The 57,671-nt window shown below is 61.3% G+C and carries 48 protein-coding genes and 2 pseudogenes (2 of these 50 cut by a window edge); 29 read left to right on the forward strand and 21 right to left on the reverse strand.

Going from position 1 to position 57,671, the window contains the following annotated elements; genetic code table 11:
- The 4 genes from I2H36_RS14960 to I2H36_RS14975 all read left to right on the forward strand — a co-directional run.
- Positions 1-35 carry the 3' end of a hypothetical protein gene (locus I2H36_RS14960; RefSeq protein WP_196264703.1) on the forward strand. Its footprint begins 1,213 nt before the window's first position, so the window shows 35 of its 1,248 coding nt (coding positions 1,214-1,248); the start codon falls outside the window, past its left edge; its stop codon occupies positions 33-35.
- A gap of 60 nt (positions 36-95) precedes the next feature.
- Positions 96-1,028, forward strand: a complete 933-nt coding sequence (locus I2H36_RS14965) for a hypothetical protein (RefSeq protein WP_196264704.1) — start codon at positions 96-98, stop codon at positions 1,026-1,028.
- A gap of 391 nt (positions 1,029-1,419) precedes the next feature.
- Positions 1,420-3,279, forward strand: coding sequence for a glycosyltransferase (locus I2H36_RS14970; protein WP_196264705.1), 1,860 nt, complete (start codon positions 1,420-1,422; stop codon positions 3,277-3,279).
- 67 nt (positions 3,280-3,346) lie between these two features.
- Positions 3,347-4,642: a glycosyltransferase gene (locus I2H36_RS14975; protein ID WP_196264706.1), complete on the forward strand. Its 1,296-nt coding sequence runs from the start codon at positions 3,347-3,349 to the stop codon at positions 4,640-4,642.
- 513 nt (positions 4,643-5,155) lie between these two features.
- On the opposite strand, the gene I2H36_RS14980 is transcribed toward I2H36_RS14975, so the two are convergent.
- From I2H36_RS14980 to I2H36_RS15010, 7 genes are read right to left on the reverse strand one after another with little or no spacing between them, the layout of a single operon-like run.
- Positions 5,156-6,574: a M20 family metallopeptidase gene (locus I2H36_RS14980; protein ID WP_196264707.1), complete on the reverse strand. Its 1,419-nt coding sequence runs from the start codon at positions 6,572-6,574 to the stop codon at positions 5,156-5,158.
- Between the two features lie 47 nt (positions 6,575-6,621).
- Positions 6,622-7,494 carry an alpha/beta hydrolase gene (locus I2H36_RS14985; RefSeq protein WP_196264708.1) on the reverse strand — a complete coding sequence of 291 codons (873 nt, stop codon included), beginning with the start codon at positions 7,492-7,494 and terminating at the stop codon, positions 6,622-6,624.
- Positions 7,491-8,495 carry an ABC transporter ATP-binding protein gene (locus tag I2H36_RS14990; RefSeq protein WP_196264709.1) on the reverse strand — a complete coding sequence of 335 codons (1,005 nt, stop codon included), beginning with the start codon at positions 8,493-8,495 and terminating at the stop codon, positions 7,491-7,493. The genes I2H36_RS14985 and I2H36_RS14990 overlap by 4 nt, the downstream gene beginning before the upstream one ends.
- A complete protein-coding gene (locus tag I2H36_RS14995) occupies positions 8,492-9,475 on the reverse strand; it encodes an ABC transporter ATP-binding protein (RefSeq protein ID WP_196264710.1) in 984 nt (327 codons plus the stop codon). Before I2H36_RS14995 ends, I2H36_RS14990 begins: the two co-directional genes overlap by 4 nt.
- On the reverse strand, positions 9,472-10,374 hold the full coding sequence (locus tag I2H36_RS15000) for an ABC transporter permease (RefSeq protein ID WP_196264711.1): 903 nt from the start codon (positions 10,372-10,374) through the stop codon (positions 9,472-9,474). Before I2H36_RS15000 ends, I2H36_RS14995 begins: the two co-directional genes overlap by 4 nt.
- On the reverse strand, positions 10,371-11,348 hold the full coding sequence (locus tag I2H36_RS15005) for an ABC transporter permease (protein WP_196264712.1): 978 nt from the start codon (positions 11,346-11,348) through the stop codon (positions 10,371-10,373). Before I2H36_RS15005 ends, I2H36_RS15000 begins: the two co-directional genes overlap by 4 nt.
- 42 nt (positions 11,349-11,390) lie before the next feature.
- On the reverse strand, positions 11,391-13,001 hold the full coding sequence (locus I2H36_RS15010; RefSeq protein WP_196264713.1) for an ABC transporter substrate-binding protein: 1,611 nt from the start codon (positions 12,999-13,001) through the stop codon (positions 11,391-11,393).
- A 102-nt stretch (positions 13,002-13,103) separates the two neighbouring features.
- Between I2H36_RS15010 and I2H36_RS15015 the strand changes: the two genes are divergently transcribed.
- Entirely contained in the window at positions 13,104-13,976 is an 873-nt protein-coding gene (locus I2H36_RS15015) for an SIS domain-containing protein (RefSeq protein WP_196264714.1), read from the forward strand.
- A 337-nt stretch (positions 13,977-14,313) separates the two neighbouring features.
- Here I2H36_RS15015 and I2H36_RS20120 read toward each other — a convergent pair.
- A pseudogene (locus I2H36_RS20120) lies at positions 14,314-14,529 on the reverse strand (hypothetical protein); the annotation flags it as partial.
- 143 nt (positions 14,530-14,672) lie between these two features.
- Here I2H36_RS20120 and recA point away from each other — a divergent pair.
- Together recA and I2H36_RS15025 are read left to right on the forward strand one after the other, a co-directional pair.
- Entirely contained in the window at positions 14,673-15,713 is a 1,041-nt protein-coding gene (gene recA, locus I2H36_RS15020) for a recombinase RecA (protein ID WP_196264715.1), read from the forward strand.
- 362 nt (positions 15,714-16,075) lie between these two features.
- The gene (locus I2H36_RS15025; protein WP_196264716.1) at positions 16,076-16,447 is read left to right on the forward strand and encodes a hypothetical protein; all 372 of its coding nucleotides are present in this window, start codon (positions 16,076-16,078) and stop codon (positions 16,445-16,447) included.
- A gap of 67 nt (positions 16,448-16,514) precedes the next feature.
- Here I2H36_RS15025 and I2H36_RS15030 read toward each other — a convergent pair whose 3' ends face one another.
- Positions 16,515-17,309, reverse strand: coding sequence for a DUF72 domain-containing protein (locus I2H36_RS15030; protein ID WP_246718832.1), 795 nt, complete (start codon positions 17,307-17,309; stop codon positions 16,515-16,517).
- Positions 17,310-17,747: 438 nt separating this feature from the next.
- Here I2H36_RS15030 and I2H36_RS15035 point away from each other — a divergent pair, with 438 nt between their 5' ends.
- From I2H36_RS15035 to I2H36_RS15045, 3 genes are all read left to right on the forward strand, one after another.
- The gene (locus I2H36_RS15035; RefSeq protein ID WP_196264717.1) at positions 17,748-18,200 is read left to right on the forward strand and encodes a DUF1772 domain-containing protein; all 453 of its coding nucleotides are present in this window, start codon (positions 17,748-17,750) and stop codon (positions 18,198-18,200) included.
- Positions 18,201-18,382: 182 nt separating this feature from the next.
- Positions 18,383-18,961 (forward strand): Hsp20/alpha crystallin family protein, encoded by a 579-nt coding sequence (locus I2H36_RS15040; protein ID WP_196264718.1) that lies wholly within the window; start codon positions 18,383-18,385, stop codon positions 18,959-18,961.
- A gap of 181 nt (positions 18,962-19,142) precedes the next feature.
- A complete protein-coding gene (locus I2H36_RS15045) occupies positions 19,143-20,216 on the forward strand; it encodes an NAD(P)-dependent alcohol dehydrogenase (protein WP_196264719.1) in 1,074 nt (357 codons plus the stop codon).
- A gap of 25 nt (positions 20,217-20,241) precedes the next feature.
- Here I2H36_RS15045 and I2H36_RS15050 read toward each other — a convergent pair whose 3' ends face one another.
- Positions 20,242-22,113: a PHA/PHB synthase family protein gene (locus I2H36_RS15050; protein ID WP_196264720.1), complete on the reverse strand. Its 1,872-nt coding sequence runs from the start codon at positions 22,111-22,113 to the stop codon at positions 20,242-20,244.
- 175 nt (positions 22,114-22,288) lie between these two features.
- Between I2H36_RS15050 and I2H36_RS15055 the strand changes: the two genes are divergently transcribed.
- The 3 genes from I2H36_RS15055 to I2H36_RS15065 all read left to right on the forward strand — a co-directional run bounded on the left by I2H36_RS15055 (position 22,289) and on the right by I2H36_RS15065 (position 27,745).
- Complete coding sequence (locus I2H36_RS15055) at positions 22,289-23,122, forward strand: universal stress protein (RefSeq protein WP_196264721.1); 834 nt, start codon at positions 22,289-22,291, stop codon at positions 23,120-23,122.
- An 89-nt stretch (positions 23,123-23,211) separates the two neighbouring features.
- Positions 23,212-25,743, forward strand: coding sequence for a cation-translocating P-type ATPase (locus I2H36_RS15060; protein WP_196264722.1), 2,532 nt, complete (start codon positions 23,212-23,214; stop codon positions 25,741-25,743).
- 139 nt (positions 25,744-25,882) lie between these two features.
- Positions 25,883-27,745, forward strand: a complete 1,863-nt coding sequence (locus tag I2H36_RS15065; protein ID WP_196264752.1) for a heavy metal translocating P-type ATPase — start codon at positions 25,883-25,885, stop codon at positions 27,743-27,745.
- 6 nt (positions 27,746-27,751) lie between these two features.
- On the opposite strand, the gene I2H36_RS15070 is transcribed toward I2H36_RS15065, so the two are convergent.
- Positions 27,752-28,447: a DUF1003 domain-containing protein gene (locus tag I2H36_RS15070; protein WP_196264723.1), complete on the reverse strand. Its 696-nt coding sequence runs from the start codon at positions 28,445-28,447 to the stop codon at positions 27,752-27,754.
- 107 nt (positions 28,448-28,554) lie between these two features.
- On the opposite strand from I2H36_RS15070, the gene I2H36_RS15075 reads away from it, so the two are divergent.
- The 3 genes from I2H36_RS15075 (at position 28,555) to I2H36_RS15085 (ending at position 31,003) form a co-directional block, all read left to right on the forward strand.
- Positions 28,555-30,150, forward strand: coding sequence for an MBL fold metallo-hydrolase (locus I2H36_RS15075; RefSeq protein ID WP_196264724.1), 1,596 nt, complete (start codon positions 28,555-28,557; stop codon positions 30,148-30,150).
- Between the two features lie 131 nt (positions 30,151-30,281).
- Entirely contained in the window at positions 30,282-30,686 is a 405-nt protein-coding gene (locus I2H36_RS15080) for a sortase family protein (protein ID WP_196264725.1), read from the forward strand.
- A complete protein-coding gene (locus I2H36_RS15085; protein WP_425523311.1) occupies positions 30,683-31,003 on the forward strand; it encodes a c-type cytochrome in 321 nt (106 codons plus the stop codon). Before I2H36_RS15080 ends, I2H36_RS15085 begins: the two co-directional genes overlap by 4 nt.
- 81 nt (positions 31,004-31,084) lie before the next feature.
- Here the strand turns inward: I2H36_RS15085 and I2H36_RS15090 are convergent, their stop codons facing one another.
- The 3 genes from I2H36_RS15090 to I2H36_RS15100 all read right to left on the reverse strand — a co-directional run bounded on the left by I2H36_RS15090 (position 31,085) and on the right by I2H36_RS15100 (position 33,301).
- Positions 31,085-31,927 (reverse strand): universal stress protein, encoded by an 843-nt coding sequence (locus I2H36_RS15090; RefSeq protein WP_196264726.1) that lies wholly within the window; start codon positions 31,925-31,927, stop codon positions 31,085-31,087.
- Positions 31,928-31,992: 65 nt separating this feature from the next.
- A complete protein-coding gene (locus I2H36_RS15095) occupies positions 31,993-32,976 on the reverse strand; it encodes a zinc-dependent alcohol dehydrogenase family protein (RefSeq protein WP_196264727.1) in 984 nt (327 codons plus the stop codon).
- Between the two features lie 40 nt (positions 32,977-33,016).
- Positions 33,017-33,301 (reverse strand): hypothetical protein, encoded by a 285-nt coding sequence (locus I2H36_RS15100; protein ID WP_196264728.1) that lies wholly within the window; start codon positions 33,299-33,301, stop codon positions 33,017-33,019.
- 200 nt (positions 33,302-33,501) lie between these two features.
- Here I2H36_RS15100 and I2H36_RS15105 point away from each other — a divergent pair, with 200 nt between their 5' ends.
- From I2H36_RS15105 to I2H36_RS20350, 4 genes are all read left to right on the forward strand, one after another.
- Positions 33,502-33,798 (forward strand): hypothetical protein, encoded by a 297-nt coding sequence (locus tag I2H36_RS15105; RefSeq protein WP_196264729.1) that lies wholly within the window; start codon positions 33,502-33,504, stop codon positions 33,796-33,798.
- A 242-nt stretch (positions 33,799-34,040) separates the two neighbouring features.
- Complete coding sequence (locus tag I2H36_RS15110) at positions 34,041-37,841, forward strand: Ig-like domain-containing protein (RefSeq protein ID WP_196264730.1); 3,801 nt, start codon at positions 34,041-34,043, stop codon at positions 37,839-37,841.
- Between the two features lie 932 nt (positions 37,842-38,773).
- Positions 38,774-41,140, forward strand: coding sequence for a heavy metal translocating P-type ATPase (locus tag I2H36_RS15115; RefSeq protein WP_196264731.1), 2,367 nt, complete (start codon positions 38,774-38,776; stop codon positions 41,138-41,140).
- 84 nt (positions 41,141-41,224) lie between these two features.
- Positions 41,225-41,461 carry a DUF2933 domain-containing protein gene (locus I2H36_RS20350; RefSeq protein WP_196264732.1) on the forward strand — a complete coding sequence of 79 codons (237 nt, stop codon included), beginning with the start codon at positions 41,225-41,227 and terminating at the stop codon, positions 41,459-41,461.
- A 2-nt stretch (positions 41,462-41,463) separates the two neighbouring features.
- Here I2H36_RS20350 and I2H36_RS15125 read toward each other — a convergent pair whose 3' ends face one another.
- Positions 41,464-41,769, reverse strand: coding sequence for a DUF5676 family membrane protein (locus I2H36_RS15125; protein ID WP_196264733.1), 306 nt, complete (start codon positions 41,767-41,769; stop codon positions 41,464-41,466).
- Between the two features lie 188 nt (positions 41,770-41,957).
- Between I2H36_RS15125 and I2H36_RS15130 the strand changes: the two genes are divergently transcribed.
- From I2H36_RS15130 to copM, 5 genes are all read left to right on the forward strand, one after another.
- Complete coding sequence (locus I2H36_RS15130; protein WP_196264734.1) at positions 41,958-42,215, forward strand: heavy-metal-associated domain-containing protein; 258 nt, start codon at positions 41,958-41,960, stop codon at positions 42,213-42,215.
- A 706-nt stretch (positions 42,216-42,921) separates the two neighbouring features.
- Positions 42,922-44,643, forward strand: coding sequence for an efflux RND transporter periplasmic adaptor subunit (locus tag I2H36_RS15135; RefSeq protein WP_196264735.1), 1,722 nt, complete (start codon positions 42,922-42,924; stop codon positions 44,641-44,643).
- Between the two features lie 7 nt (positions 44,644-44,650).
- Positions 44,651-47,776: an efflux RND transporter permease subunit gene (locus I2H36_RS15140; protein ID WP_196264736.1), complete on the forward strand. Its 3,126-nt coding sequence runs from the start codon at positions 44,651-44,653 to the stop codon at positions 47,774-47,776.
- Positions 47,777-47,795: 19 nt separating this feature from the next.
- The gene (locus tag I2H36_RS15145) at positions 47,796-48,170 is read left to right on the forward strand and encodes a hypothetical protein (RefSeq protein ID WP_196264737.1); all 375 of its coding nucleotides are present in this window, start codon (positions 47,796-47,798) and stop codon (positions 48,168-48,170) included.
- Between the two features lie 20 nt (positions 48,171-48,190).
- Positions 48,191-48,751 (forward strand): CopM family metallochaperone, encoded by a 561-nt coding sequence (copM, locus tag I2H36_RS20130; RefSeq protein ID WP_246718833.1) that lies wholly within the window; start codon positions 48,191-48,193, stop codon positions 48,749-48,751.
- Between the two features lie 125 nt (positions 48,752-48,876).
- Here copM and I2H36_RS20355 read toward each other — a convergent pair whose 3' ends face one another.
- A complete protein-coding gene (locus I2H36_RS20355) occupies positions 48,877-49,005 on the reverse strand; it encodes a hypothetical protein (protein ID WP_281433002.1) in 129 nt (42 codons plus the stop codon).
- A 375-nt stretch (positions 49,006-49,380) separates the two neighbouring features.
- Between I2H36_RS20355 and I2H36_RS15155 the strand changes: the two genes are divergently transcribed.
- On the forward strand, positions 49,381-49,920 hold the full coding sequence (locus I2H36_RS15155) for a hemerythrin domain-containing protein (RefSeq protein WP_196264738.1): 540 nt from the start codon (positions 49,381-49,383) through the stop codon (positions 49,918-49,920).
- Between the two features lie 111 nt (positions 49,921-50,031).
- Here the strand turns inward: I2H36_RS15155 and I2H36_RS20135 are convergent, their stop codons facing one another.
- The 5 genes and pseudogenes from I2H36_RS20135 to I2H36_RS15175 form a co-directional block, all read right to left on the reverse strand.
- The gene (locus I2H36_RS20135; RefSeq protein ID WP_246718834.1) at positions 50,032-50,751 is read right to left on the reverse strand and encodes an efflux RND transporter periplasmic adaptor subunit; all 720 of its coding nucleotides are present in this window, start codon (positions 50,749-50,751) and stop codon (positions 50,032-50,034) included.
- A 212-nt stretch (positions 50,752-50,963) separates the two neighbouring features.
- Positions 50,964-51,218 carry a hypothetical protein gene (locus tag I2H36_RS20140; RefSeq protein ID WP_246718835.1) on the reverse strand — a complete coding sequence of 85 codons (255 nt, stop codon included), beginning with the start codon at positions 51,216-51,218 and terminating at the stop codon, positions 50,964-50,966.
- Position 51,219: 1 nt separating this feature from the next.
- Positions 51,220-52,806: an ABC transporter permease gene (locus I2H36_RS15165; RefSeq protein WP_196264739.1), complete on the reverse strand. Its 1,587-nt coding sequence runs from the start codon at positions 52,804-52,806 to the stop codon at positions 51,220-51,222.
- 57 nt (positions 52,807-52,863) lie between these two features.
- Positions 52,864-53,568 (reverse strand): ABC transporter permease family protein, encoded by a 705-nt coding sequence (locus tag I2H36_RS15170; RefSeq protein WP_196264740.1) that lies wholly within the window; start codon positions 53,566-53,568, stop codon positions 52,864-52,866.
- Positions 53,565-54,296: pseudogene (locus tag I2H36_RS15175) on the reverse strand (ABC transporter ATP-binding protein). Before I2H36_RS15175 ends, I2H36_RS15170 begins: the two are co-directional and overlap by 4 nt.
- A gap of 1,387 nt (positions 54,297-55,683) precedes the next feature.
- Between I2H36_RS15175 and I2H36_RS15180 the strand changes: the two are divergent.
- The 3 genes from I2H36_RS15180 to I2H36_RS20360 form a co-directional block, all read left to right on the forward strand.
- Positions 55,684-56,331 (forward strand): BON domain-containing protein, encoded by a 648-nt coding sequence (locus I2H36_RS15180; protein ID WP_196264741.1) that lies wholly within the window; start codon positions 55,684-55,686, stop codon positions 56,329-56,331.
- A 400-nt stretch (positions 56,332-56,731) separates the two neighbouring features.
- Complete coding sequence (locus tag I2H36_RS15185) at positions 56,732-57,229, forward strand: potassium channel family protein (protein ID WP_246718836.1); 498 nt, start codon at positions 56,732-56,734, stop codon at positions 57,227-57,229.
- 204 nt (positions 57,230-57,433) lie between these two features.
- On the forward strand, positions 57,434-57,671 hold the 5' portion of the coding sequence (locus I2H36_RS20360; protein ID WP_343234456.1) for a helix-turn-helix domain-containing protein. The gene runs 173 nt beyond the window's last position; only the first 238 of its 411 coding nucleotides appear in the window; the start codon lies at positions 57,434-57,436; its stop codon lies off the right edge, out of view.

Genomic DNA, 57,671 nt, shown 5'->3' on the forward strand with positions numbered 1-57,671 from the left:
TTGTTAGTTCAACTCTTTTTGAACTGCGGAAGTAGCCGAATGCACTACTGGTCCTGCCCAAATTCAACTTTGCATTACGATCAGAGAGACTTGTAGTGAAAAATCTAGTATTCGTAGGGGCAAGAGCCCACGCGTTGCATGGTAATGGTAAAGCTTCAACCTTTTTCCAGTATGCAGATTCTGTATTTCGTAGTTATGGGATTGACGTCTTTAAATATAAAAACTTCAACGAATTTGAACTGAATATAGATAAGCATCGCGACGGCATCGTAACGATGATCTATAATGAGGAAGATGGGATTGAGGAGGCAGAGCAGATTGAGAGAATTTGCATGCAGAATATGCGACGTGCACTCATCGTTCATCCTTCTAAGCTCGGGCGTGTGATAGGGGATAAAGCTGCTACGAACACCCTCCTCGCAGATAACGGCATCCGCGTACCTAAGCAAATCAAGAGCGAGGCTGCCATTGGGCAAGTGTTCTCGAATGATCCACTGGGCTCAGGAAGAACTGTGTCAGTACATGCTCCCGGAGAAAAGTTGAGATTCGATAGATACAATACCGAGTTTATTAATACTGTCTATCCCTTCAGAGGGCGTGATTACTACGTCTCACTCAGAGCGATGTGCGTCGGTGGCACTTGTATTGCTATTTATACAAGGTGTCGCCCAACTGAAGAGGGAAATCCTTCAGTCCATACTACGAATACGCCTGTCGATCCTGAACTTATAAACTACCTTCATGTACGAGTGGCAATCCGCCTACAGGGTAAAATTATTCAGGTGTGCGAGCAGATCGGACAGGTGATCGGTCTCGGCTTCTTCTCTCACGACCTCTTGCCGTGCGCTGATACTGGTGAAGTGTTCATTTGCGAAACAGGAGTCAAATTTGATGAAGCAACATTGATGAATCGCTTAACCCCAGTTAGGAATTCAGTTGTAATTCAGGATGTATTTAATGGTGTAGAAATCAAGAAGTCTGCGCATGAGTTCGTTCGCGCAGCGAATGAAATGGGATTTCTGCGATAAGATATTTTCGAGAATTTTCTATGGAGGCGTGAAAATTTAAAATGAAGATCTCAATAGATGATTCTTTTCTATTAATAGAAAAGTCAGCGTCGAATGTGGGCAGATTCTAGCTGTATGTCTTTCAAAGGGAGGGGACTTCAAAAGCTTGATGCTGGTCTGCGAGAAATTTCGGGAAGTTCTGAGGACAAAGCCGATGCTGCCTAATGGATCGTTCAAAGAAAGAGGATGTTCAAAATACCTAAGTGGCGGAGATCATATATCGAACCGCGACTTTTCATTCTACGTCGCGCCGCCTGCCAAGCTCCTTATGTTACTTGACGAACAGGCACCTCCTCCCGCAAGAAGATAACATACTCATTATACAAGCAAAGCTTAGTCTGGGGCAGTTCCAGTGACATCTGCATCCATTTCCGCCGCAGGCAGCGCGCGCCTTGAGATCGAACGGCTAATCGCCCTGCGAGGAACCTTGAGCGTGGTGCTTCGGGTGCCCGCCGGGGCGGCTGTCGATGGAGTGAGCGGGATCAGGCTCGCCCAGGGGCGGGCGGCCATTGCGGTTCCGCGTGGCCAATGGATCGAGTTGGGCGCCGCAGACGGCGGGATGGAACGGCCCAAGCCCGTTTTCCGGCCGAAGCGCGGGAAGAGAATGGCCGCTCCCGTGGAGGCCGAGGCCCCGAAGGCCCGGCGCTTCCTCGCCGGGCTGCCGCGGCCGCTCGCTAGCCGATTTGATCTGGGCCAAACAGTTGAGGTGTCTCTCGATGCGCCCCGCGCCGGCAAGGCCGTAGCGCTCCATATGGTGAGCATCAGCCCGGACGACCTCGCCGACGGCCTTGGGGCAGCGCTGGCGCAGGTGCTGCGGGCTTCCGGCGACGAGGGGGGTGCGGGTCTGATCGGTGCCAGGGTTGCTGTACGGCCGCTGGACATTCCCAGACTGTGCTGGATTGAGCACCTGGTGCTCTCCGGTACCGGAATTGTGGCCAACGGCTGGCTGGCCAATATTGGCGGCCAGACTGTCCATGCGGCGAGCGCCAACTTGGAAACATGGGTTTCTAACGACGCGATCCAGCGGACCGCAAGGCCGGACGTGCATGCGCATCTTCGGGGTGAGAATGCCCTGACGAGCGCTTCCGACGAGCACGGCTTCACTTTCGTGATCCCCGCCGCTGTGGAGGGGCAGGATCTCTATTTCGTCGAGGTGTCGCCGGACAGGGCGCAGGTGACGTTTCACGGGCCACTCGCGGTGAGCGCGAAGCGCGACGACGCCCTTGCCATGAGCATCATCCGGGGCGCTTTCGGCGACATACGCTCCCTGAAGGCGGAGGAGGTGGATCGCAGCTACCGGCATCTGCTTTCGACCGAAAAAGGCGAGATGAGCGCCCAGGTGTTCGATTTCGGGCCGAAGCTCCCCCAGGACCGGCCGGTTTCCTCGGTGATCATCCCATTCTACGGCGATGCCTTCTTCATGAACTGCGTGCATTACCTCCAGCGGGTGCTCGACGACGGCTTCGAGCTGGTGCTGGTGGTGGACGATCCGCGCATCTGGGCCGAGGTCTATAACGGACTGGCCCTGCGCTCCACGGGCCTGCGGGTTCCCACGCGCCTCCTGCGGAACCTGGCCAATTACGGCTATGGCGGCGCCAACAACATCGCGGCCAGCCTTTCGCGCGGGGACGTGCTGTTCCTCATGAACTCCGACATCCTGGTCAAGGACCCCGCCGGCCTCGTGAAGGCCGCGGAGGAAATCCGCGACCGCAAGCGCGCCGGGGGGCGGGAGCTCGTGGTCGGATTCTCCCTGCTCTACGAGGACAACACCATCCAGCATCTCGGGATGACCTTCCCGCGCTCGTCCGCCATGGGCAACCTGCTCGTGGCCGACCACCCCATGAAGGGCCTGCCCTTCGACCTCTACGAGGGCGATCCCATCCGCCCGGCCCAGGCCGTCACGGCGGCCCTCATGGCCCTGTCGAAGAACCTCTTCACGGAACTCGGCGGCTTCGACCTGCGCTACGAGCGCGGCGACTTCGAGGACGCGGATCTCTGCCTCAGGGCGCGCCAGCGCGGGGCCGAGATCCAGGTCCATGTCCATCCGGGGCTGTACCACCTGGAGCGGCAGTCGATCCCGTCCATGGGAGATGCCGATGTCCGGTCCATGGTCACCTACATGAACTGCGCCGAGTTCAACCGGCGCTGGGAGGCGGAGCTGACGAAGCCCAAGCGGGTGTTCAAGGTTTCCACACCCAGGCAGACGGCATAACCGGCATCAACCCGAACGGCGCGTGCGGGGCGCGCCGGCTACCAATCGATCAGATAGGTTCTCTCACATGCGTGTCATGGTCCTTTCACACGGACATCCGGATCTCGGGGCGGGCGGCGCCGAGCGCGCGGCCTACTCGCTGTTCCAAGCGCTCAAGGCGGATCCGAAGGTGGAAAAGGCCGTGTTCGTAGCCCGCGCGGAGCACGACGCTATCGGCCACAGCGCCTTCTTTGGCAGCTTCCGCAGTCGTCTCGACGAGATCCTCGCTGCTCCGCCGCCAGTGGATGGTCTTACCTTTCAGAGCCAGAATTACGATCTGCTAAAGCAGCTGATCCACGAACTCATCCGCCACGCGCGACCGGATGTAGTACACATCCACCACTTCATTTATTGGGGCCTCGACATCTTCGAGCTCTTCAAGGAGGCAGGCGTCCGGGTTGTCTTCACGTTCCATGAATATGCTGCCATCTGCGCGCATTTCGGCCAGATGATCAAGACCAACGGCCGCTTGTGCTATGCGGCGTCACCGGCGGAATGCAGCGGATGTTTTCCTTCAATCAGCGCCGGCAAGTTCTTCGTGCGGGAGTCGATTCTCAAGCTCTTCTTCGACAATGTCGACATGTTCGTCTCGCCCAGCGCCTTCCTCAAGGAGCGCTATGTGGCCTGGGGAGTACCGGCCGAGCGCATTGAGGTGATCGAGAACATCATGGATCAGGATGTTCTCGGACGTAGCCGCACGCTGGCCGACCGTAAGCCGTTGCGGGTGGAGAGCAATCGGCGGCTCACGATCTCCTATTTTGGCCAGATCAATCCCTACAAGGGCGTCGACGTGCTGCTGGAGGCCTGCGCCTCGTTGCCTAAACGCGTTCGCAAGCGGATCGAGGTGCGCATCCACGGCGAGAACAAGCATTTCCGCGACAGCGAATTCGGGCGCAAGGTCGATCGCTTGCTCGAGGAAACGCGCGATGTGGTTCGCATGATGGGAGCCTACCGCAATCAGGAGGTCCTTAGCCTCATGCGCGGCAGCGACTGGATAGTCATCCCCTCGATCTGGTGGGAGAATTCGCCCATTGTCATCCAAGAGGCACGCATGGCCGGTCGGCCGATGATCTATGCCGATATCGGGGGCATGAGTGAGAAAGCAGACACTCGAGTCGACTTGCCTTTTTCAGCAGGTAGTCCAGGCGCCCTTGCCGATGTCATTGGATACCTCGTGGAGGGCGATATGTATGTCGATAGCGAAATATTGCAGGCTCATGTGCAAGCGCGCTTAAACTTAGACTCCGAAAATTACAGCCACCATATTACGCTGTATTTGAGGGAGACATCGAAGTTTACAGAGCGCAGACAGCTTGCAGGATAGCCCCTTTGAGATTTGCCAGTTGCTGGTATGGGCCAGCAAGCCGGCGGCTCACCATCGGTCCGTTGACTCGTTGGCAAACGATTACGGTTTTTGACCAGAGATCTGCATGAAATTTACTTCACTCGTAGTCACCACATCACTCAAACTCGGCACGAGCAGCCTGCGAGGCCTTACAGTAAGATTGAACGGTGTTCCCGCTTTTGCCTGTACCCGCGCCCTTGCCGAAATGTTGAATGACAATGGCTCGGCCATCGCTGCCCAGAATATCGTGCTTGTCGGATGGGGTCTGCGGGAGAGCAGCTCAAGCATTTCTCAACTGTGCTGCGCTGCCTTGGAGAATCCGGCCTAATCCCGCTCGATTATGGCGCCTCTCCACCGCCCGCGCTGGCATATCACGCGTTTGACGTTGGTATATACCTGACACAAGCATCAGCGTGCATCGATATTGACACCATCGAAGCGGCACGGGGCGGGCGACGTTCCCTCGCGCCAGAGACTGCGGTCAATCAGAGCTTAACTGCGCGACATGTCCAACGGGGGCTCGACGCCCTCCCGCAGCGGGCTCACATATGGGGTTTCCCGCGTTCTCTCCGCAAGATCGGCCCTCGCGGCTGCAATCAAAGATGGATCGGTGATCGCTGCCATGCCGGTAGCGGCCATAGCTTTGGCGACATGCACCATCGCCTTGTGGGCCGCTGGCATCTTACCTTGAGCGACGATCTGCCAGGTGTGGAACGGGGTGCCGATCGCCACCGTCGGAGCGTGCGCTTGAACAGTGGGTACGACCCAGCTCACGTCACCGATATCGGTCGAGCCGATCATAGGCTTGCGCAGGGAGGCGAGGGGCGTCAAGAAGTCGGCGAGAGGTTCATCGGTCTTCGGCTGCCCTATGGCTTGGTAGACGGATGCGATCTCCTGTTCCGACAGGGTTTCTCGAATCTTGCGCGCGAAGTCACGATCGGCGTCGTCGAATGGGGGTGGTCCAAGCTCCTCCATGGCGTTGTGAAGGGCATGTTCGAGCGGGGTGTTGCCAAGCGTGTTGGAGACAGCGCTGACGATGCGCATCTCGACGCTGGTTTCCGTCATGAGGGCGGCTCCCTGCGCGATCTTGTGCACGCGCTCGATCAGGTCGAGCATGCCGGGCAGGTCCATGGCGCGGATCGAATAGCGCACGCGGGCATAGGCCTGCACCACGTTCGGTGCGATGCCGCCTGTATCGAGCAGGGCATAGTGCACACGGGAATCGGACGGCATGTGCTCGCGCATATAGTTCACGCCCACATTCATCAACTCGACGGCATCAAGCGCGCTGCGTCCCAGATGTGGAGCAGCGGCGGCATGGGCTGCACGACCTGTGAAGGCGAAGTCGGCACGCGTATTGGCCAGCGACAGCGCTGGTGCGACCTCCCAAAAACTGTAGGGATGCCAGGAGATCGCGATATCGGCGTCGTCGAAGGCGCCAGCGCGAACCATGAAAGCTTTGGCCGCGCCCCCTTCCTCGGCAGGGCAGCCGTAATACCTGACGCGACCCGGAATGCCCTTCTCGGCAAGCCAGTTCTTCAGGGCGACAGCAGCGAGCAGGGCGCCTGATCCGAGGAGATTGTGTCCGCATCCGTGTCCAGGCCCGCCGGGTTCGATGGGACGATGCTCCGCAACGCCGGCCTCCTGGCTCAAGCCCGGGAGAGCGTCGTACTCGCCCAGGAAAGCGATTACCGGGCCGCAATCACCTGCTTCGCCGATGACGGCGGTCGGGATGCCAGCAACACCTTCGGTGACGCGAAAGCCCTGGTGGCGCAATTCCGCAGCATGTTCGGCAGCTGAACGGACTTCGGTATAGCAGACCTCAGGCATTCCCCAGATGCGATCACTCAAGGCAACGAAGCGGCTCTTTGCAGCATCCACATGCTGCCAAATCTCGTTTCGGACGTTCATGTCGTGCTCCAAAGTCGGTCGTGAATGGTCGTCAAATTGATGCCGCTTTACAAAGCGCCCACTTCCGCGGTGATCAGCTCTTCAGCCGGCGGAATGTTCCCCTCAAACCAGTAGGCTGCGGCCGCGCGAGACATGGCGGCACCGTCATGGCCCACACCCTTGACGCGGATCAACTTCCAATGGAGGGGAAGTCCGAGGCGCTTGGCTTCGTGGCATGCAAAATCGTAGACAAATTGGGCACGAGCGTATCGATGCGGCCCCTGCCTCAAGGCTTCCGCCTGGGCCGGCAGATTCGGATCGTTGGTGCTGATATCCTGGTCGCCCGCGAAGATGTGCATCGGATAAGAGAACCAGCGCGCCATGCTGGTTTCATCGAGGCCGAGGCCGCCGAGACCTTCGGGGAACCAGCGTTCCAGCGTAGGCAAGGTGTACCAGCCGGGATTGCCTGCGATGACCGCCTCAAAAGGCCTATGATCCTGGGTTGCGAGCATTCGGTGCGCGAATTGTCCGCCAGCCGAATGACCAAAGAGTCTCGCTCTCGGGCGGCGCGTTACGCCTCCCTTCTGCAAGGCGGCGAAGACGCGGGCCGGGATGGCATAAAGCCATTTCTCGTGAGGGCGCACACTTCCGTCATCATTGATGACCAAGCCGTTATTGTACGATTCTGGCTTGGGGAATTGCGCATCGGAAAACGTCGGCGCTGCAATCAGGATCCGATGCTTTTCAGCAGCAGGAACCCAGAAGTCCCGATACTCGTCGCCATTGCGGAGCATGCCATGCTGGACAATGACGACCGGATCGTCGGGGCCGTGATCGGTCGGGCGATAAAAGTTTACCTCGATCGGCCTGTCAGGATGATACGGGTCAACGAACGGAAGCGTGCTGCGGCCGATCTCAGGGGTAAGCATGGTTGTCGTCATGTGTTGTCCGAATGGTGCAAATGGCAGGCTGCGCTGCGTCCTGGGGCGATCTCTTTCAGGATCGGGCGTACTTCACGGCATTTTGCCATGGCGCGCTCGCAGCGAGGGTGAAAAGGACAGCCGCTGGGCGGCGCCAGAGGGGAGGGCAACTCGCCTTTGAGCGGCTGGAACACGCGCTTGCGCCGCTCCGTCGAGGGGCTCGCCGCTATGAGCGCCGCGCTGTAGGGATGGGCCGGTTCAGCGAAGATGGCCGAGGCCGGCCCGATCTCGACGATACGCCCGAGATACATGATCGCGAGGCGGTCGCTGATATGCCGGATGACTCTGAGATCGTGGCTGACGAACAGATAGGTCAGGCCATGCTTCTCGCGAATGTCCATGAACAGGTTGATGACCTGGGCCTGGATCGAGACGTCCAGCGCGGAGACCGGCTCGTCGCAGACCAGCAACCCAGGCTTCACTGCAAGCGCGCGGGCAATGCCGATACGCTGGCGCTGTCCGCCGGAGAACTGATGCGGATAGCGGTTGCGATAGGCAGCATCGAGGCCGACTTCGGTCAAAGCCTTGTCGACGGCGGCGTCGATCTCGCTTTTCGGCAACAGGCCGTGAACCCGCAAGGCCTCTCCGACGATGGTGCGTACCTGCATTCGTGGATTGAGCGATGCATAAGGGTCCTGAAACACCATCTGGACCTTGAGCAGATAATCCAGCCGGTCCTTGCCGCGCAGTTCGGTGACGTGCCGTCCTTCGTAAATGATGTCTCCGGCGGTGGGTTTGGTGATCCCAGCCGCGGCCCGCGCCAGCGTGGACTTGCCGCAACCGGATTCGCCGACGAGCCCAAGCACCTCGCCCCGCTTTACGCTGAGATCGACCCCATCGACTGCTTTCAGCACAGGTGGCGGGGGAACGCTTCCGGTTGCAGCCAGAATGCGCTGGGCGAGGGTCGCCTTTCCGCGAAAGTACTTCCTGACGCCGCGCAGCTCGAAAAAGGGTTCGATCATTGGGCAACGCCTTCGGGCACGGGGTTGTGACAGCGATAGGTCTGCCCGTTGCTCATGACCTGCGATAGGGGATCGATCTGCGCGCAGACGGACATGGCGCGTTCGCATCGCGGCTGGAACGGGCATCCGCTCGGGCGCGTGTCGATGCTGGGCGCAGCGCCGTTGATCTGTCTCAGGCGCTCGCCGGGGGCGACCATCGCGGACGAAGAACCGAGCAGGCCAAGCGTGTAGGGGTGGCGGGGGCGATCGAGCACATCGTCGACGGTTCCCGTCTCGACGATCCGCCCGGCATACATGACGGCGACCCGGTCGGCGAGCTCGGCGACGACGGCAAGATCGTGCGTGATCCACAGGACTGCCGTGCCGGTCTCCCGGCTGAGCTTCTGGACCACGAACAGAATTTGGCTCTGAATCGTGACGTCGAGCGCCGTCGTCGGCTCATCGGCGATGATTAGATCAGGCTTGTTCAGAAGGGCGGTGGCAATCGCCACGCGCTGGCGCATCCCGCCCGAGAACTCGTGCGGATACTGCTTCAATCGCGTCTCGGGAGAGGAAATGCCCACCTGGGACAAGGCCCTGGACGCCTCTTCCAGGACCTCCTGCGCGCTGCAGGAACGGTGCTCCTGTATCGCCTCGCACATCTGCTCGCCGATGGGGAGGACCGGGTTGAGGGTCATCAGCGGATCCTGAAAGATCATCGCAATGCGGTCGCCGCGCAGACGGCGCAGGCGTTCTTCGGACGCTTGGCGCAAATCTTCACCCTTGAACAGGATGTCGCCGGAAATGATCTCGCCGGGAGCGTCGATCAGCTGGACCAGTGAGAACCCGGTCACCGACTTCCCGGAGCCGGACTCGCCCACGAGACCTACAATCTCGCCGGGCTGCACCACGAGATCAACGCCGTCAACGGCCGGCCATGCACCTGCGAGATCGTGGAAGACGGTTCTCAGTCCACGCACTTCGAGCAATGCGGAGGTCATTGGCCCCTCACATTGAAGCTTCTGCGCAGGCGCTCACCCACGAGGTTGAGCGACATTATCAGCAACACGAGGGCGATGCCTGGAAAGGCCGCGATCCAGTATTCTCCCGAGAGCAGGAACTCGAATCCGTTAGCGATCAGCAGTCCGAGGGAAGGCTGCGTCACCGGAACGCCGACGCCGAGGAACGAGAGGGTGGCTTCCAGCGTGATCGCGCCCGCGATGCTGATCGTAGAGACGACGAGGACGGAGCTGATGGAGTTCGGCAGGAGATGCGCCAGCATGATGTGGCGCGTCGGCAGGCCGAAATTGACCGCGGCCTCGATGTATTCCTTGCGCCGCTCGACGAGAGCCGCCGCGCGCATCAGGCGGGCATATTGCGCCCACTGCACCAGGATGATGGCGATGATTACTTTGTCGACACCGCGCCCGATGGAGGCGAGAAGCACGAGGGCAATCAGGATCGACGGGAAGCCGAGCATGAAGTCGACGACGCGCATGATCGCCGCATCGATGGTTCCCCCGAACTGGGCCGCAACGAGACCGGCGAAAACCCCAATGCCGAGCGCTCCCGCGGTGGAGGTCAGACCGACCAGCAGGCTGGTCCGCAAGCCGTACAGGATGGCGCTGAGCATGTCTCGGCCCTGAGCGTCGGTGCCGAGCCAGTAGGTGATCCCGGTCATGCCCTGCGAGCCGGGCTCCAAGCGGTTGTCCATCACGCTGAGCGATGCGAGGTCGTGCGGATTCTGCGGCGCGATGAAGGGAGCAAGGAGCGCGAGAAGCAGGAGGATCCCTAAAAGGATGACTGCGCCGCGGGTCGTGGGGCGGCTTTTGATCCGGCGCAGGACCTTGTAGCGCAGCGCCGTATCGGCGTCGGCGGCCACCACTCTTGAAGCGGTCATGCCATTTCTCCGGTCAGATTCACGCGGGGATCGAGCGCCGCGTAGAGGATGTCGACGAGGAAGTTCACGGCGACAAAAAGAAGCGTTGCGAGCATCACGTAGGCGACGACGACGGGACGGTCGAGCTGATAGATGCTGTCGATGAGGAGCTTGCCCATGCCCGGCCAGGCGAACACGGTCTCGGTGATGGTCGAGAAGGCCACGAGGCTGCCGAATTCCATGCCGGCCACCGTCACGACAGGGATCAGGATGTTGCGCAGCACATGCCGCCCGACGATGCGCCTGCTACGCACGCCTTTGGCGCGAGCGTATTTGACGTAGTCCTGCGTCATCGCCTCCGTCGTTCCCGCCGCGACAAGGCGGATCATCAGGGCCATGTTGGGAATGGCGAGATTCAAAGCGGGCAGGGCAAGATGCTTGAGGCCGTCGAGCGTCAGCAGGCTCGTCGGAATTCCGAGCACGGAAACCGTTTCTCCGCGTCCCGCCGTCGGCAGCCAGCCGAGGAAGACGCTGAAGAGCAGGATGAGCATCATGCCCTTCCAGAAGCTCGGAAGGGAGAAGCCGAGGATCGTTCCGGCCATGATGGCGCGGCTCGGACGACTCTCGGGGTTGAGACCGGCCAGAAGGCCGAGCGGGATGCCGATGATGGCGGCAAGGCTCATGGCCAGGAGGACGAGTTCGAACGTGGCCGGCAACCGCGCCAGGATCAGATCGACCGCCGGAACGCCATGGACGAAGGAATATCCGAGATCGCCTTTCAGGGCGTTGCCCAGGAAGCCGAGATACTGCTGCCAAGCGGGCAGATCGAGTCCGAGACGCTGGATCATGGCCATGCGTTCGGCAGCGCTGACCTGCGGCGGGACGAGAAGTTCGATCGGGTCTCCGATGCCGTAGACGGCGAGGAAGACCACGATCGAAACCGCGAGCAGAACCAGGACGCTCTGGATCAGACGTTGCAGGATGTAGGCCGTCATGTGAGGCGTTCCGATCTGCTCGCGGCTTCGTTCATGGCTTGCTTACTTCGCGGGCTTGACCTGCATGGCCATCGTGAACTGGTCCGCGCGGCCGGTATATTTCAGGTTCGCCTTGTAGGCCCAGATTGTGCTCTCGAAATGCAGCGGGATGAACGCGCCGCCTTCGATGACCTTCACACCTGCCTGCTTGAGAATCTCCGCGCGCTTGGCGTCGTCGAGGGTGGTGATCGCCGTGCGGATCAGCTTGTCGAATTCCGGATCGGCATAGCCGCCGTAGTTCGAGCCGCCGATGGTCTTCGCTTCGTCCGGCGTTGCGGCCCATTGCTTCAGGAAGGACGAGGCCTCGCCGCTCGTGGAGCCCCAGCCGCCGAGGGCCACGCTGAATTCCTTCTTCGCGCGACGCGGGAAGTAGATGGCGCGGGCCATCGCGTCAACTTCGGAGCGGATGCCGACCTGTGTGAGGTACTGTGCGACGGCCTGCGTGATCTGGCTGTCGTTGATGTAGCGGTCGTTAGTCGTCGAGAGCGTGATCTGGAAGCCATTAGGATAGCCGGCCTCAGCCAGGAGCTTCTTCGCGGCAGCCGGATCGTAGGCGAGCTTCGGCGGGTTCTCCAGCGCGCCGAACATGCCGTTGGGCAGGAACTGATAGGCCGGCTCGGCGGCGCCGTCCATGATGCGCTTGATAATGGCGTCACGGTCGATGGCGAGCGACATCGCCTTGCGCACCTTCGGGTCCTTCAACGGGTTCTTACCGTTCTCGGCCTTCACGAACGGGCTCGGCTCACGCTCGACGTCGAGCTGGAAGTAGATGACGCGGGTCGAGGGCGTGATCACGTAGCTGAAGCGCTTGTCGTCCTTGATACGGGCCACGTCGCGCGCAGCTGGGTTCTCGATCACGTCGTAATCGCCGGCGAGCAAGCCCGCGAGGCGCGGACCGGCATTGGGGACCGGCACGAAAGTCACGTTGGCCCAAGGCTCCGACTGGCCCCAGTATTTGTCGTTGCGTTCGAGCTCGACGCTCGTGCCCTTCGTGTAGCTCTTGAACTTGTAGGGGCCCGTGCCGATGGCGAGCTTGCCGTCGTTGAAGTCGCCGACGACGGGCCACGCTCCGGTGACGCCGCAGTTCTTGGCGACGTCGAAGGTCAGCTTGTCATGCGGAAGAATGGACGAGCTCAGGATGGCGATGCTGGAAAGGAAGTTCGGCAGCAGGGGATCCGGCGCCTTCGTGGTGATGACGATGGTCTGCGGATCGGGCGCTTCGACAGCCGTGAAGTTGCCCGTGATGTCGGCAAACGAGCCTGCGATTGCCGTCTCGTTCTTCAGGGTGCGGCAGAAGCTGAAGATCACGTCGTCGGCGGTGAAGGGCTGACCGTTGGAGAATGTCACGCCCTCGCGGAGCTTGAAGGTCCACCGACTCTGGCCGTCGTTCTCCCAGGACGTCGCAAGGTTCGGCAGAACCTTCTGCTGCTCGTCCTGCTTGGTCAATCCGTCGAAGATATGAGCCGCGAGGGCATTGTTCGGCGTCAGATCGTGATAGTGTGGGTCGATCGCGGTCGGCTCCGAGCTGAGCGCGATCTTAAGGGACTGTGCCCATGCGGGAGCACTGAGCAGGCAGGTGCTGGCGACGAAGGCAAATATGAGTAGACGGTGCATCGAATTTCTCTCCGGTTCCCTTGGCGACTGTCTTTTGACAGATTTATTTTCTCAGATTAAAGATCATGAAAATATCCTGACGTCAATCAGTCCGGAGTGCCCGTGTCTCAAGTTCTGAAGCCGACGACGGATCTGGCTCACCGCATTGCGCTCGTGTACGCCGCGCTCAGCGAAGCACACCGGCGTGCGGCGGACTTCGTGCTTCAGCATCCTCTTGAGACCGCGACGATGACGATCGAGGGTTTCGCAGAGCGCAGCGGCGCCTCCACGGCGACTGTGACCCGGTTCGTTCGCTCCCTGGGTTACGCCGGCTACGGCGAGTTCCGGGCCGCACTCTCCGAGGCGCTGCGTTTGGCCATGGCTCCCGTCGACAGTTTCGCCGATGCCCACAGCACGAAAAGCTCCGCCTTCGCGACCTTCGTGACGGCCCTCAAGGATCAGGCGGCCAATCTGGATGAGACCCTTGCGGCTGTCGACGAGGATACCTGCTCACGAGCCATGGACGTCCTGTTGCGCGCCGGCCGCATCTTCATCGTCGGATCGGGGGCAAGCCACCATGTGGCGGCGCATCTGGATGAAGGATTGACGCTCTATCTCGATGCGAACGTGATCTTCGCCTCGTCCCGCGGGGGCGCTGAGAAAGCCGTCAGGCACCTGATGAATGTGGGGGCGGACGATCTCGTGCTGGCCATCTCGCTTCCGCGGTATTCCCGCGGGACCGTCGATCTGGCGAAACTCGCCAAGAATCGCGGAGCCACGGTGATGGCTTTGACTGACGGGCCGAGTTCTCCGCTCGTCCCCATCGCCGACATCACGCTGTTCGCTCCGGCGAGAAACCGACTGCTGCCGAATTCGCCGACCGCCGCCTTCGCGCTCGCCGACGCCATCGTAGCTGCGGTGGCCCGGGAGCGGCCTGATGCCGTCGAGGCGCTGAAGGAACTCAGCGAAAATCTTCTCTGGACGTTCTATCAGTGACAATCTGGCGCGTAGTCGCTCAGACGGATAAGTTCATCATCGAGAATAGTTACAATAACCTCTCCGATTGAACGTTGACCTCTCTGGGAACCCGCTGACGAATGCGGATAGACTTGAAGACCTGCGACAATGGACAGCTCTTGGCGCGTGTCGGAAGTAAAGAAAACTGCTGCAGTCAAGCGGCAAGCGGACCTTCATGGAACCTAGTTCGTCAACAATATTGTCTGGTTGCGCCGAGCGGTTGAACAAATGTTGTTCTGACTGCTGGGCAGCCGACCTCAACCTGATCTGATTAGCCGTTCACATGCGGCCTGAAAGAAGTCGCTGCATCCTGTCCACGCGGATTATCTCCATTGACGATAAGATGGGGGACGCGATGGGCAAAGGTGTTGGCATTGCCTGATCCTGCTCTAGCGATGACCAGCAACGGCCCGGCCGAGTTTGAGCCATCGGCCAGGACACCTTGCTTCATTGCTTGGCGCTGCCGGAAGTCGAGGTGGTCAAGGTAGGCAGGGTTCGCAGACGCAGTCGAATCCTTCCTCTTTGGGTCCATTATAGACCCCCATCCCCCTTCTGTCCGCAATGGCTCAGCTTGTCGTCTTCACGCACAGGCGCGACATCATGTTCTGTTTTTGTTCTTTCTTTCGCCACATAAATCCTTAGGGTCCGGCTCTTCTGATAAGAACTGGATGCGGGATGACCACGGATAAAACAAAAGCAATTGAGACTGCCGTCAGCCAAATTGAACGGGCCTTTGGCAAAGGTGCCATCATGCGCCTTGGTGGCGATCAGATTGTCGAAGTGGAGACGGTTTCCACAGGGTCACTCGGACTCGACATCGCGCTCGGCGTCGGCGGTCTGCCGCGCGGCCGGATCATTGAGGTCTACGGACCGGAATCGTCTGGCAAGACGACGCTCGCGCTCCAGACCATCGCCGAGGCCCAGAAGAAGGGTGGCGTCTGCGGCTTTATCGATGCCGAGCATGCCCTGGATCCGGTCTATGCCCGCAAGCTCGGGGTGAACCTGGATGATCTTCTGGTCTCCCAGCCGGATAATGGGGAGCAGGCGCTAGAGATTGCCGACACACTCGTGCGCTCAAGCTCTGTGGATATTCTCGTCATCGACTCGGTGGCGGCCCTGACCCCGAAAGCCGAGATTGAGGGTGAGATGGGCGAAAGCCGTCCTGGTTTGCAGGCCCGCCTTATGAGCCAGGCCCTGCGCAAGCTTACCGGTTCGATCAGCCGCACCAAGACGATGGTGATCTTCATCAACCAGATCCGCATGAAGATCGGCGTCATGTACGGCTCGCCGGAGACCACGACGGGCGGCAACGCCCTGAAGTTTTATGCCTCCGTGCGCCTCGACATCCGTCGCACTTCGACTCTGAAGGACCGCGATGAGCCGATCGGCAACCAGGTGCGCGTGAAGGTCGTCAAGAACAAGGTTGCTCCGCCCTTCAAGCAGGTGGAGTTCGACATCATGTTCGGTGAGGGCATCTCGAAGATGGGCGAACTGATCGATCTCGGGGTTAAGGCAAACGTGGTGGAGAAGTCTGGCGCCTGGTTCTCCTATGACAGCCAGCGCCTCGGCCAAGGCCGAGAGAACGCCAAGACGTTCCTGAAGGACAACCAGGAGGTCGCAGCCGATATCGAAGGCAAGATCCGCCAGAATGCCGGTTTCCTGATCGCGGAGTTGCAGGGGAACGACGACATCAGCGCATCGGAAGACGCAGCCTGAGGGTTCTCCTGCCGCATAACGCTGACCTTTTGCGGATCGGACAGGTCCGCATCACCTGGAATGTAAAAGGCCGCCCTTGGGGGCGGCCTTATCGGTAATTGAGATACTAAGGGGAGCTCAGGCCGCCTCTGCGACAGGGGTTGGGCCTGCTTCATCCATGGCGCGCATGTAGACGTCGAGCAGGACAGGAATGCAGCAGTGAGCAAATCGTCATGTGGATGCGCCAGAGGGCCATTCTTGCTACCGAGCAGATACTAGCTATCGACCGCTCACCAACGAAACGGTCGATTAACCCAGCAAGAGCATCCTGTCTGCACGTGAAGCAGGGACTGGGTGGGCCCCTCATTCGGAGATGAATGCCCATGGCGGAGAAGACGCTTGATGAAGCCATCCATGAGAAGCTCAACCTAATCGCCCCGACCCTGAAAGCCATCCAAAGTGGCGGGGAGCAGGCCTACCTTGGCGACCTGCAGACTCTCCTGGGAAAGAACTTGGCGAGCCTGCTTGCCTTGTTCGAACGCGATCCGGGTCTGGATGCCGCAACCGCTGATGTCTATGCAGCGGCGGCGGCCATCGTGCAGGACGCAACGGCGGCAACCCAGCCGTATGCCCGAAAGCGCCGCCTTCTCCAGGAGGCGCAAGCGCGCTTCGAGGAGCGGATTGCACTGGCGAGGCCCCGAGAGCGACGGTCGTCCGCTTCTTGGCGTCAGAGTGAACTTTTCCGGGCGGCATGATGGGTATTCGGTACAACCCATTCAGCCGCTATCAGATCGCCAACCGATAGGTTTGTTGTGCTCGCCGTCAAGAGGCAGGTTCAATTCGTTTACCTTGCACCAAGGCCTTTGTGGCGAGCGCATCATTGGTCGCAGCGAAGGCTGCCGTGTTGTCGAAGATGCACCAGACCTCAGCCGCTGCATCGCATACGAGTCGCTCCGCATTGGCTGCAAGATACTCCGCACTGTAGGCAGAGTAGTAGATTCTAGGTGAGCCATGAAGACGGTAGTAGGCCAGACCGCGCCAGCTACTTGGTTGGTCCGCGCCGGAGACCGGGGCCGGGTCGGCAGCCACTCGGGCGATCCGAAGTTCGGCGAGCAGAGCCTCGACCTCCGGCGTGAACCAGGAGGCATGGCGCGGCTCGCAGACGATGCTTCCCTCGATCCGGGTTCTAAGCTCACTCAGGAAGCAGTCAGCAACACCAGCCAGAAAGCCCAAACGAGGGGGTAGTTGAATCAGCAAGGGGCCGAGTTTGCGCCCTAGGCCTTTCACCTCTGAAAGGAAGCGATCCAGCAGGTCGCTTACATCCCTCAACCGGCGCTCGTGGGTGATCGCCCTAGGGGCCTTCACTGCAAAGTGGAAGTCCTCCGGCACAGAGGCTGCCCAGCGTTCGTAGGTGGCTGTTCGATGTGGGCGGTAGAAGGACGAATTGATCTCCACCGCGTTGAAGACGGCGCTGTAACGCTCCGGGTGGGATCCGGCGGCCGGGAACGCTGATGCATGCTCCTTCGGGATGCTCCAGGCGGCAGTTCCGATCCGGACCGTGGCCCGGCCCTGCGGGGCCCGGTAGGTCATCTGGTCTGTGCCCGGATTCACCTGCATGCCTTCTCGCATAAATGGTCACGCTGTGCCAACGCCTTTGGCCGGTAGGGCGTTCCGGCAACTGGCCTGATACAGAAGCTATCAATGACGGCTCTCGCTTCTCAAATAGGCCACCTAAGCCAGGAACTTCGCCGCCGGGAGCAGCTTCCAGCATTCCGACGTGCACCGCCTCACCTAATGTTGTGATGCCCGAGGCAAACCATGAGACCATAAGGCAGGCGATCATCGAGCTTGATAGGCTTATGCTTTCTAGCGCCCGATGAGCACTACTCTACGAGACAGAACGTCTGGGCCAGCAAGGTCCATTCATGGCACTTCTTGGACACAGCTTGGATGTCTACTTACATGGGGTAAGCAGACGTTGGTGACAGGCAGAGGACTTTCGCCTACTCACCCCGAGCAGACCTTCTGAAAACCCCGGATAGTAGGAGTCATCGTATGAGGTCACGGGTGGTACAGTTCCTCGCGGTCCTCATCACCGCTCTCGCGTTGGTGCCCGCTGGGGCCCACCTGTTCGCGCTGCCCAACAAGATCAACTTGCCGCGAGATGCCTACCTGAGCGTCCAGGGCATTTATACCGGCTGGGCTTGGCTCGGACTCTTTGATGTGGTCGCACTCATTCTCAATGTCATCCTGGCAATCAAGCTTCGGCGGCAGCGTCCGGCCGTCTACTTCGCATGGACGGCAGCCCTGTGCCTCGTCGCCTTCTTCGCGATCTTCTTCGCGTGGACGTTCCCGGCCAATCAGGCGACCGCCAACTGGACGACCATGCCGGACGACTGGAGCGGGTTGCGCCGGGAATGGGAGTACTCGCACGCGGTGAACGCGGCCGTGATGTTCGTGGCGTTCTGCTCGGTGACGCTCGCGGCGATCACCGCGAGGCGGGATTGAGACCCGATCCCCATTCCAAGACGGCCGCTGGAGGACTATCATCGGCCCTGCGGATCGGGCACCTTCGCTAGGGCTTGTCCTTGGCGGAAAGCCGGATCCGAACATTCTGTCTGAGTTGTGTTGCCCTTCCGGAGCGGGACGCCATCCGCCCGGCATCAGAGGTTGATGAGGAGGAATGCACGATGACCCGCAATCCCATGACCCCATTCCGCCCCAGCGGCGGGATGTTCCCCGGCGATCCCTTCCTGTCGCTCCACCGCGAGATGAACCGTCTCTTCGACGACGTCTTCCGCGGTGCCAGCCTGCCTGCCGCAGCCGGCAGCCAGGGCCAAGGTGGTGGCACCTTCGTCAACGCCAGCATGAACGTATCGGAGACGGACAAGGAGATCCGCATCACAGCAGAACTGCCCGGCGTCACCGAGCAGGACCTCGACATCAGCCTCGATGATGACGTGCTCACCATCCGGGGCGAGAAGAAGTTCGAGCGCAAGGACGACAAGGAGAACTTCCATTTCGTCGAGCGCTCCTACGGCACCTTCCAGCGCTCGTTGCGGCTGCCGTACGCGGTCGATTCTGAGCAGGTCCATGCCAGCTTCGAGAACGGCGTGCTCACGGTGACGGTACCGAAAACCGGGCGGCCGGAGCGCTCCCGGCGCATCCAGGTTCAAGGACGGGGCACGACCGGTCAGGGTGCAGCAGGTAAAACAGGACAGCAGGGAAGTGGGACCTTGGGGAAATCCGACGACACAAGGTCGAGCTAGCGGTCAACCAACGTAACAGCGGTCGGAGCCGATCAGTTCGAGGACATCGTCATCCAACGGGGAAGTGACGCTCCCCGACTTGCCTTGATCCAGGTCAATGTCAGTCCCCTCGAACGGGGCTACGTTCAGGATCGCGGCGCGAGGCCGGCAGGCCCCGCACGAGCCAATCGGGGAGACTGCCATGCCTAGGATGAAAGCCGCCGTCTTCGTGGAGCCCGGCCGCATCGTCCTCGATGAGAAGCCGATCCCCGATATCGGTCCACTCGACGCCCTGATCCGCATCACCACCACGACGATCTGCGGCACCGACGTGCACATCCTCAAGGGCGAGTACCCAGTGGCCCGAGGCCTCACCATCGGGCACGAGCCTGTCGGCGTGATCGAGAAGCTCGGCTCGGCCGTGCAGGGCTATCGCGAGGGCCAGCGAGTCATTGCTGGGGCGATCACCCCGAGCGGGCACAGCGCCGCCTGCCTGTGCGGCTGCCACTCCCAGGACGGGGCCGGCACGAAGCACGGCTGGAAGCCGCTCGGCGGCTGGCGCTTCGGCAACACCATCGACGGCTGCCAAGCCGAGTACGTGCTCGTTCCCGATGCCATGGCGAACCTTGCCCCCGTGCCGGACGGGCTCACGGATGAGCAGGTGCTGATGTGTCCGGACATCATGTCGACGGGCTTTTCCGGCGCGGAGAACGGCCGGATCCGCATCGGCGATACCGTGGCCGTGTTTGCCCAAGGGCCGATCGGCCTGTGCGCCACCGCCGGCGCCCGTCTGATGGGCGCCACCTCCATCATCGCGGTCGAGAGCGTGCCCGCGCGCATGGAGATGGCACGCCGCATGGGCGCGGATCACGTGGTCGACTTCACGAAGGCCGATCCGGTCGAGGAAATCCGGCGCCTCACGGACGGACGCGGCGTCGACGTCTCCATCGAGGCGCTCGGACGGCAGGAGACCTTTGAGGCGGCGCTGCGCGTGCTCAGGCCCGGCGGCACGCTGTCTTCCCTTGGGGTCTATTCGGGCGATATCAGGATCCCGCTCGACGGCTTCCTGGCAGGATTGGGAGACCACACCATTCGGACGACGCTGTGTCCGGGCGGCAAGGAGCGCATGCGCCGGCTCATGGGCGCCATTGCCTCGGGGCGTGTCGATACGCGGCCGTTGGTAACGCACCGCTTCAAGCTCGACCAGATCGAGGAGGCCTACGACCTGTTCGCGCATCAGCGCGACGGCGTTCTCAAGGTGGCGATCACCCCCTAGGCTTGGGGAGATGTGATGCTTCCGCTCAGGCCTGCATCACGTAGGTGCCGGGGGCTCCACACAGAGCAGGGTAGCCGTGTGCAGGTGCGCCCAATGCGGGTGGAGCGGAAAGCTTTCCCGAATGTGAGGCCAGCCAGCGTGCGAATTCCAGCCACCACGAGCCCTCGGAGCGAGGTGCGATCCGGGTCCATGTGTCGGGATCCATAAAGTGGCCCGCCGCGGATCTTGTCAGGACTTGGAAGCCGCCCTTCGAATTGTCCGGTTCGGCAACAATGCCCGCATTGTGCCCGCCCGTCGTGAGAAGGAATGTCACGTCGGTATCGGCGAGCAGATGGATCTTGAATGCCGAGCGCCAGGGCGCCACGTGATCGCGCTCGGTCCCGACTGCAAAGATCGGTGCCCGGATGTCGCTGATGGCGATGGGACGGCCGTCCACCTGGAAGCGTCCTTCGGCGAGGTCGTTGTCGAGGAAGAGCTGCCGAAGGTAATCCGCATGCATGCGGTAAGGCATGCGGGTTGCATCGGCATTCCAGGCCATTAGATCGTTCAGGGGCGTCCTCTCGCCCATGAGATAATGCCGCACGAGCCGCGACCAGATCAGGTCGTTCGAGCGCAGGAGCTGGAAAGCCCCCGCCATCTGCCGAGTGTCGAGATAGCCTTGGCTGCGCATCAGGTCTTCAAGAAAATGGACTTGGCTCTCGTTGATGAACAGAGTGAGCTCTCCGGCCTCCCGAAAGTCCACCTGCGCGGCGAGCAGAGAGAGGGTCGCCAGGCGCCTGTCCCTGTCACGTGCCATCGCGGCCGCCGCGATGGCAAGGAGCGTACCGCCGAGGCAGTAGCCGACCGCATGAACCTTTTGATCGGGAACGACCGCATTCACGGCATCCAGCGCCGCCATCACGCCAAGCATCCGATAATCGTCCATGCCGAGATCCCGATCCTCCGCGGTCGGGTTCTTCCAGGAGATGATGAACACCGTGAAGCCTTGGCCCGTGAGGTATCGGACGAGGGAGTTCTCGGGCGCGAGGTCTAGAATGTAGTACTTCATGATCCAAGCGGGCACGATCAGGATCGGCTCCGGCCGGACCTTTTGGGTGGTCGGTTCGTACTGGATCAGCTCGATGAGACGGTTGCGGTAGATCACATTGCCCGGCGTGGCAGCAACGTCCCGCCCCACCTGGAAGGTTTCCACGCCTGCGGGAGGCTTCGAGCGAACGATCCGCCCCCAGTCGTCCAGGAAGTTGCGGAAGCCCTGCACGAGGTTCTGGCCGCCTGTTTCCAGGATGCGCCGCTGCACGACCGGGTTGGTCAGGAGGAAGTTCGACGGTGACGCCATGTCGAGGATCTGGCGCGAAATGAATTCGACCACGGCCTGATGTTGCCTGGTGATGCCGTCGATCTCGGTCGTTGCGTTGTCCCACCATTGCTGTTGGAGCAGGAAGCCTTGCTGAATGAAATTGAACGGCCACTGCTGCCACTCGGCCTCAGTAAAGCGTTTGTCTTGGGGCAGCGGCTCGATGCATGGCTCGCATGTGCCTCCGCCACTGGCACAGCGTGAGGCGAACTGCGCCAGCCGCGCCCATTTGCGGGCGGCCTTCGCCGCGAGTTCAACCTGCTTGCCCGGCGAGATGGCGAGATTGACAGCCCAGTCCATGTAGGCATCGAAGACAGCGGCCGGTGACAGTCCGCCTGTGAGACGCGCCAGTCCCGCATGGGCGGCATGGTCGAGAGCATCCCGGATCCGATGGAGTTCGGCATCATCGGACGGTTGGGACTGAAGGGTCGGCGAAGGTACGGTTCGTGCAGGAAGCCGATCCGGCCTCCGCTCGGGAAGTGGGGCGGCTTGGGCCTTCGGCGAGCGACCGCCCGTGAGGGCACCAGTCGTATGGGACGGCATTGCAGCCTCCGGGCTTGACCCCGCGTGCCGAGGTCGGTCGATCACTCGACATTAAATCCGAGCGATCTCAGGCGAATTGCGTCAGATCAAAGCATCCACCCCGATTTCGACCACATGATGATCGATAGTCGCTTCGGCACACCGGCTGTGTCCGGGCACGCAAAGGGAGAGAGCGATGATCAAGGACATCATGGTGCATCTCGATGGAAGTCCCGAGGATGAGATCCGGCTGGAACATGGGCAAGCCCTCGCGACGGCTGGGCAGGCTCATCTGATCGGCCTTTTTACCAACCAGCTTCCTGACCTTACAATCGCCATGCCCATGGATGGCGGCGCGGCCGCGATCCAGGTTCTGACCGAACTCCAGGACCAAGCCCTAAAGGATGGTGATGCCACGGCCAAGCGGCTGACGGAGCGATTGGCCGGCCTTCAGGTGCCGAGCGAGCTGCGCCGGTTCGACGAGACGTTCGGTGCGTTGACCGGGAAGGTCGTGGACCACGCCCGGTGCGCCGATCTCTTCATCGCCACGCGGTGCTACGGCGAGGCCAAGTCCCCGCTCTGGCCGGACCTGGTGGAGGCAGTGCTGTTCGGCAGCGGCCGCGCGCTTCTTCTCGTGCCGCCCGGTCGCCGTCGGCAAGGGCCAATCCAAACCGTGCTGGTCGCCTGGAATGGCAGCCGCGAGGCGGCACGCGCCCTCCGCGAGGGACTGGACTTCGTCGAGCAGGCAGCCCGAGTCGTGGTCCTGGTCGTGGATCCTCCAGCGGATACGAAGCCTTACGCGGAGGTGAAGGCACATCTCGCTCATCATAATGTCGTGGCGGAAGTCGTCACCGCTGACAGCCGGGACCGCGATGTCTCCGACGTCGTCCTTGAGGAGGCACGCCGCATTTCCGCGGATCTCGTCATTATGGGAGCTTATGGCCACACGCGCCTGAGGGAGCAGGTGTTCGGCGGCGCGACGCGGGACATGTTGACCGCATCGGAAAGCCCGATCCTGGTGGCCCATTGAGGCGAATCCTTCCAACCGGGAGCGGACATGGCCGTTCATGCGCAAACGCACCGAGTGGCCATGACGCGGATACCGCGACGGTCGCACCTTTGGGACTGACGGGCCTCGACGAGGCCGAGGCGCAGCGGCGCCTCGCGCAGCACGGTCTCAACGTGATCGCGCGGAAGCGTTCCCGCGGCTTGGTTGACATCATCCGTGGGATTCTGCGTGAGCCGATGTTTCTCCTTCTGCTGGCCGCTGCAGGGCTCTATCTTATGATTGGCGACATCGGGGAAGGCTTGTTCATGACGGCCGGCGCCTTCGTGACGATCGGCTTGGTGGTGCTGCAAGAGGCGAGGAGCGAGCGGGCCCTGGTAGCCCTGCGCGAGCTGGCCGAGCCCTTCGCTTGGGTAATCCGCGGCGCGACCGAGCGACGTATCCCGGCGCGCGAGGTCGTGCCAGGCGATCTCATCGTCGTCGGCGAGGGTGAGCGCCTGCCTGCCGACGGCGTTCTGATTGAGGGCGACGCGCTGACGGTCGACGAGTCGGCCCTCACCGGTGAGTCCGTCCCGGTGTCTAAGCGTCCGGCGGCAGCCGGGGTGGACGAAGCTGGCGATCCCGAGCCTGGGGGAGACGACACGCCCTATTTGTTCAGCGGGACCTTGAACGTGCGGGGGCAGGGCGTCCTCCATGTCATCCGCACCGGACCGATGACGCGGTTGGGACGCATAGGCACTTCGCTCTCTGCCGTCGGTGACCAGCCGACGCTGCTGCAACGGACGACCGGCGCACTCGTCGCCAAACTCGGGATCCTCGCGCTTGCATTCTGTGCCATCGTCGCCGTGGCGTACGGCGTGCTGCAGGACGACTGGATCGGCGGTGCGTTGTCCGGAATCACGCTGGCCATCGCGCTCCTGCCGGAAGAGTTCCCGATGGTGCTGGCGATCTTCATGGCGCTCGGGGCGTTCCGCCTCGCTCGGCACAAGGTGCTGGTGCGCCGCGCCGCAGTCATCGAAACGCTCGGGGCCGCCACGTTCCTGTGCGTTGACAAGACCGGCACGCTGACCGAGAACCGGATGGTGCTCACCACGGCATGGCGCGACGGTGAGGTACAGGATCTGCGGGACCATGCCAGACTTTCCGGCGCTGCCGTCGAGCCGCTTCGGACGGCACTTCTTGCTTCCGCCGTCCGTCCGGTCGATCCCATGGACAGGGCTGTCCGCATGCTGGGAATGCGGGTTCTCCCTGAATCGGTTGAAGCCGTAGCCCCGCTGCGCACCTATCCGCTCCGTCCCGAGTTGCTGGCGTTTATCCAGGTCTCGCTGGACCCCTTGGGCGGCGTTCGATATGCGGCAAAAGGGGCGCCTGAAGCGATTTTCCGTCTCTGCCGAATGGGCGATGACGAGCGGGCCGCGATGGACACCGTGGTCGCGGGACTGGCAAATCGCGGGCTGCGGGTTCTGGGCGTAGCATCCGCCCGCGATGAAAGAGACCTCGCGCGGGCTCCTGTGGATCTGGCGTTCCGGTTCGAGGGCCTGATCGGGTTTGAGGATTCGGTTCGATCCGATGTTCCCCAGGCCGTCGCTGAAGCGAAACGGGCCGGAATCACCGTGGCGATGATTACGGGCGACTACCCAGCCACGGCCGTGGAGATCGCCCGTCAGGCCGGCATCGACGCGGAAGCTGGCGTGCTGACGGGCAACGAGGTGGCTGAACTCGATCCGGAAGACCTGCGGGAACGCGTGCGGCGGATCCGGGTCTTTGCCCGCATCATGCCGGAGCAGAAGCTCGCCCTCGTCGAGGCGTTGAAGGCCAACGGCGAGGTCGTCGCCATGACCGGGGACGGCGTCAACGATGCGCCGGCGCTGGAAGCCGCCCACATTGGCATTGCCATGGGGCAACGTGGCACGGATGTCGCGCGTGAGGCGGCGGATCTGGTCCTACTCGACGACCATTTTGTCTCGATCATCGGCGGCGTGCGGCTCGGGCGGCGCATCTTCGCGAACCTGCGCAAGGCGCTCACCTACGTGACAGCCATCCATGTGCCCATCGCCGGGCTGGCCCTGTTGCCCATCATCATGGGCCTGCCGCCGATCCTGTATCCGATGCATGTGATCCTGCTGGAACTCGTGATCGATCCAGTCTGCTCGCTCGTTTTCGAAGGCGAACCCAGCGAGCGAACTGCCATGGAAAAGCCGCCGCGTCCCGCCACCGAACCGCTCTTCGGTGTCTCCCAGATCGTGCTCGGGTTTGTCCAGGGGGCCGTCGTCCTTGGGGCCATCCTCGGCCTTTATGTGTGGGCGCTGAATGCCGGCATCCCTAAGATCCAAGCGCGAGCGTCGGCGTTCGCCGCCCTGGTGCTCGGCAACCTCGTCCTGGCCTTCGCCGACGCGGCAGAGCCGGGGACCTCTTTCTTCGACCGGAGGAGGCTCGCCTTCTGGGGAATCGGAGCCGGAGCCGCCGTGATTGTCACTGCAGTCATTTACATTCCGCCGCTGGCCGCCATCCTCCGTGTCTCCCCGCCGAGCCCATCATGGTTGGCGACAACCCTAATCATCGCGGTCCTGGCCGGCGGCTGGTTCGGATTGGCCAAGCAACTCCGGACGGTGTGGTTACACAACGAGCGACGGACAATGGCATGATCGAAGACATGAGCGATGGCAGGCGCAAGGCCTGGCTCGGCGCCATACGCAAGTTCGGGGCATGAGCCAGGTAGGGGGAGCGATGTCGGGTATCCAGAAGGCCACTCCTGACGTTCCTTCCCTGCTGCACCCGCCTGCGATGCCCGGCGCACGGGGCCTGCGCAATCTTCACCGCGTTGTCCGCCCCATCCTGGTGGTCGTGCCTCTGCTTGGGCTGATCCTGGGATGGGGTGCGCACCTTGCCGGGATCGGGCAGTGGTCCGGATCGATCTGGGCCGCGGCCACGATCCCCGTTCTGGGTGCGCTTCTCGTCGAGATCGTTGCAAGCTTGCGCCGCGGTGATGTTGGGCTCGACCTCGTGGCAGCCTTGTCCATGACCGGTGCGCTCTTGTTCGGTGAGCACCTTGCCGCCGTCGTGGTGGCGCTGATGTATGCGGGCGGGCAGTATCTCGAGAGCTTTGCCGAGCGCCGCGCCGAACGCGAGATGACGGCGCTTCTCGGACGGGTTCCCCACACGGCCGTCCGCTATCGGGATCGACGCCTTGAGGAAGTCGACCTTGAAACCGTTGCTCCGGAAGACCGTCTGCTTATTCGCCAGGGCGATGTGGTGCCGGTGGACGGCGTCGTGGCGCGTGGAACGGCGGTTCTCGACCAGGCGGCTCTCACGGGAGAGGCACTGCCCGTGCGCAAGGGTCTCGGTGAGCCGGTGATGAGCGGCGTGACGAATGCGGGCGATGCCTTCGACCTGACTGCCACCCATCGTGCCGCCGAGAGTACCTATGCCGGGATCATTCGCCTAATCGAGGCAGCCCGGGCGTCGAAGGCACCGATGGCGCGCCTTGCGGATCGTTTCGCCATCGCTTTCCTGGCTCTCACCGTTACGCTGGCCGGCGGAGCATGGTTTTGGTCCGGAGACCCGATCCGGGCCTTGTCCGTCCTCGTCGTGGCCACCCCTTGCCCGCTGATCCTGGCTGTCCCTGTCGCCATCGTCTCCGGCGTGTCGCGGGCTGCCAAGGCTGGCGTGCTCGTGAAGGGAGGCAAAGCGCTGGAGGCGCTGGCGCGGATACGGGTGTTGGTGATCGACAAGACGGGCACGCTCACCCACGGCGAGGCGCAATTGGCGACGATGCAGCCTGCCGCCGATCTCCCGCCCCAGACACTTCTTCGCCTAGCCGCCTCTCTCGATCAGGCATCCAAGCACGTGACCGCGCGGGCTCTCGTGCGGGAAGCTCAGGCAAGAGGCCTTTCCCTCGCGGTTCCCACCGAGGTCGCCGAGGTTCCCGGCGAAGGGCTCGAAGGAACGATCGATGGTCATCATGTCGTCGTAGGCGGTCTCCGTTATGTCGCCAACACGGTCCCAACCCTCGGCAGGAGCTTGGACGGTAGCCGGTATCCGGCCGGCTCGGTGGTCGTTGCGGTGGCTGTCGACGGCCGACTCGGCGGCCTGCTGGTTCTAGCGGACCGCCTACGCACGGAAGCGGCTCAGGTCATCGAAAGGCTTCGCCGATTGGGACTGGACCGGATCGTCTTGGCCTCTGGGGACCGCAATGACGTCGCAGAAGCCGTCACGGTCGGACTGCATTTCGATGGCGTTCATGCGGATCTTACCCCGGACCGAAAGATCGATATCGTGCAGTCCGAGAAACGATATGGCCCCGTGATGATGATCGGCGATGGCGTCAACGACGCTCCGGCCCTGGCGGCCGCCGACCTCGGCGTTGCCATGGGCGCGAAGGGTGCCGCAGCCAGCGCCGAGGCCGCGGACGTCGTCCTTCTCGTCGACCGTCTCGACAAGATCCCTACGGCGATCCAGGCGGCGCGCCGATCGCGCAGCATAGCGCTCCAAAGCGTTTATGCCGGGATCGGGCTGTCCGTTGTCGGAATGACCGTCGCCGCCTTAGGCTATCTGACCCCCGTGCAGGGGGCTCTCATCCAGGAGGCCATCGACGTCGCCGTGATCCTCAATGCCCTGCGGGCCCTGTGGGGACGGGAGACATCCTGATCGCGGTCATCGGCGCTCCTGCAGGAGCTCGATCTGGAGTTCCTGGATTTCTGCGAGCCGCTCCCATTGCCGCGTGATCAGATGGTCGACCTTTTCGTGCAGGTGCCGGATCTCGAGTTCCGCCTTCAGGTTGACCTGATAGTCATTGAGGGAGCGTAGCCGGTCCTTCGCCTCCTGACGCCTCTGGCTCATCATGATGATCGGGGCCTGAACGGCCGCGAGGCAGGACAGAAGCAGGTTCAGGAGGATGTAGGGATAGGGATCGAAGGCCTCTGGCCCACGTGCGACGTTGATGATGATCCATACACCAAGTGCCAGGGCGAAGAAGATGAGAAACGGCCAACTGCCGCCGAAAGCGGCAAGCCCATCCGACAGCCTCTCTCCCAAGGTACGCTTCTCATCGAAGCTTTCCTCGACATTGGCCGTGACCATGCTGCCTTCGGCAAGGCTGCGGGCGACCTCACTGTCGAGCTTGGTCAGTTCGCCGCGTTCCTGGCGGAGCAGTTCTTCAACATAGCGTAGGCGGTACTGGTCGACCGCAGCCCGGCTTATGCGACTGTCGGCAGACAGAGCCGGATGATCTTGGCGGATCCTCTCGGCGAGAGCCGGATGCAAGTGATCGACGAGAAGAAAGTCTCTTCGGGGGTATGTCTTGCCTGTAATGGGGCAAATGTCGTTGGATGACGCTGCGTGAGAGGTCATGATCGCCGTTCCGCTGGTTTGGCTTGGATCAAACCTAGCAACTCGACGAGGGTGTACCAAGGTGCGATTCTCCACGCACGACGCTTCCTCACATCCAGGAGGTTTCTTTGTCGCTTCGCCTTCACTTCCACGGCGCCGCCCAAACCGTGACGGGCTCCTGTTTTCTCCTTGAGACGGAGGCAGCCCGCGTCCTGATCGACTGCGGAATGTTTCAAGGATCGAAAGAGGAGAGGGAGCTCAATTACCAGCACTTCCCGTTCCGCGCGGCCAGCATCGACGCTCTCTGCCTCACCCACGCCCACATCGACCATAGCGGTCTTGTACCGAAGCTCGTGAAGGCCGGGTTCGACGGGCCGATCTACGCGACGGCCGGAACGGCCGATCTTGCATCCATCATGCTGCCGGACTCCGGCTACATCCAGGAGATGGAGGTTGACCAGCTCAACCGCCGCAACCGCCGCCGCGGGCGAGAGACGGTGTCACCGATCTACACGGAGGAGGACGCCATCGCATCCCTCACGCAGTTCCGGTCCGTGGCTTATGGCCAATGGCAGGATGTCGCTCCCGGGTTCCGAGCCCGCTACTGGAATGCGGGTCATCTTCTGGGCTCGGCCTCGATCGAGATGGAAGTGACGCATGGCGGGGGCGAGAAGCCGACGCGCCTTTTGTGCTCCGGCGATATCGGACCCGACCACAAGCTCCTGCAACCGGACCCGGACGGGCCACGAGACCTCGACTATGTCCTGCTTGAGTCCACCTACGGCGATACCGATCGAGCCGGCACCACCATCGAACGCCGGCGTCGTCTTCTGCGTGACGAGGTCCGCGCGGCCATGCATCCGAGCGGGGTGTTGCTCATCCCCTCGTTCGCGGTCGAGAGAGCGCAGGAGCTTCTCGTCGATCTCATGGAGCTGATGGAGGCTGGCGAACTGCCGGAGATTCCGATCTTCATCGACTCGCCCCTGGCCTCGAAGGCCAGCGGCATCTTCAAGCGGCATGCCGGGGAACTCAGGAACGGCGCCGACCTGGTGCAGGCGCTCGAGTCCCGATGGGTCCGCGTCACGGAGAGCGTCGAGCAGAGCAAGGCCATCGATCGCATTCACAGCTTCCACATCATCATTGCGGCCAGCGGCATGTGCGAGGCGGGCCGCATCCGGCATCACCTGAAGGCGTGGCTCTGGCGGGACGAAGCCACCGTTCTCTTCGTCGGCTTCCAGGCACAGGGAACGCTCGGACGGATCCTTCAGGACGGCGCCTCGAAGGTCAGGATTCACGGTGAGGAGGTGAAGGTCCGAGCCCACATGCGGACGCTCGATCTCTATTCCGGGCATGCGGATGGGCCCGAGCTGAAGGCTTGGCTCGCCGAGCGCCTTCCGGTCCGGCGTGGGGTCTTTCTTGTGCATGGAGAAGATCCGCCCCTCAAGGCCCTGCAATCGTCTCTTGCCGATCTCGATCACGTGCCCAGAGCGATCATTCCGGAGATCGACGATGTCTATGATCTAGCGGGTGACCAAGCGGTCCGGATTGAGCGCCACGAAGAGCGCCTCCCGCCTGCGAGCGCAGGCCACCGGGATTGGCACAACGACTATGCGGAGCTGCTTCTTGAGATCAACGATGCGGTCGAAGCGGCCGCCGGCCGGAAGGCGAAGGGAGTCGTCATCCGGCGCATCAGGGATGCCCTGAAGGATGGCGCCCGCGAATAGCCTCGAACCGACTTTAGGATCCGCGGTCAGTTGCATGTTGATCAGGATCAAGGCGGCGAGTCAGGTTGGCTCCTACGCTTTGCCACAATGGCATGGCCTGCTTGAGCCGTAGCCATGCCCGGGAGGGACCGATGCTCCATCACATCACGCTGCACCTCGCCCGCAGCAAGCAGTTTCCCGAAGGAAGTTCCCGATACGGCTATGAGATCACCGCGCCGCTCGATGATGGCGGCCATCTCGATCAGGAGGAATGGGCGGACAAACGCGCGTACTGCCGTGTCCGCCGTTTCTGGGCCGACGAGGGCGAGCGGAACGGTGTCCTTGTCCATCGCTCCGGCGGCGCCGGTGGAGCGACCTGGATAATCGACTACAACCAAGGCCGCCCCGGCGACGAGGAGGCCGGCTATCGCCTCCATCAGCATCGCTTTGCCGAGGGTGAATACGTCACCATCGAGGACGATGATGGCAAGCCATACACATTTCAGGTCGTCTCGGTGACCCGGGCTGAGCCTGGCGGAGCAGGAGCGCATCGATGATGCGGCGGCTCGCTCTCCTCTGCCTTGTTCTCGCATGCGCCTCGGCGACCGCCCTAGCCCAATCGGGCCGGGCACAGCGCGGATTGACGTTCGCGCAGACGAACTGCTCCCAATGCCATGCGATCGGACGGTTCGGTGACAGTCCCATTCCCGAGGCACCGCCCTTCAGGACCTTGCACACGCGCTACCCCATCGAAGACCTCGCGGAGGCCTTTGCGGAGGGCATTACGACGGGCCACCCCTCCATGCCGCAGTTCCAACTCGATCCGGCTCAGATTAACGACCTGATCGCCTACCTGAACTCTATCCAAGGATAGGGTGTTTGACAGCCCGAGCCGCTAGCGGCGAGCCGTCGCTGGCAGTCAGGAAGTTCCTGCAAATGCAGGCTTTCTCTGCCGTCAGTAAGAGAGAAGCAAGGGCGTGGGCGCGTTTTTGAGCAGGGACTGGGTCGTGCCGCCGAGCACCATTTCGCGCAGGCGCGAATGGACATAGGCGCCCATCACGATCATGTCGGCCCGCGTCAGGTGAGCATGTTTGCGCAGGGTCTCGGCCACGTCCCCATCAAGAGCCGGCAACGCAAGGACATTCACCGCAACGCCATGGCGTGTGAGATGCGGCGCGATCTCTGCGCCGGGCAGCGTATGCGCCAAGTCCTTCTCGCCCATGACGCTCACCAGTTCGACCTGCGTGGCGGCCCGCAGGAACGGCAGGGCGTCGTTGAGGGCACGTGCCGCCTTGGCGCTGCCATCCCATGCCACGATGATCCGGTCTCCGGTAAAAGCCTCGCGACCCGGAGGCACGACGATGAGCGGCCGACCACTGTCCATGAGCACCGCCTCGATCAGCCCCCGATCAACGGCCAGGGCAATCGGTTCGGCGTCGAGGATCGTTAGGTCATGGGCGCGGGCGAGGTTGGCAAAGCTCTTGATGAGGGACGGATATGCAAGCTGCGGCGCCTGGGTGGTGCACGCCACACCCGATGCCGCAGCAGCACGCTGGGATGACTCAGCGACAGCGTGCGCCAGGGCATCCAGACGGCGGTTCTCAGCCGCTAAGAGCCCCTCGGCAAAGGCACTGACGAAGGCATGGGTCAACGTGAGCTTCAGGGAAGCGGCCTGAACCGTGATGTGGGCGCCGGCCTCTCGGGCGAGCGAGAGCCCGTAAGCCAGAGCCGAGGAACGCTCGTCGGCTTCGCCCTCTTCCGTGATCCCAATCAGAAGACTGCGAATGTTCTGGATCATGGTTTCCTCCCTCTGAACCTGTATCTTGGTTGCGGGTTGCAATGACATTTGTTTCTACCCTTCGGTTAGGGGATCAGAACGGCCGCGCCCTGCAAACGCCCTGATCGAAAATCGTCCAAGGCCACGTTGGCAGCCTCCAGCTGATAACGCACCGTGTGCGTCCTGATCCGCGCCTTGGGGACGATCGCCAGAAATTCGAAGGCGTCCTGACGGGTGAGGTTGGCGACCGATACAATCTGCCGCTCCCCCCAGAGAAGCCGATACGGGAATTGCGGGATGTCGCTCATGTGGATGCCGCCGCAGACGACACGCCCGCCTTTCCGCACGGACTGTAAGGCAACAGGCACGAGCTCGCCTACGGGCGCGAAGATGATCGCGGCGTCGAGCGGTTCGGGTGAACCGTGATTGGAGTCGCCAGCCCAGATGACGTCGAGTGAACGGGCAAAATCCTGGGCGGCTTTGTCGCCGGGATGCGTGAACGCATATACCCGCCGCCCCTGCCAGGTGCAGACCTGACAGATGATGTGAGCTGCCGCTCCGAAGCCATAGATGCCGATCCTTTCGCCGGAGCCCGCCGCCATAAGCGAACGCCAGCCGATCAGGCCGGCACAGAGGAGCGGGGCCAAGGCAATGGGATTGCCGTCGTCCGGCAACGGGAAGGCGTAGGCTGCGTCGGCAACTGCATGGGACGCGAAGCCGCCATCCCGGGTGTAGCCGGTGAACAGGGGATCGTCGCAGAGGTTCTCACGGCCGGAGGTGCAGTAGGGACAATGACCGCAAGTGTGGCCGAGCCAGGGAACGCCAACACGCTCGCCGGTGCGCAAGCCTGTCACGCCACCGCCGAGCGCATCGATCTTCCCGACAATCTCATGGCCGGGAATAACCGGCAGTTTAGGATTTGTGAGATCACCGTCCACCACGTGAAGATCGGTACGGCAGACCGCGCAGGCCTCCACCACCAGGCGAATCTCGCCTGGGCCCGGTGAGGGAAGGGGTCGCTCTTCAAGTCTGAGGGGCGTGCGCACGTCGTGGAGGACCATCGCCTTCATGGACCGGACCTCTTCTCATCACACAGTCTTAGGGCAGGTTTTATTGTTGGAAACAGTCTTTGGCCTGCTCCTGCAATTCCTCAAGCGCCGCAACGTAGGGGGCACGGCTTTCCTGATGCTCTTGCCAAAGCAGGGCAATCTTCCTGCGCTTGATGCTCTCATCGCCGAGGCCGCGTTCGATGGCTGCGAGCTTATGCTGACACGCAAAGTCGATGTCGGCTAGGTCAGCTAGGAGTGACTGGAGCCGGGGCAAAATGTCGGGCGAGTACACCCGATTTAAGCGCGATTGTTTCTGGAAGCGCAGATGTTTCACCTCCGTTGCCATGGCTTCCTCCGCTGGGGCTCTGGTTCTTACAGCGTCCGCCTGAGCGACTCACCTAAGTTAAGCACAACAATTCGGTGAACCTGAGGCAGCTTGGCGGCCGGCGCTTCTCAGACTCGAACTCGATAGAAGGATGTTGAGCGGCTTCACCTGCCGCTGCGTTGATCTGAGTCAAACCAGCCCAACTAAGAAGTGCTATTCTGATGCAGTTCATTACAGTCTGTGGCTATGTGAATCTCGCTCCAAACCTCTGCCGTCTTCACAGGTTTCTAAGCTTCAGTGTTAACGTCACCGATACTATTGCCAGCTGGATGCGGATCATCGAGCTTTTAGCGGCTTGGAAGAACATTGAGGCGGGAGACACATCCAAGAGGCTCCCACTACTGGAGAATACTGTTTCTGTTGGGGCGACCGTCTTTGCCGATACGGCAGCTATGACCGGACTGAACGCCTCTATTAGCCGGTTGGCCGATGCGATCAGCGATGCAAGCGAAGCCTAGAAGCGCCAGCAGACCAATCAACTCGCTGATGCGCTGCGCCGACTCACCGATTGACGGGATGAGCGGGGGAGAGGGCGTCACAGGTAGGACACAATACGCGAAATTGGGTTTTCTGGCCGAAAAAAGGGACGCGGGACCTTCCTTACAAGGTGCACAGTCATTCCTCTCTTAGGAAAATGTGCTATTCCCCTTCCCTTAGGGAATGAGCAGCGGCGTAGCGCTGCAACGGGCCGGGGGCTGAAATGATGGACTTGCGCGCAACGCGTAACGCGGACTTCGATCCAGCAAGGTGGGATCATTTATATTTCCAAAATGGTATGCCGGCGGTCGAATACTCGCCAAGTCAAATGGACGTTCAGATCTTCTTGGACTGGGACCTAATCGTTTATGGAACTGATTCTGCAAACTACGAAGATCTTTTCCTTGAATCGCCTGTTTCCTTCGGATCCCTTCTGTGGGCCAGGCCCGATAACGCCGGGTATTACTTCGATTTCTCTCAAAACACACACCGGGTCTCGCTAACCGGGGGCAACTATCGCGATTATCTGATCGGCGGGCTGAACACCGATACGCTGACCGGTAGCGGAGGCTTGGATCGTTTTCAGGGAACCGCTCAGACATTGGCAGGCGACACCATCACCGATATTCAGGACGGTGAGAGTATCACTCTGCTGAGTGGTACATTGCAGTCGGCCAGCCTCAACGGCAACGTTCTCGCCTACACGGTTGATGGCGCTTCCTACACGATGCTTGTGAATGGCGCCGCCAGCCGGATTGCGGTAGCTAACAATACCATCACCTTCGATAACACTGCCCCGTTCGTAGCCAGCATCAGCCGAGCCAATCCCTCCCCGACCGCTACGGGCCCAATCAGTTACACCGTCACCTTCTCGGAAACAGTCACAGGACTCGACGTCAGCGACTTCGCTCTTGTCACCAGCGGTCTGAGCGGTGCTTTCATCTCTCAGGTCACTGGAAGTGGCTCGACGTATACGCTCGTTGTCAATGCAGGTTCCGGAAATGGAACGGCTCAGCTTCAACTGATATATGGGAATACCGGCATCAGCGACGCCGCTGGGAACCTGATCACGGGCGGCTTCACAGGAGGGCAGGTCTATATGGTCGATCAGCTTGCTCCTGATACGACTATCACGGCAACTCCTCCCACGTTGTCCAATTCATCGTCGGCTACATTCACCTTCTCATCGAATGAAAGCGGGGGCAGGTTTGAGTGGACCTTAGATGGCTCAGCATACGCAACAGCCACGAGCCCCAAGACTGTCACGGGCCTCGCTGATGGAAGCCACACCATCTTCGTCCGGGCCATCGATCAGGCCGGCAATATTGATGGTAGCCCAGCAACTTATACTTGGGTGATCGACACGACGGCGCCGACTCTGACAATTGCCAGCGACGTAGAGACTCTCAAAGCCGGTGAGACTGCTGTAATCACCTTCACGTTCAGCGAGGACCCGGGCCTAACCTTCACGCTTGCTGACATCAGTGTCAGCGGCGGTTCGCTCGGCGCGCTGAGCGGTACCGGCCTGACACGTACGGCCGTGTTCACCCCAGGGGTCGGATTCGACTCTGGTACGGCCAGCATTACAGTTGCCAGCGGTTCATATGCCGACCAGGCGGGCAATAGCGGCGGGGCCGGAACGACTCCGTTGCTAACCTTCGACACCCAGGCGCCGGTGGCTCCGTCCACTCCCGATCTGGATGCCTCGTCGGACACTGGCCGCACCAATGACGACAACATCACCAGCGATACTACACCAACATTCATTGGCACCGCCGAAGCCGGTACCACCGTCTCCCTATACGATGGGGCTGTCGCGATCGGTTCGGCTGTTGCGACAGGCGGCCTATGGAGCATCACCAGCACGCCTCTTGCCGAAGGCCCCCACAGCATCACCGCCGTGGCGACTGATCCTGCGGGCAATCACAGTCTAGCCTCGGGCGCACTGGCATTGGAGATCACGACCCAGGCACCTGCCACCGAAGTGACCGGCGTTGTGTTCTCGTCCGATACCGGTGCGTCCGTCACGGATCGGATCACGAAAGTCGCCGCGCAGACCATTTCCGGGAGCCTCAGCGCCAATCTGGCCGAAGGCGAGCGCGTCGAGGTCTCGTTCGATAACGGTAGCGGCTGGACCCCCGCCGCCGCCCCTGCCGGCAGTGCCTTTTGGTCGCTGAACACCACGCTGGCTGCAGGCACACATAACCTGCAAGTGCGTGTGACAAACGCCGTCGATAAGAGCGGGCCGGTGCATATCTGGGACTATACGCTCGATACTCACTCTCCCGGCGTGACCATTGAAAGCAGCGCCTCGCAACTGCATGCCGGCGAGACGGCGACGATCACCTTCACCTTCACCGAAGATCCGGGCGCGAACTTCACCTGGGACGGCAGCGCGGGCGACGTCCTTGTCAGTGGCGGCACGCTGTCCGCCATCTCGGGCACAGGCCTCACTCGCACGGCCATATTCATGCCGAGCGCCGGCACGCAGAACGGTACGGCAAGTATCACCGTAAGCGCGGGTGCCTATGCCGACCTGGCAGGGAATTTCGGGACGACTGGCGCAACGCCGTCGCTGCACTTCGACACGCTGGCACCGGGCGCACCATCTGCGCCGGCTCTCGCCGCCAGCAGCGACAGCGGAAATTCCAGCAACGACAATCTGACAAACAACTCGGCACTGACCCTGACCGGCACCGCCGAAGCTGGTGTCACCATCAGACTCTACGACACCGACGGCGTCACGGAAATTGGCAGCGGAATCGCAATTGGAGGCACCTGGTCGATTACGACGTCGCCTCTTGCTGCCGGCAGCCATACTGTCAGCGCAAAAGCAACAGATGCAATGGGCAATAGGTCACCCGTATCCACCGGACTGACCGTGGTCATTGACGTCGCCGCCCCGACGCTTGTGCAATCCAGTCCTGTCGATAATTCTGGACACGTAGTTCCCACGGCTGACTTGGTTTTGACCTTCTCAGAGGCGGTCCATAGAGGCAATGGCACGATCGATCTGTATGACAGCACCGGCGCTCTCATCGAGAGTTTCGATGTAGCTACCAGCGGCCGCATCAGTATTGCGGGCGATGTCCTCACGGTAGATCCCACCAACCCGCTCAGCAACGGGAACGGCCATTATTATCTCAACGTATCCGCTGGCGCTCTCAAGGACGCTGCCGGGAACAGCTTCGCGGGCATTGGAGACCGCACCACCTTCAACTTCAGCGTCATCGTCGATGAGCCTTCCGGTCCTGTTACGGTTCCCAATGCAAAGGGTGGTGTGGACATTACCATCACGGATCCGTCCCAGCTGACCGCAGCTCTGGGGACGAGCGGGGTGGATCATGTGTTCTACAGCGGGCCAGGGACAGTGAGACTGCCGGGCACAATCGAGAATGTCACTCTGACCGGCGGCGACGGCAGCGCGATGGGAAACACTCAGCGCAATACTTTGCGCGGCGGCAGCGGCAACAATGCCCTGAACGGGCAAGGCGGCAACGATCTCCTGTACGGGAGCAGCGGCGACGATCGGCTAAGCGGTGGGTCCGGCAGGGATCGCCTGGAGGGCGGATCGGGCGACGACCTCCTCCTTGCTGGGAGTGGTCACGACACGATCTCGGGCAGCGCAGGCAACGATACCATCTCAGCCGGGGCTGGGAACGATGTGATCTATAGCGGGCTTGGTGCCGACGTGATCGAAGACGGTGGCGGGCGGGATGCCTTCGTGTTCAACACGCGGATTGGGAAGGGCCAAGCCGATATGCTCAAGCACTTCAATGTTGAGCCTGATACTATTTGGCTGGAGAATGCGATCTTCAAAGGCGTCGGTGGGCGTGGCTGGCTGAAGGCGGATGCCTTTCACATCGGAGTCAAAGCCTCGGACAAGGAGGATCGCATCATCTATAATGCCAAGAAGGGTATGCTGTACTACGATGCGGACGGATTGGACGGACAGGGGCAGATTGCGTTTGCCAAGTTGTCCAAGCACCTGAAGATAACCGAAAAGGATTTCTTCATCATCTGAGGTGGGCTGACCTCAAGGCGATGCGCCCTGCCGGCTCAGGCTAGCGGGGCGTTCCTTTTAGGACGAATGTAGAGCCGCTTAGATCTTCAACCGTTGTGCCGATCCATCCAAACGTTCCCACGGTTTTCTGCAATTCAGGAACGTGAGGGAATTCGTACATACCCCTTTCAGGCGATGAAGGTAAGAATGTCCCCTCATGGCACATCGCAGACGTAGGCCGGAGTTCTGCTCTTAAGCTGAATGCGGCCATTGGTCAAATCGACCGCACACACTTGCTTGTCGCCCACAACGGGACTGGCCAGTTCTTAGGCAGAGAACTGAGGCAGTATTGGCGCCATGAATGCCCTCTTTGGTGCCTAGAGAATGCCCGCCAGAGAATGTTTAACGCCGAATTGGCGCAAGAAATCCAGCACTTAGAAATAAAGGTCTTTAGCCGAAAAGCTCTGTATTGTCCGAGGCCTATTTAATGGTGGTGGAGGCAGTCACCTGCGAACCTGTCTCTAGTCAGCTTTCCCTGTCTTCAGCGAAAATACTGGGAAATTTGCTTGATCGGCCTAGCTTTAACTGCACCTGAATGAGGTATTGCATAACAATACCAACAACTTGTCCTGTCAGAGGACACAAGATAATAGGGAAATAGTTTACCCGAACAGGGAAGCTATAAGAGTAGAGCAGGGTCCTGAGCTTAAGCTCCTAGCATTCGTCAGTTCAAGCTCAGATGGTGCTGGATTATGCCGATCTTCTACAAACCGAAATAATTTCAGTGGCTTATGACCTGATCACCGGAACCATCTGTGCTACCCTTCTGGACTTACCAGCGAGTGTAATCAGTACGACCCTGGAGATACCATACAAGCCCTTGACCCTTCTATGATGGAAGGCATCACTCTTCAGATTTGATTTCTTAGGTTAAGGCTGAGCAGGGGATTGTCATGAACGAGCACCAGGCGGCCAACCAACATGCCCAGCATGCTGGGCATCATCATGATCATACTCCAACGGATGCCGAAACCGTCAGTGATCCCGTCTGCGGAATGTCGGTCGATCCGCATGCGACTCCGCACCGAACCCAACACGAGAGCAAGCCCTATTATTTCTGCTCGTCGGGCTGCCATTCGAAGTTTTTGGCGGAGCCTGAAAAGTATGTCGTGCCGAAACCTGTGATGGGGGCGGAGGTAATTTCCGAAGGAACGATCTACACCTGCCCGATGCACCCTCAGATCCGTCAGGTAGGCCCTGGCTCCTGCCCCATCTGCGGTATGGCGCTCGAACCTGTTCAGGCGACTGCCGAGACGGGCCCTAGCCCGGAACTCGTCGATATGACACGACGCTTCTGGCGCGGCCTCGTTCTGTCCTTGCCCCTGGTGGCGCTGGAGATGGGAGGGCATCTGACAGGCCTCGGTCATTACCTCGATCAGCAGACGTCGAACTGGATTCAGATGCTTTTGAGCACGCCCGTCGTGCTGTGGGCAGGCTGGCCTTTCTTCGTCCGTGGCTGGCAGTCTCTTGTCTCGCGCAACCTGAACATGTTCACGCTGATAGGCATGGGCACAGGTGTAGCCTGGATCTACAGCATGGTCGCAGTGCTGGCACCTGCCGTGTTCCCGGCAGCCTTCCGGGGCTATGATGGTGCTGTTGCGGTGTACTTCGAAGCAGCCTCCGTCATCACGGTGCTGGCCCTGCTCGGTCAGGTCCTGGAGCTGCGTGCACGTGAGACGACAAGCGGCGCCATTCGCGCCCTCCTCGATCTTGCGCCGAAGACCGCCCGCCGCATCATGGACGACGGCACGGAGCAGGAAGTCCAGCTCTATATGGTCCAGGTAAGCGATCGTCTGCGTGTGCGCCCGGGGGCGAAGGTACCGGTGGATGGTAGAGTAATTGAGGGCCGTAGCGCAGTGGACGAGTCCATGGTGACCGGCGAGTCGATGCCCATCACCAAGGCGGTAGGCGCGAACGTGATTGGCGGCACCATGAATCAAGCAGGCGCTCTCGTCATCGAGGCGCAAAAGGTCGGGCGCGACACCATGCTGTCCCAAATCGTTCAGCTCGTTGCGGAGGCCCAACGCAGCCGCGCCCCGATCCAGCGCCTAGCCGACCAAGTCTCCGGCTACTTTGTTCCCGCGGTGATCGGCGTAGCGGCGCTGGCCTTCTTCTCCTGGGCGATTTGGGGTCCAGAGCCGCGCTTTTCCTATGGAGTTGTCGCGGCTGTGGCGGTGCTGATCATCGCCTGTCCCTGCGCGCTAGGACTTGCCACGCCTATGTCGATCATGATCGGTGTTGGACGCGGCGCGCAGGCGGGTGTCCTGATCAAGAATGCCGAAGCGTTGGAGCACATGGAGAAAGTCGACACACTCCTGGTCGACAAGACTGGTACGCTCACCGAAGGCAAGCCTGCCGTGACGGCCATCGTTCCCGCGCCGGGCTTTACCAAGACCGACGTGTTGCGCCTGTCAGCAAGCGTAGAACGGGCGAGCGAGCATCCGCTGGCAGTTGCCATCGTAGCAGACGCTGAGAAGCAAGGCATCGCAACCCTGCCAGTCACGGATTTCGACTCGCCCACCGGCAAGGGCGCGCTCGGCATGGTGGGAGGCAAGCGCATCGTGCTTGGCAGCAGGGCGTTTCTGACCGAGCACGGCATCGATGTCGCTCCTCTGATCGAACAGGCGGACCGGCTGCGTGAGGATGGCGCCACCGCGATCTTTGCCGGCATCGACGGACATGTAGCCGGCGCGATTGCCATCGCCGACCCGATAAAGACCTCCACCCCCGAGGCACTAGCCGGCCTGAAGGCGGAAGGTGTACGAGTGGTGATGCTGACAGGCGACAACCGGACTACCGCGAAGGCCGTCGCACGCCGGCTCGGAATTGACGAGGTTGAGGCGGAGGTACTGCCCGATCAGAAAAGCGCCGTGGTGGACAAGTTCAAGCGCGCAGGCCGCGTGGTGGCTATGGCGGGCGACGGAGTGAATGACGCCCCGGCCCTGGCGGCGGCGGATGTCGGCATCGCCATGGGCACCGGCACCGACGTGGCGATGGAGAGCGCCGGCGTGACCCTGCTGAAAGGCGACCTGACCGGGATCGTACGGGCGCGGCGGCTGTCGCGGGCGACCATGCGCAACATTCGCCAGAACCTGTTCTTCGCCTTCATCTACAATGCGCTCGGCGTTCCGGTGGCGGCAGGCGCGCTCTACCCCGTCTTCGGCATCCTACTGTCGCCGATCATCGCGGCAGCCGCCATGGCCCTGTCGTCGGTGAGCGTGATCGGCAATGCGATTCGCCTGCGTACGGTGCGCCTGTGACGGCACGACAGAAACATTAGCAGGATCAAAGTACGGCAGTTGCTACGGGGCCAGAATCCGATCCGCTCATCGGAGGATTTCACCATGAACACCAAACCGAACAAACTCTCAGCTCCAACCAGAACGTGGCGGAGCGTCCTGATCGGGTCTCGCTTGGGATGGATCCTGACAGTCGCGCTGGCTGTGCTGGGCATCTATCTTTTCATGACCCATACGGGCCATGTCCTGACAGCCCTATCCTACCTGCTCCTGACCGCCTGTCCCCTGATACATCTCTTCATGCATAAGGGCCATGCTCATAGTCATAGCAGGGACGAGTGATCCTATAGCCGGCTGATCAACCGGTTATAGAGCGGCACAAACAGGGTAGTTGTGACCCAGGCGGTGACGGCGCTGCCGATGATTCCTTCTGCAAAGGTGCGCAGGACATTGTCAGGCTGGTTCGCAAACATCCCGATCCACCCGTGAGCTAAGCCTGCCGCCGGCCAGACAAGCGCCACCAGGTAGCAGAGGATGAACAGACCCACGAGGGTTGTGGTCAGCGCCCATCCAGCTGCCATCAGGTTCATCGGAGAAGTCCAGCGCGTCTCGGCAGTCGGGACCGTGTTCTGAAATGTTGAAGTGGACATGAGTGCCTCCTCAAATTCCAACTTCCATGCGCGAATTATGCGCTCTTTCCGTCCCGCTAACATCATGAAATTGCAACTTTTCAAGGCTGGCCGAAGATTTCTGAAGATCTAGACAATAACCACTTGACTTTCCCACGATGGAAAGGTGCACGGTTCGGCCATCATCCGATCCAACTGGAGTTCGTCTCATGTGTGGATGCAGCACCCATCAGTCCCAGACCAGCAAAGCTGTCGATCACGATCCGAGCGCCCTTGCTCTCAAGGTCGAAGACATGGCCTGCGGCCATTGCGCGAGCGCCATCACCAAGGCCATCGAAGTTGGCTTGCCGGGAGTCAAGGTCGAGGCCGATCTGGCATCGAAGAGCGTTCTTGTTCGGGGCGCCGCCGATTTGTCCAAGGTCAAGGCCCTGGTCACCGAAGCCGGCTACACCCCAAGCGTTGCTTGAGTCCGTCTCGGGCGGTATAGCACTACCCGACTTATTCCTCAGCCGCAGGTTAGCAGACATGGTGGGAACCGTGGTGCTGAGATTGGCGCGTGCTCGGAAGCCCTCACATTAGCCATCTCATTCGTTGAGGAACCCTCTGGAAACCTGACGGCTGTCGGGTAGTTTACCACCCCATAGGAGTGATTCGTTGAACGCTGCCTGGATCCGCTGTCGTCGTCTTGTCGCAAGCCTCATGCTCGTGGCTATGGCGTCGTTTGTGCTTCACAGCGGGGCTATGGCAGGCTTGCACCAACATGGACCAGACCCTGCCAACTGCGATAAAGCGGCCTCAGCGGAGCATATCCACAAGGCTGCCGCCAAGGCTGCAGCCGTCGACAGAGCCCATGATCATGACGACGGCATTACCCATCATACTCAGACGACTCCGGCAGATGAGGTTTCATCGGCCGACACGAAGACTGACCTGAGCGCAAGAGCACCATGTTGCGCTAGTGTCTGTGCCATCGTTCTGACAAGCTTCAATTCGGCAGCGATCTCCGCACCTATTATGGCTGTCGCGATGCTTCCTCCGGAGAGCCAGCGCTCTTCCGGCATTGATCCTAGCGGCCTAAGGCGCCCACCGCGAACCACCGACATCGTATAAACGAGCGACCGGCTTAAAGCCGCGTCGCTTCCGACGACGTGCTTTTAATCCGGGGCTTTCCCAATGTTGATTATTCCAAATGGCGTTCTGCGCCGCATCCAGGTCGTTCTGACCGGCCTGGGTTTATTGACCGTTATTGCTACTGCCGCGCTTGCTCATAAAGGGCATGACCATGGCGCCCCGCCTCCGTCGGCGGTGACCACTTCAAATCCGCGTGTGGCCGCTCAATCCGATGCCTATGAACTCGTCGGCATTCTTCGTGGCGAACGCCTTGGGTTATACCTTGATCGTTTCGCCTCGAATGAACCTGTTACTGATGCCAAGATCGTCATCACTGTCGGAGGCGACCAGGATATTCAAGCGGAACCGGGATCAAATGGCGTCTATACGGTAGCATCGCCCAAATTCAGCGGAGAAGGCCCCCTCGAACTGATCTTCGCGGTAACGGCACCGGGTGGCGATGATTTGCTGATCGGGACACTGCAGCTTCCTGCCAAGACAATGACGGCGGCATCTGCTCCGGCCCGATCCTTGCCTCTGCAGGAGCTGCGGGGTTCCACAGCCTTTCGTGTGGGCAATCTCGAGATCGTTTCTCCTTTCGTGATTGCGGGAGTCTCGCTTGTGCTTGGCCTCCTGATTGGTCTTGCGGCCCGCAGCCGTAGGAAGCTGGTTCCTTTCGCGGGTTTAGCTGTCCTGGTGCTTGTCGTCTCCACGGCCTACGCATTCGCGCATGAGGACCTTGATCATGGTGCGGATGCCGCCAGGGCGGCACACCCGGCAGCCGATATTCCGCGCCGCCTGCCTGACGGGACCGTGTTCGTGCCCAAGCCCAGCCAGCGTTTGCTCAGCGTGCGAACCACGATCACGAAGACTGAGGAAGCGCAAAAGGCCGTGAACCTGATTGGGCGGATCATCCCCGACCCCAACAGATCGGGTTTGGTCCAAAGCATCAACGGCGGACGTATCATGGCGTCGAAGGACGGCCTTCCGCGCCTTGGGAAGGAGGTCAAGAAGGGTGATGTGCTTGCCTTCATCGAACAAGCGGTCGGCCAGGCGGACCGGACAACATTGTCCGAGCGCGTCGGTGAGATCGAACAGGAGATCGCCGTCGCCGAGACCAAGCTCAAGCGCGTGCGCCAGCTTTCGGATCGCGGCGTTGCCCCGCCGAGCCAGGTCGCCGACGCCGAGATCGAGCTGGAGGGGCTGCGCCGCCGTCGCGAGATCGTGCGCCAGACACGGATCGAGTCCGAGGTCTTACGTGCCCCCATCGACGGCACCATTGCCGCCGCGCGGGTGGTCCCCGGCCAAGTGGTCGCCTCCCAGGACATCGTCTTCCAGATCGTCGACCCGAAGGGTCTCTGGGTCGAGGCGCTCGTCTACGGCGAGATCGATCCCGCCAAGGTCACCGGGGCCAGCGCCGCGGCCGTGGACGGCGCGCGCCTGAAGCTCGCCTTCCAGGGCTTCAGCAAGGCGATGCAGCAGCAGGCCACCGTGGTGCAGTTCGCCGTCGAGAACCCGCCGGGCAACCTGTCAGTCGGCTCGCCGGTCACGGTCTTCGCGCAGAACGGGACCTCCGTCAGGGATATCATCATGCCCAGGGATGCGGTCGTGCGCGGCGCCAACGGCGAGGCGGTGGTGTGGCGCCACACGGATCTGGAGCGCTTCGAGGCACGTCCCGTCCGGACCGAGCCCTTCGACGCCACCCGGCTTGTGATCCGGGCCGGCGTCGCCGAGGGCGAGCGGATCGTGATCCGCGGCTCCGAGCTCATCAACCAGATCCGGTGAGGGAGCGATGTTCAACTTTCTCGTCAGCAACAGCCTGAAGAACCGGCTCTTCGTCATCGCGGCGGCGCTTGCGCTTGTCGCCTACGGCTCGTGGATCCTGCCGCGCGTGCCCGTGGACGTGTTCCCCGACCTCAACCGGCCGACCGTCACCCTGATGACCGAGGCCGAGGGCCTCGCGCCGCAGGAGGTGGAGCAGCTCGTCACCTACCCGCTGGAGACCGCGATGAACGGCATGCCTGGCGTCACGCGCGTCCGGTCCGTCTCCGGTGTTGGTCTCTCCATCGTCTATGTCGAGTTCGACTGGAGCACGGACATCTACCGCTCGCGCCAGCTAGTGGCCGAGCGCCTGGCGCTCGTGGGCGAGCAGCTCCCGATCGGCGTCACCCCGCAGATGGGGCCGGTGACCTCGATCATGGGCGAGATCATGCTCGTCGCCGTGACCAGCGACACCGTCTCGCTCATGGAAGTGCGCGAGATCGCCGACTTCATTATCCGTCCCCAGCTCCTCACCATCGCGGGCGTCGCCCAGGTGATCCCCATCGGCGGCGAGGTCCGGCAGTACCGGATCGTGCCGAACATCGCGGCGCTGCAAGCGCTCGACGTCACCCATGAGCAGATCGAGGCCGCGGTCACCCGCTTCGGCACCAACACCGGCGGCGGCTTCGTTGACCAGCACGGGCGCGAGTACTTGATCCGCAACGTGGGCATGACCCGGCGCCTGGAGGACCTGCGCAACACGGTCGTGGTGCACAAGCAGGGCCAGCCCGTCTTCCTGCACCAGGTGGCGCAGGTAGACTTCGCCCCGCGGGTGAAGCGCGGCGACGCCGGCTTCCAAGGCAAGCCCGCGGTGATCGTGTCAGTCCAGAAGCAGCCAGGCGCCGACACGGTCGGCCTTACCGGCAAGATCGAGGCCGCGCTGGCCGATATCCAGAAGACGCTACCGCAGGGTGTGTCCGCTACTAACTTGCAGTTCCGGCAGGCGACCTTCATCGAGACCTCGGTCGACAACGTGAGGCGGGTGCTGCTGGAGGCAGCCGCCGTCGTCGCGGTGATTCTGATCCTGTTCCTGATGAACGTGCGGGCGACGGTGATTTCCCTCACCGCGATCCCGATCTCGATCCTGGTGACGGTGCTCGTCTTCAACGCTTTCGGGCTCACCATCAACACCATGACGCTGGGCGGGTTGGCCATCGCCATCGGCGAGCTCGTCGACGACGCCGTGGTCGATGTCGAGAACATCCTGCGCCGCCTCAATGAGAACCGGGAACTTCAGGAGCCGCGGCCCGTGCTGGAGGTGATCGCGGCCGCATCCCAGGAGGTCCGCTCCGGCATTGTCTACGCCACGATGATCATCATCCTGGTGTTCATCCCGCTCTTCGCCCTCTCCGGCATCGAGGGACGCCTCTTCGCGCCGCTTGGCGTGGCCTACATCGTCTCGATCCTGGCCTCGCTCGTCACCTCGATCACCGTGACGCCGGTGCTGGCCTACTACCTGCTCTCCGGGCGGGTGAAGGGCCATGAGCACGACAGCTTCGTGGTGCGCCACCTCAAGCGCGGCAACGCGGCCTTGCTGCGCTGGGCCTTTGGGCACCGCGGGATCTTGTTCACGACTGTGCTGGCGGGCGTCGGCCTGGCAGCCTACGGGGCGACGTTGCTGCCGCGGGCCTTCCTGCCGCCGTTCAATGAAGGCACGCTCACGATCAGCCTCGCCTACAACCCCGGCATCGCGCTCGCCGAGAGCCACCGCCTCGGGCTCGTGGCAGAAGGCTTGATCAAGGACGTGCCCGAGGTGATCTCGGTCGGACGCCGCACCGGCCGCGCCGAGCTCGACGAGCATGCCGAGGGCGTGCACTCCTCCGAGATCGACGTCGACCTGAAGCGGTCGGAGCGCTCAAAGGATGAGGTCATGAGCGACATCCGCGCCCGCCTGGCCGTCCTGCCGGCGACGCTCAACGTGGGCCAACCGATCTCGCACCGCCTCGACCACATGCTCTCGGGCGTGCGGGCCGAGATCGCGCTCAAGATTTACGGCGAGGACATCGATACCCTGCGCACCCTGGCGGAGGGCCTGCGCGAGCGGCTGTCGAGCGTGGAGGGGCTCGTTGACCTCCAGGTCGAGAAGCAGGTGCGCATCCCTCAGCTGCGCATCGATGTCGACTACGAGAAGGCCGCGCTCTATGGCCTCACGCCTGCGACGGTGACGCAAGGTTTGGAGACGATGTCGAACGGGCGCACGGTCTCGCAGATCGTCGAGGGCCACCGCCGCTTCGACGTGGTGATGCGCCTGTCCGACCAGGATCGCTCCACCACCGGCCTCGGCGACCTGCTCATCGCCACGCCGACCGGCCACGTGCCGCTGCGCATGATTGCGACCGTCGAGGAGACGGACGGGCCCAACCAGGTCCTGCGCGAGAACGGCCAGCGCCGCATCGCGGTCCTCGGCAACACGGACGGCCAGCGCGACATGGCGGCGATCATCGCCGACATCCGCCGCATCACCGCCAAGACGCAGTGGCCGCGGGGCTATGTCACCCGCCTGGAGGGTACCTTCCAGGCGCAGGAGGAGGCCACGTTCCGGATCGGGGCGTTGTCGCTCCTGTCACTCGCGATGGTGTTCGTCGTGCTCTACAGCCGCTACCAGTCACCGGCCCTGGCGCTCATCATCATGGGCAACATCCCGCTGGCCCTTATCGGCAGCGTAATCGCGCTCAACATCGCCGGCCAGCCACTCTCGGTCGCTTCGATGATCGGCTTCATCACGCTGGCTGGCATCTCGGCCCGCAACGGCATCCTGAAGGTCTCGCACTACATCAACCTCGCGCTCTACGAGGGCGAGCGGTTCGGCAAGGACCTCGTCATCCGCGGCAGCCTGGAGCGGCTGACCCCGGTGCTGATGACGGCGCTCTCGGCCGGCCTCGCCCTCATCCCGCTGCTGATCGGCGCGGACGAGCCGGGACGCGAGATCCTGCATCCCGTGGCGGTGACGATCTTCGGCGGGCTGATCTCGGCGACGCTGATCGACACCTTCCTCACCCCGGTCCTGTTCCTGACCTTCGGCAAGAAGCCGCTGGAGCGCATCCAAGTTGGCCGCGAAAACCAAGCCGGCGGCCTCAGCCCGGCAGAGGCCTTCTAGCCTTTTCAAGGAGAGTACAATGAAGCATCTCATTCTCGCTCTTGCCGTAACCGGATGGGCTATGTCGGCCAGTTCGCACGAGGTCGCGAAAGGCCCAAATGGCGGTCCTATCGCCGATAGCTCCGGCCACCACGTCGAGATGGTCGCCAAGGGAAGCGAACTCGTCCTGTTCCTCACGGAGGCTGACGATAAGCCGCTTGCATCCGTCAACACCAAGAACGCTCGCGCCGTCGTGCAGGATGGAGGCCAGACGGCCACCATCTCGCTTCAGCCCGTCGAGCCCAACAAGCTCGTGGGCAAACTCGCCCAGCCCCTAGGGGCGGGCGCTCGGGTTGTCTTTTCGGCAACCATGGCTGACGGCCACACCGTCCAAGCCCGCTTTGTCAACAATTGATTGGAAAAGGAGAAACTGCCATGAAGACCTCCATCCTCATCGTTTCCCTTCTTGCTGTGACTGCTCCGGCGCTCGCCCAAGCTCCGGCTGATCATCAGCAACACCACCCAGGTGGGACAACTTCTCCGCAGACGCAGGCTCAGCCTCAGGCACCTGCTGCACCGGCTCAACCGCAAGGTCAGATGCCGATGGGTCAGATGATGCAAAACATGCCCGAGCAGTGCCGCGCGATGATGCAGAACATGCCGCAGAATTGCATGAGTATGATGCAAGGCGGCATGATGCAGGGCCAGAGCGCCGCTCCCTCACAAGCCGCCGGACAGTCCGAGGCGACGAAAGCCTACATGACAGCCATGGACAAGATGCATGCGCCCATGATTCAGGGCATCCAAGATCCAGATCCGGATGTCGCCTTCGTTAAAGGCATGATTCCGCATCATCAAGGCGCCGTCGATATGGCTAGGGTCGTTCTTCAATACGGTAAGGACGAGCAGACCAAAAAATGGGCCGCTGACTTGATCCGCGAGCAGGAGCGCGAAATCAAGGAAATGCAGGACTGGCTGAAGAAGAACGGTCAGTAACGCCATTCTCAAGGGCGACTTTCGACGAGATAGTCGCCCTTTTCGTGGCGGAGGAGGTGACTAGCGGAGGACTCGAGCCCGGAGCTGCATGTCCCGAGCTAACGACCGCCACTTGAGTTTTGTTGTTAGCGGTTACCCTCGTCATCATCATGGTCGCCGGACCCGCCAGGCATCATGGCACGGCCCGAGCCCATCATGCCACCGGGCATGCTGGTCGACAGGATCCTGGCCTGGGACGATGAGAAAGCCTTCACCGATCCCTGCTGCTTCATGCGGGGCGTGGTACGGTGCAGCCAAGCTCACGCTCTCGACGGCAGGGTTCAGGTGCAAGTCAACTAGGTGTCGGGCACGGAAGGCTGGTCGAGGAGGCCGTCCTACAGCTCCATTTGGCGTTGACCCAGGTTCTAGACCGCGTCAATGTCATTAGAGCCAGGAGCAGGGCGTTGCTGCAAGCATCCAAGCCCTGAGTGCTTATGGTAAGCACTTTGCTCATCCGGAGTGGAAGCTGCTGGGGATTGATGGGACCCTTGTCCGACGTCACCGCTACGGCCTCAGGAACGGGAAGCGGACATTGCTCGTCCTTCTCACAGGTATCTCCAAACCACCCGTCGCATTCTCGGGAGAAGATCATGAGCCAGGCAATTGACGATCTCAGGCACGAACATGACGCGATCCTCTCGGCCCTGGATATCCTCGACCGGGTCGAAGCGGAAGCACGGCAGGGCACCGTGGCCGCCGGGGACATTTCCGCGTTCATCGGATTCCTGAAAGAGTTCGTGGACAAATGCCACCACGGCAAGGAGGAGGGGATGCTGTTTCCTGCCTTGGGCAAGGCAGGAGCATCAGAGCGGGAGGCGTCTGTTCCTGTGTTGCTCTCCGAGCATGAACGGGGGCGGGCCCTCGTCAAAGCGATGGAGGAAGCTAGCAGCCCTGCGCTCCAGCCCGAGCGGTTCTCTGCAGCGGCAAAGGCCTATTCGCGTCACCTCAGGGCCCACATCGAGAAGGAGAACAAGCTTCTATTCCCTAAGGCTGAGCAGATCCTAGACGAAGTTAAATTGGATATGCTTCATCGCGCATTCGTGAAGCACGAAGATGAGGTCATTGGGCAGGGACGGCATGAGGAGCTTCATCACATGCTTCACTCGCTGAAGGCGAAGTACTTCCACTGATGATCGGTACGCCGAACGTACCGGGGCAGGCTGCAAAGCACCGTAGCGGTGTCATCCAGGCACGAGTACATTATCGACTGAAGAGGTTATGCCAACGAACCACGGCAATCATTATCGCTTTCGGATTGATGCTCCGTCCGAGAGCGCGCTTGGCGGATACAGCACCACCCGCTCGCCCGGCCGCACCCCGTCGGATATGGCGGCCGTCTGATCGGAGCGCTGGGCGACGGATACCAGCCGCTCCTGACCGATACCCTCGTTGACGACGAACGTTGCCCAGCTGTCACCTCGCCGGAAGAGTGCACTGGTTGGTATGAGCGTGGTCATTGGGATCTCATGCACGATGATCTGAGCATCGACCCTGTAGCCGCCACCCAGGGTTGCCAAATTCTTTTGCGGCGAGGTGATGTCGATTACCACCCACACCCTCTGCTCCTCCGCGCCCAGCGCCGAAACCTTCGTGAAGGCGGGCGGCTCGACCAGTCGAACCCGGCCCTCAAGTTCCCGAGGGCTGCCCCAGCGCGTGATCTCGACCGGCGGTTCGGGTCGGATGGAAACCGCATCCGTCGTGAGCACATCGACGATTACCTCAAGGCCGCTGGGATCTCCGACCTCAACGACCGGGGCGCCTGCTGCAACGGCTGCCTCGCTCCCCTGCATGACGCGCAGGATGCGCCCGTTCACCGGTGCTGAAATCTCCCAGCCCTGGTCGGATTTAGGTTGGTCGTAGCGATGCAGTAGGGCCCGTGCCTGATTGAGCTCGTGCTCGGTTGCGTGCGTGCGAAGCTCGGCGGCCTGCAGGTCGCGTTCCGCGAAACGGAGGCTGAGCATTTCCCGCTCCAGCTGTTGAACCGTGGCCACGCCTCTTTGCTGCAGAGTTCGGATGCGCTCAACGTCGGCATGCGCCTCAATGAGTTGTGCCTAGGCCCTCTCCTTGCGGGTATCCGCTTCTCGAATGGCGGCCTCAGCGGTTCCTACACGCTCTTCGAGCTCGCGGCGGGTACGTGGGTCCAGCAGCTGCGGCAAGGAGGGCAGGAGGGATGCTATACGCCGTTCACATTCACTAGATCGCCTGCCTTGACCTCTAGGCGCAGCAGACGTCCGGCCAGCGGCGCCGAGATGACATAGCGGTCACGCACTCGGGTTCGTCCATCTTCCTCCACCACGGTGCGGAAAGAGCCCTCAGCCACGGTGCCGATTTCGACCAGGATGGGTTTGGGCGAGAACGCCCAGAAGAGAGTGTCGCCCAACACCGTCATCAGGGCTGTCGAAATCAGGATCCGCTTAACCCATCGCATGTCAGTCTCGCGTCTTGAGGACGGCGACGCGATCGAGACGGTCAATCCGGCGACGCACGAGGAGGGCGCTCACTACGCCGGCAGCCAAAACCGCGAGAGCGGCTGTTGCGAACGTCGCCGCGCTAATCATCGCCGGGATTCGAAACGTCTCGGTATCACGCAGTTCAATAATGAGGCTAACGGTGCTGTGACCCATGGCGAGTCTAAGTGGGATCGCAATGAGCATGTCGATGCCGAGTTCGGCTAGCAGGATGCGTGACGCCTCCGATCGCCTGAAGCCCAGAATTCGCAGGCTGGCGAGGTCCCAGGCGCGCTCCTGCAACACGATCCGAGCGCTGTTGTAGAAGACACCAATCGCGATGATGAGTCCAAAGGCTGTTAGCACGACGTCGGAGATCACCACCATGCCGGCGATCTTCTCATCGAAAACGCGCAGCCAGACGTTTTTCACGGATGTAGAGGTAATGCGCGGCTGTTCTGACAAACGCTGCCACACCTTAATGGCGGGGGCTGAATCGACCCGCAGTGTTGCGTGGGAGATAAGATCTCCTTCTCGTGTGAAACGATTGAGGCCGCCGATTTCCATGTAGGCACTGTAGCCGAGCATTTCATCCACGAGGGCTGCCACCAGGAGCTGGCGGATCGGCTGCTCGCCTTCGAGAACTTCAATTGTCAGATCCGAGCCGACCCCGATGCCCAGCTTTCGTGCCAACCCGGTGCTGATCGTCACACCGTCGCGCGGCAAAGGAATAGCCGCCAGATTGCTTTCGCTTGGAATTCGCAACTCTGATGCTTCGGCTAAGCCGGTCAGGCCAATCCGGTATGTGCGATGCCCGGCGCGGAGCCTGACTGGCACGATCCTCTGACCTTCCACAGTGAGAATACCTGGAGTGTGTCCGATCTCGCGGACTGCGCGGCCTGGGACAGGATCCGTAAAGGTGACGAAGGCATCGCCACGCTCAATGCCGTTGAACTGCACTGCGACCATGTAGTCGAGGGCGTCCCACCAGAAAAGGCCAAGCACAATCATCGGAACTGCGAAGGCCAAGCCGACGATTGTGAGGAGAGAACGAAGCGGGCGTCCGACGATCCCCCGCAGGGCCATCTTGGCGGCAGGTCTCAGCCTTCCGCCTGCAAGGGCACGGCTGAAAGCCACGGGCGCCGGAGGACGCATGGCCTCGGCCGGGGTGAGGCGCAGCACACGCCGAACCGCCGTCAGCACACCGGTGACGGCCGCCCCAAAGCTCACCACTAGAGCCGCCAAGGGTAGCCAGAGTGGGAATGTGTAGACCATCTCCGGAAAACGAAAGAACGGGCGGTAGTTGTTGAGCATCCCGTGGCCGTACCAGATGCCGACCAGAACACCTGTGAGAGATCCGAAGGCGTAGACGACAGCGACGAACTTCACATAGTGCAGGCCGATAGGAAGCGTCGGAAAACCAAGTGCCTTGAGTGCTGCAATCTGCTCGCGTTGAGCCTCCGCGAGTCGGCCGAGCACCACGTTGAGGAGAAACGCCGCGATGCCGAAGAAAACCAACGGGATCGTGATGGCGAGCGTCCTCTGTTCAGCAAGTTCGTCAGAGAGCAAGCGGTAAGGTGGCTGATCCCGCCGCTCGTGAGCCCCGGGCGCGCCATAGGGATCGAGCTATTCGTCCAGCACGGACATGACGGACTCGGCCGATGCGCCGGGGGCGAGCGACACAGCAACATTGTTGAACGCTCCTTCCATGTCGAACGCCGCCGCAATAGCACCTTCACCGGCCCAGAGCACCACGAAGGTTCTGTCGTCCGGCAGCGGGTTGCCGGGGCGCGAGGCGTAGACGAACTCTGGTGAATGGGCGATGCCGGCCACGCGGAAAGTTTGCATGCGCCCGTTCATGATGATGTCGATGAAATTTCCAGGCGCGACGTCCCAGGTCTCGGCAAAGCCGACATTGACGAGAACATCGTTCCGCCGGAGCGAATCGATCCAATGTCCTTTGATTAGATGAAGCCGATTGAGTTGAGGTTGTTCGTCGGCCGGTATCGAGATGATGCGGCCTGCGACCGAGAGATCGGATTGCGGCCAGGCGACACGCACATCCTTGATTACACGCGCTTCGACGAGAGCCGCCCCCGGAATCTCGGAAAGGCCCTGAAGAAGATACCTCGGCGCCCGCTTCACATCGGCCCAGAGCTCCGCGAAGCGGCTGTCCCGGTAATAGGTCTCCTGCGTGCTCAGGAGCGACACGTAGGTGCTGACCGAGCCTACTAGGACCGTCACGCCTGTGGCAACCAGCAGGATAATGGTGAAGACATGGCCCCGCATGCCCCAGAGGTCGCGTAATACCTTGCGGTCGAGCATGCTCACCAGGTCAGCTCCTCGGGTGAAAGACGGTGCGGGTTCACTTCGACGCCAACGATGCGTCCCTCACTGAGCCGCAGGACGCGGTGGGCCATGCCGGCGATGGCAGTGTTGTGCGTGATGACGATTGTGGTGGCGCACACTTCCTCATTGGCCCGGGTGATGGCAGCGAGCACCAGCTTACCGGTCTCGACATCGAGGGCGCCAGTCGGCTCGTCGCAGAGTATGGCGTCCGGACGTTTGACGATAGCGCGGGCAACCGCAACCCGCTGCTGCTCGCCGCCCGACAACTGGCATGGGAAGTGGTCAAGCCGGTGGGACAGGCCGACGAGAGCAAGCGCTTCCTCCCGCCTCATCGGGTTGTTGACGATCTCGGTGACGAGTTGCACGTTCTCGCGCACGGTGAGGTTGGGGATCAGGTTGTAGAATTGAAACACGAAGCCGACATGCTCACGGCGATATTCGGTCAGCTGTGCTTGGGAAGCCCCAGTCAGCTCATGATCGCGTCAAGTGGCCTTGCCGGAGGTTGGGACGTCGAGCCCGCCGAGAATGTTGAGAAGAGTCGACTTACCGGTGCCGGACGGGCCAAGCAAGACGACGAATTCGCCCTGATAGATCTCAAGGTCCACGTCGCGTAGGGCATAAACGAGTGTCTCGCTGGAGCCGTAGGCCTTGCATAGGCTGCGGGCGACGAAGACTGGAGCCAGCGCGCTGTGGGATACGGCTTCGCTGATCGATGTCTTGCTGACAGAGGCGGGTATCGGGGACACCCTAGCACCTCCTCTTCATTCGACCTTCTCAGAGTCCCAGGCACGTCCGTCGCCTTGGACTAGCTGCAATCCAATATTAAGCTGTTAGATCGCTACCCGTCTTTGATCGAGATCATGGACCTGATCCGTCCGCAAACCATGATGCCATCATGTCCGCTCTGCCGCGACTTACTCCTTAGGGGCATCGCGGACGAGTCATGGTAATGGATGCACGAGATGAGTATCCTATTGTTCTGCCGCATCAGGGACGTTGCTGATGCTTTCCTCTGAGAAAACCCACCTTTCAGCCTCGGCCGGGCTTTATCTTTCGGAGCCTTCGACCGTGTCATCGCTGTACGAGTTCCACAGGGTAGTCCGTCCGCTCCTCGTGATCCTGCGGGCACTGGGGCTGCTTGCCGGATTTGAAACGCGTCTTGCAGGGCCCGAGGAATAGTCCGGACCGGTTTGGGCTGCGGCGACTATTCCGGTCCTGGCTGCCTTACTGATCGAGATCGTGGCGAGCCTTCGGCGCGGGAGCGTGGGGCCCGATATCGTCGCCGCCTTGTCGATGACAGGAGCCGTCGCGTTCAGAGAAGGCACTGCAAGGCAATTCGTTATCAGGTCATTCGCCTGTCCGTAGCAACACCTCGGCCGTACGTATTGGAAAACCGCAGTTACTGCTCGATCGCTTTACTGATATTAGTCATTTTGGCTGACGATCTCGAACGGAAACACAGAGGTCTGACTGTGGCAGACCGGCACCTCGCCGCAGGCAAGAAGTGCATTGTCAAACAGCTTGCTCTGATCGAGAGGGTGATCGAGCAAGGCTGCTAGATCACAAGATCAGGGACATGCTGCGGTTGCTAGAAGATGCCATCGAGACGTGAAAGCAGCACCGCCAGCCGATTCTGGATGCCATCGCTCGGCATAATGCGACTTCGTACGATATGTTTTCTCATAAATCCTGATATTTTCGCCGCCGCGTTCTTGAGTTAGCGAATCAAGAGATTGGCCGGCCCCACCTCGCAGGCGAGTATCTCGACCATCCCCTGACTATTGGTGCCGATGCGGCCTCAGTGGCCCACCAGTACGGCCTCGCCCTAAAGTTCATCGCATCAGCATCGGGTTTGGTGTCGCTGCATCTGATAATAAGCATGCTAACTTTCGCGCTGAGCCGTTCCTATGAACCGCCTGATCACCTTATGCCTCTTGTTGAAAGGGAAATGGCATCCGCGCCGTAAAAGCAGCCAGACTTTGATTAAAGTCATATTTGCAAGGCGAGAATTTCCTGACAATTGCATGTCCGCAAGAACAGGCTCTCACCTCCGCAAGAACAGGCTCTCACCGGATAAATGGATACAGGAGATTTCTAATGGACGACCTTGTTCTACAGCAACTGGTGATCGACGAGCTAGAATTCGAGCCAAGCGTTGATGCCGCCAACATTGGCGTGGCGGTCGATAGCGGCGTTGTGACGCTTACCGGTCATGTTGGAAGCTATGCAGAAAAGATCGCTGCGGAGCGTGCTGCCCAGCGTGTGAGAGGGGTAAGGGCCATCGCTCAGGAGATTCAGGTCCGGTACCCGTCCGACAAGAAAACGTCCGACGACGAGATCGCAAAAAGAGCCGCCGACATCCTTGCCTGGGATGCTCGCGTACCGGACGAAGGCATTCAGATCAAGGTCCAAAATGGATGGGTGATGCTGACCGGCACGGTCGAGTGGCAGTATCAGCGAGTGGCAGCAGAGTCGGGTGTTCGCAAGCTGTCAGGCGTGATCGGTGTGTCAAATGAGATCGAGCTCAAGCCACAGGTGAAAGCTCCTGATGTTCGCGATAAGATCTTGAGTGCTCTCAAGCGGAATGCGGAGATCGAAGCCGACTCAATCCGGGTTTCGGTCAACGGCGATGAGGTGACCCTTGAGGGAAGGGTGCATGATTGGTACGAGCGCATCGTCATCGAAAGGGCGGCTTGGTCGGCGCCCGGCGTAAAGCACGTCCATGATCGAATGACGCTGAGTTGAGCGTTGATCTGAACCGTCATCCCAATCAAGGTTTAGTTACTCTGCTGATAGGATCGCTGTCGCAGTGGTGCAGGCAATCTAAGCTGATCGAAGCTGCTGGGCCTGTCACGCTCCCCTCCCGGTTGTTGAAATGTCATGGCCCTCCTGGCTCAACCCCCCTCGCACAGCGGTACAGCTCGTTAAGTTGATGGTACCTTTCTGAGAGGAGCTTGCAGAACCAGTGAGTCAACCTGCGGGCTTGTCGCTGTGGAGAGGCGCCGCACGTTGGCACCATTGACCTATCTCAATGCCCTGGCCGACCGCGGCGGTCCTTAAGCTTGCCTGCAATGTGCCCTGTCAGACACAGAGGACAGTGGTGAGGGTTGATCTAAGAGATGGTGCGGCACCCATGATTACGGCCATGGCAACGAGCGTGGTGCTGGTAGTGACCACGATCCTCATCGTCTACGAGACGCTGCGGCTGACCTCGAACCACTTGGCCGATCTGCCGGTGCCGCCACGGATGCGGATCATTGCCGTCGTCCTCGCCGCCTTTGTCGGCCATACGGCAGCGGTATGGGCCTACGCGTTGGGATACTGGGTTCTCAGCTTTAAGCTTCAGGTTGGTAGTTTTGCCGGCTTGCCAGTCGAGAACTTCCAAGATTGCCTCTATTTCTCTGTCGTCACCTACACGTCGCTTGGGTTCGGTGACCAAATCCCGGTTTCCCATGCTCGCCTTATTGCCGGCGTAGAGGCGTTGAACGGCCTGCTCTTGATCGGCTGGACCGCCTCGTTCACCTATCTCGCCATGGAGCGATACTGGCCCCTTCATGCCCGGAAAGCGCCACGGAAGCAGAGGGAGACACGCAGGCCCATCCCGCGCGGCGTGTCTTCGGGAAAACGCCATACGTTGCCCTGAAACCAACCAGGCTCATGGTTGGGCCTGGACGGTCGCCTCGTCGCAACAAGTCTGTCAGGATGGCCTCCGGAAACAGGATGAAACGAGCTGAGCCCGATCCAACCGGCGCCATTGGGCAGCAGGTGAAACCAGTCACACGGTGGCACGGATGATCCTACATGATCCTCCCCCGCGCGGTATCCGACCGGCTCCATCATCGAACAAGTGGCCCGGTTCAATCAGGAGAGCGCCACCATCGTTTTCCCAACGCGGGATCTCGATCGCCGGATCACCGGGGCCGACCCTATGAGGTGGGAGGTGCTGCAGGAGCGGATCCATCAGGTGAAAGTCGCTCAGGGCTCCGAATTCTCGGACGACATTCGGCTGCTGCCGCGCACGCGGCTGACAAGCACGCACTGTTCGGCGGATGACATCGCCCATTTGCTGTCCATGCACCGCCGCA

It is taken from the genome of Microvirga terrestris (assembly GCF_015694425.1).
In the GTDB taxonomy this organism is placed as follows: Bacteria; Pseudomonadota; Alphaproteobacteria; order Rhizobiales; family Beijerinckiaceae; genus Microvirga; species Microvirga terrestris.

Bases quoted from the DNA above. Each gene is read 5' to 3' on its own strand.
- I2H36_RS15005 (WP_196264712.1), bottom strand. From the start codon at position 11,348: ATGACGGCCTACATCCTGCAACGTCTGATCCAGAGCGTCCTGGTTCTG.
- I2H36_RS14975 (WP_196264706.1), top strand. From the start codon at position 3,347: ATGCGTGTCATGGTCCTTTCACACGGACATCCGGATCTCGGGGCGGGC.
- I2H36_RS15090 (WP_196264726.1), bottom strand. From the start codon at position 31,927: ATGATCCAGAACATTCGCAGTCTTCTGATTGGGATCACGGAAGAGGGC.
- I2H36_RS15070 (WP_196264723.1), bottom strand. From the start codon at position 28,447: ATGACCTCTCACGCAGCGTCATCCAACGACATTTGCCCCATTACAGGC.
- I2H36_RS14995 (WP_196264710.1), bottom strand. From the start codon at position 9,475: ATGACCTCCGCATTGCTCGAAGTGCGTGGACTGAGAACCGTCTTCCAC.
- I2H36_RS20350 (WP_196264732.1), top strand. From the start codon at position 41,225: ATGAACACCAAACCGAACAAACTCTCAGCTCCAACCAGAACGTGGCGG.
- I2H36_RS15130 (WP_196264734.1), top strand. From the start codon at position 41,958: ATGTGTGGATGCAGCACCCATCAGTCCCAGACCAGCAAAGCTGTCGAT.
- I2H36_RS15140 (WP_196264736.1), top strand. From the start codon at position 44,651: ATGTTCAACTTTCTCGTCAGCAACAGCCTGAAGAACCGGCTCTTCGTC.
- I2H36_RS14985 (WP_196264708.1), bottom strand. From the start codon at position 7,494: ATGACGACAACCATGCTTACCCCTGAGATCGGCCGCAGCACGCTTCCG.
- I2H36_RS15125 (WP_196264733.1), bottom strand. From the start codon at position 41,769: ATGTCCACTTCAACATTTCAGAACACGGTCCCGACTGCCGAGACGCGC.
- copM (WP_246718833.1), top strand. From the start codon at position 48,191: ATGAAGACCTCCATCCTCATCGTTTCCCTTCTTGCTGTGACTGCTCCG.
- I2H36_RS15045 (WP_196264719.1), top strand. From the start codon at position 19,143: ATGCCTAGGATGAAAGCCGCCGTCTTCGTGGAGCCCGGCCGCATCGTC.
- I2H36_RS20140 (WP_246718835.1), bottom strand. From the start codon at position 51,218: ATGCGATGGGTTAAGCGGATCCTGATTTCGACAGCCCTGATGACGGTG.
- I2H36_RS14990 (WP_196264709.1), bottom strand. From the start codon at position 8,495: ATGATCGAACCCTTTTTCGAGCTGCGCGGCGTCAGGAAGTACTTTCGC.
- I2H36_RS15145 (WP_196264737.1), top strand. From the start codon at position 47,796: ATGAAGCATCTCATTCTCGCTCTTGCCGTAACCGGATGGGCTATGTCG.
- I2H36_RS15035 (WP_196264717.1), top strand. From the start codon at position 17,748: ATGAGGTCACGGGTGGTACAGTTCCTCGCGGTCCTCATCACCGCTCTC.
- I2H36_RS15065 (WP_196264752.1), top strand. From the start codon at position 25,883: ATGCCCGGCGCACGGGGCCTGCGCAATCTTCACCGCGTTGTCCGCCCC.
- I2H36_RS15040 (WP_196264718.1), top strand. From the start codon at position 18,383: ATGACCCGCAATCCCATGACCCCATTCCGCCCCAGCGGCGGGATGTTC.
- I2H36_RS15095 (WP_196264727.1), bottom strand. From the start codon at position 32,976: ATGAAGGCGATGGTCCTCCACGACGTGCGCACGCCCCTCAGACTTGAA.
- I2H36_RS15085 (WP_425523311.1), top strand. From the start codon at position 30,683: ATGATGCGGCGGCTCGCTCTCCTCTGCCTTGTTCTCGCATGCGCCTCG.
- I2H36_RS15000 (WP_196264711.1), bottom strand. From the start codon at position 10,374: ATGACCGCTTCAAGAGTGGTGGCCGCCGACGCCGATACGGCGCTGCGC.
- I2H36_RS15155 (WP_196264738.1), top strand. From the start codon at position 49,381: ATGAGCCAGGCAATTGACGATCTCAGGCACGAACATGACGCGATCCTC.
- I2H36_RS15055 (WP_196264721.1), top strand. From the start codon at position 22,289: ATGATCAAGGACATCATGGTGCATCTCGATGGAAGTCCCGAGGATGAG.
- I2H36_RS15105 (WP_196264729.1), top strand. From the start codon at position 33,502: ATGCAGTTCATTACAGTCTGTGGCTATGTGAATCTCGCTCCAAACCTC.
- recA (WP_196264715.1), top strand. From the start codon at position 14,673: ATGACCACGGATAAAACAAAAGCAATTGAGACTGCCGTCAGCCAAATT.
- I2H36_RS15030 (WP_246718832.1), bottom strand. From the start codon at position 17,309: ATGCAGGTGAATCCGGGCACAGACCAGATGACCTACCGGGCCCCGCAG.
- I2H36_RS15025 (WP_196264716.1), top strand. From the start codon at position 16,076: ATGGCGGAGAAGACGCTTGATGAAGCCATCCATGAGAAGCTCAACCTA.
- I2H36_RS15110 (WP_196264730.1), top strand. From the start codon at position 34,041: ATGATGGACTTGCGCGCAACGCGTAACGCGGACTTCGATCCAGCAAGG.
- I2H36_RS14980 (WP_196264707.1), bottom strand. From the start codon at position 6,574: ATGAACGTCCGAAACGAGATTTGGCAGCATGTGGATGCTGCAAAGAGC.
- I2H36_RS15115 (WP_196264731.1), top strand. From the start codon at position 38,774: ATGAACGAGCACCAGGCGGCCAACCAACATGCCCAGCATGCTGGGCAT.
- I2H36_RS15010 (WP_196264713.1), bottom strand. From the start codon at position 13,001: ATGCACCGTCTACTCATATTTGCCTTCGTCGCCAGCACCTGCCTGCTC.
- I2H36_RS15050 (WP_196264720.1), bottom strand. From the start codon at position 22,113: ATGCCGTCCCATACGACTGGTGCCCTCACGGGCGGTCGCTCGCCGAAG.
- I2H36_RS15080 (WP_196264725.1), top strand. From the start codon at position 30,282: ATGCTCCATCACATCACGCTGCACCTCGCCCGCAGCAAGCAGTTTCCC.
- I2H36_RS15135 (WP_196264735.1), top strand. From the start codon at position 42,922: ATGTTGATTATTCCAAATGGCGTTCTGCGCCGCATCCAGGTCGTTCTG.
- I2H36_RS15100 (WP_196264728.1), bottom strand. From the start codon at position 33,301: ATGGCAACGGAGGTGAAACATCTGCGCTTCCAGAAACAATCGCGCTTA.
- I2H36_RS15185 (WP_246718836.1), top strand. From the start codon at position 56,732: ATGGCAACGAGCGTGGTGCTGGTAGTGACCACGATCCTCATCGTCTAC.
- I2H36_RS20135 (WP_246718834.1), bottom strand. From the start codon at position 50,751: ATGCTCAGCCTCCGTTTCGCGGAACGCGACCTGCAGGCCGCCGAGCTT.
- I2H36_RS15180 (WP_196264741.1), top strand. From the start codon at position 55,684: ATGGACGACCTTGTTCTACAGCAACTGGTGATCGACGAGCTAGAATTC.